General features: G+C 71.5%; 54 protein-coding genes (1 of these 54 only partly in view). 19 read left to right on the forward strand and 35 right to left on the reverse strand.

Features of this window, described 5'->3' with window-relative positions:
* Window positions 1–73: 73 nt before the first annotated feature.
* Window positions 74–859, reverse strand: coding sequence for a glucosamine-6-phosphate deaminase (gene nagB, locus VKA29_RS15160; protein WP_324786094.1), 786 nt, complete (start codon window positions 857–859; stop codon window positions 74–76).
* 201 nt (window positions 860–1,060) lie between these two features.
* Between nagB and VKA29_RS15165 the strand changes: the two genes are divergently transcribed.
* Entirely contained in the window at window positions 1,061–1,744 is a 684-nt protein-coding gene (locus VKA29_RS15165) for a TetR/AcrR family transcriptional regulator (RefSeq protein ID WP_324786095.1), read from the forward strand.
* Between the two features lie 377 nt (window positions 1,745–2,121).
* Window positions 2,122–3,588, forward strand: coding sequence for a sensor histidine kinase (locus tag VKA29_RS15170; RefSeq protein ID WP_324786271.1), 1,467 nt, complete (start codon window positions 2,122–2,124; stop codon window positions 3,586–3,588).
* A 180-nt stretch (window positions 3,589–3,768) separates the two neighbouring features.
* On the opposite strand, the gene VKA29_RS15175 is transcribed toward VKA29_RS15170, so the two are convergent.
* Together VKA29_RS15175 and VKA29_RS15180 are read right to left on the reverse strand one after the other, a co-directional pair.
* A complete protein-coding gene (locus VKA29_RS15175; protein ID WP_003992873.1) occupies window positions 3,769–4,026 on the reverse strand; it encodes a WhiB family transcriptional regulator in 258 nt (85 codons plus the stop codon).
* Window positions 4,027–4,347: 321 nt separating this feature from the next.
* Window positions 4,348–5,316, reverse strand: coding sequence for a diacylglycerol/lipid kinase family protein (locus VKA29_RS15180; protein ID WP_324786098.1), 969 nt, complete (start codon window positions 5,314–5,316; stop codon window positions 4,348–4,350).
* A 115-nt stretch (window positions 5,317–5,431) separates the two neighbouring features.
* Between VKA29_RS15180 and VKA29_RS15185 the strand changes: the two genes are divergently transcribed.
* Entirely contained in the window at window positions 5,432–5,881 is a 450-nt protein-coding gene (locus VKA29_RS15185) for a hypothetical protein (protein ID WP_324786099.1), read from the forward strand.
* 175 nt (window positions 5,882–6,056) lie between these two features.
* Here VKA29_RS15185 and VKA29_RS15190 read toward each other — a convergent pair whose 3' ends face one another.
* The 3 genes from VKA29_RS15190 to VKA29_RS15200 all read right to left on the reverse strand — a co-directional run bounded on the left by VKA29_RS15190 (window position 6,057) and on the right by VKA29_RS15200 (window position 8,127).
* Window positions 6,057–7,175 carry a SigB/SigF/SigG family RNA polymerase sigma factor gene (locus VKA29_RS15190; RefSeq protein ID WP_324786100.1) on the reverse strand — a complete coding sequence of 373 codons (1,119 nt, stop codon included), beginning with the start codon at window positions 7,173–7,175 and terminating at the stop codon, window positions 6,057–6,059.
* Window positions 7,176–7,192: 17 nt separating this feature from the next.
* The gene (locus tag VKA29_RS15195) at window positions 7,193–7,606 is read right to left on the reverse strand and encodes an anti-sigma regulatory factor (protein WP_161069408.1); all 414 of its coding nucleotides are present in this window, start codon (window positions 7,604–7,606) and stop codon (window positions 7,193–7,195) included.
* A 260-nt stretch (window positions 7,607–7,866) separates the two neighbouring features.
* Complete coding sequence (locus VKA29_RS15200) at window positions 7,867–8,127, reverse strand: UBP-type zinc finger domain-containing protein (RefSeq protein WP_324786101.1); 261 nt, start codon at window positions 8,125–8,127, stop codon at window positions 7,867–7,869.
* A 64-nt stretch (window positions 8,128–8,191) separates the two neighbouring features.
* On the opposite strand from VKA29_RS15200, the gene VKA29_RS15205 reads away from it, so the two are divergent.
* Window positions 8,192–9,787, forward strand: a complete 1,596-nt coding sequence (locus VKA29_RS15205) for a Na+/H+ antiporter (RefSeq protein ID WP_324786102.1) — start codon at window positions 8,192–8,194, stop codon at window positions 9,785–9,787.
* 31 nt (window positions 9,788–9,818) lie between these two features.
* Here VKA29_RS15205 and VKA29_RS15210 read toward each other — a convergent pair whose 3' ends face one another.
* Window positions 9,819–10,712, reverse strand: coding sequence for a 1-aminocyclopropane-1-carboxylate deaminase/D-cysteine desulfhydrase (locus tag VKA29_RS15210; RefSeq protein WP_324786103.1), 894 nt, complete (start codon window positions 10,710–10,712; stop codon window positions 9,819–9,821).
* 22 nt (window positions 10,713–10,734) lie between these two features.
* Entirely contained in the window at window positions 10,735–11,325 is a 591-nt protein-coding gene (locus VKA29_RS15215) for an N-acetylmuramoyl-L-alanine amidase (protein WP_324786104.1), read from the reverse strand.
* Window positions 11,326–11,611: 286 nt separating this feature from the next.
* Here VKA29_RS15215 and VKA29_RS15220 point away from each other — a divergent pair, with 286 nt between their 5' ends.
* Window positions 11,612–13,018 carry a family 2B encapsulin nanocompartment shell protein gene (locus tag VKA29_RS15220; RefSeq protein ID WP_324786105.1) on the forward strand — a complete coding sequence of 469 codons (1,407 nt, stop codon included), beginning with the start codon at window positions 11,612–11,614 and terminating at the stop codon, window positions 13,016–13,018.
* Between the two features lie 46 nt (window positions 13,019–13,064).
* Window positions 13,065–13,265, forward strand: coding sequence for a hypothetical protein (locus VKA29_RS15225; RefSeq protein WP_324786106.1), 201 nt, complete (start codon window positions 13,065–13,067; stop codon window positions 13,263–13,265).
* Between the two features lie 82 nt (window positions 13,266–13,347).
* Here the strand turns inward: VKA29_RS15225 and VKA29_RS15230 are convergent, their stop codons facing one another.
* From VKA29_RS15230 to sodN, 4 genes are all read right to left on the reverse strand, one after another.
* Entirely contained in the window at window positions 13,348–13,761 is a 414-nt protein-coding gene (locus VKA29_RS15230) for a VOC family protein (RefSeq protein ID WP_324786107.1), read from the reverse strand.
* A gap of 9 nt (window positions 13,762–13,770) precedes the next feature.
* Window positions 13,771–14,172, reverse strand: a complete 402-nt coding sequence (locus VKA29_RS15235) for a helix-turn-helix transcriptional regulator (RefSeq protein ID WP_324786108.1) — start codon at window positions 14,170–14,172, stop codon at window positions 13,771–13,773.
* 115 nt (window positions 14,173–14,287) lie between these two features.
* Window positions 14,288–14,902 (reverse strand): hypothetical protein, encoded by a 615-nt coding sequence (locus VKA29_RS15240; RefSeq protein WP_324786109.1) that lies wholly within the window; start codon window positions 14,900–14,902, stop codon window positions 14,288–14,290.
* 171 nt (window positions 14,903–15,073) lie between these two features.
* Window positions 15,074–15,469 carry a superoxide dismutase, Ni gene (gene sodN / locus VKA29_RS15245; protein WP_004983535.1) on the reverse strand — a complete coding sequence of 132 codons (396 nt, stop codon included), beginning with the start codon at window positions 15,467–15,469 and terminating at the stop codon, window positions 15,074–15,076.
* A gap of 144 nt (window positions 15,470–15,613) precedes the next feature.
* Here sodN and sodX point away from each other — a divergent pair, with 144 nt between their 5' ends.
* A complete protein-coding gene (gene sodX, locus VKA29_RS15250; RefSeq protein ID WP_324786272.1) occupies window positions 15,614–16,048 on the forward strand; it encodes a nickel-type superoxide dismutase maturation protease in 435 nt (144 codons plus the stop codon).
* On the opposite strand, the gene VKA29_RS15255 is transcribed toward sodX, so the two are convergent.
* The 4 genes from VKA29_RS15255 to VKA29_RS15270 form a co-directional block, all read right to left on the reverse strand.
* Window positions 15,952–16,581, reverse strand: coding sequence for a CGNR zinc finger domain-containing protein (locus VKA29_RS15255; protein WP_324786110.1), 630 nt, complete (start codon window positions 16,579–16,581; stop codon window positions 15,952–15,954). The genes sodX and VKA29_RS15255 overlap by 97 nt on opposite strands.
* 454 nt (window positions 16,582–17,035) lie before the next feature.
* Window positions 17,036–17,842 carry an amino acid ABC transporter ATP-binding protein gene (locus tag VKA29_RS15260; protein WP_324786111.1) on the reverse strand — a complete coding sequence of 269 codons (807 nt, stop codon included), beginning with the start codon at window positions 17,840–17,842 and terminating at the stop codon, window positions 17,036–17,038.
* Entirely contained in the window at window positions 17,839–18,777 is a 939-nt protein-coding gene (locus tag VKA29_RS15265; protein ID WP_324786112.1) for an amino acid ABC transporter permease, read from the reverse strand. Before VKA29_RS15265 ends, VKA29_RS15260 begins: the two co-directional genes overlap by 4 nt.
* Window positions 18,778–18,810: 33 nt before the next feature.
* Window positions 18,811–19,770 carry an ABC transporter substrate-binding protein gene (locus tag VKA29_RS15270; RefSeq protein ID WP_324786113.1) on the reverse strand — a complete coding sequence of 320 codons (960 nt, stop codon included), beginning with the start codon at window positions 19,768–19,770 and terminating at the stop codon, window positions 18,811–18,813.
* 583 nt (window positions 19,771–20,353) lie between these two features.
* Here VKA29_RS15270 and VKA29_RS15275 point away from each other — a divergent pair.
* Both VKA29_RS15275 and VKA29_RS15280 read left to right on the forward strand, forming a co-directional pair.
* A complete protein-coding gene (locus VKA29_RS15275) occupies window positions 20,354–21,577 on the forward strand; it encodes an NADP-dependent malic enzyme (protein ID WP_324786115.1) in 1,224 nt (407 codons plus the stop codon).
* A 167-nt stretch (window positions 21,578–21,744) separates the two neighbouring features.
* Window positions 21,745–22,710, forward strand: a complete 966-nt coding sequence (locus VKA29_RS15280; RefSeq protein WP_324786116.1) for a zinc-binding dehydrogenase — start codon at window positions 21,745–21,747, stop codon at window positions 22,708–22,710.
* 67 nt (window positions 22,711–22,777) lie between these two features.
* On the opposite strand, the gene VKA29_RS15285 is transcribed toward VKA29_RS15280, so the two are convergent.
* Both VKA29_RS15285 and VKA29_RS15290 read right to left on the reverse strand, forming a co-directional pair.
* Window positions 22,778–23,845, reverse strand: coding sequence for a PadR family transcriptional regulator (locus tag VKA29_RS15285; RefSeq protein ID WP_324786117.1), 1,068 nt, complete (start codon window positions 23,843–23,845; stop codon window positions 22,778–22,780).
* Window position 23,846: 1 nt separating this feature from the next.
* Window positions 23,847–24,869, reverse strand: coding sequence for a DUF4097 family beta strand repeat-containing protein (locus VKA29_RS15290; RefSeq protein ID WP_324786119.1), 1,023 nt, complete (start codon window positions 24,867–24,869; stop codon window positions 23,847–23,849).
* A 159-nt stretch (window positions 24,870–25,028) separates the two neighbouring features.
* Between VKA29_RS15290 and VKA29_RS15295 the strand changes: the two genes are divergently transcribed.
* The gene (locus VKA29_RS15295; RefSeq protein WP_324786120.1) at window positions 25,029–25,958 is read left to right on the forward strand and encodes a hypothetical protein; all 930 of its coding nucleotides are present in this window, start codon (window positions 25,029–25,031) and stop codon (window positions 25,956–25,958) included.
* 3 nt (window positions 25,959–25,961) lie between these two features.
* Here VKA29_RS15295 and VKA29_RS15300 read toward each other — a convergent pair whose 3' ends face one another.
* From VKA29_RS15300 to VKA29_RS15320, 5 genes are all read right to left on the reverse strand, one after another.
* A complete protein-coding gene (locus VKA29_RS15300; RefSeq protein WP_003992906.1) occupies window positions 25,962–26,141 on the reverse strand; it encodes a DUF6104 family protein in 180 nt (59 codons plus the stop codon).
* Between the two features lie 154 nt (window positions 26,142–26,295).
* Window positions 26,296–30,132 (reverse strand): multifunctional oxoglutarate decarboxylase/oxoglutarate dehydrogenase thiamine pyrophosphate-binding subunit/dihydrolipoyllysine-residue succinyltransferase subunit, encoded by a 3,837-nt coding sequence (locus VKA29_RS15305; RefSeq protein ID WP_324786121.1) that lies wholly within the window; start codon window positions 30,130–30,132, stop codon window positions 26,296–26,298.
* Window positions 30,133–30,433: 301 nt separating this feature from the next.
* A complete protein-coding gene (locus VKA29_RS15310) occupies window positions 30,434–31,543 on the reverse strand; it encodes a HAMP domain-containing sensor histidine kinase (protein ID WP_324786122.1) in 1,110 nt (369 codons plus the stop codon).
* Window positions 31,540–32,277: a response regulator transcription factor gene (locus tag VKA29_RS15315; protein WP_324786123.1), complete on the reverse strand. Its 738-nt coding sequence runs from the start codon at window positions 32,275–32,277 to the stop codon at window positions 31,540–31,542. The genes VKA29_RS15310 and VKA29_RS15315 overlap by 4 nt, the downstream gene beginning before the upstream one ends.
* Window positions 32,278–32,423: 146 nt before the next feature.
* On the reverse strand, window positions 32,424–33,101 hold the full coding sequence (locus VKA29_RS15320; protein WP_324786124.1) for a spermidine synthase: 678 nt from the start codon (window positions 33,099–33,101) through the stop codon (window positions 32,424–32,426).
* A gap of 197 nt (window positions 33,102–33,298) precedes the next feature.
* Here VKA29_RS15320 and lon point away from each other — a divergent pair, with 197 nt between their 5' ends.
* Window positions 33,299–35,722: an endopeptidase La gene (gene lon, locus VKA29_RS15325; RefSeq protein ID WP_324786125.1), complete on the forward strand. Its 2,424-nt coding sequence runs from the start codon at window positions 33,299–33,301 to the stop codon at window positions 35,720–35,722.
* A gap of 96 nt (window positions 35,723–35,818) precedes the next feature.
* On the opposite strand, the gene VKA29_RS15330 is transcribed toward lon, so the two are convergent.
* Window positions 35,819–36,637, reverse strand: a complete 819-nt coding sequence (locus VKA29_RS15330) for a lysozyme (RefSeq protein ID WP_324786126.1) — start codon at window positions 36,635–36,637, stop codon at window positions 35,819–35,821.
* Between the two features lie 335 nt (window positions 36,638–36,972).
* On the opposite strand from VKA29_RS15330, the gene VKA29_RS15335 reads away from it, so the two are divergent.
* Window positions 36,973–37,464 carry a MarR family winged helix-turn-helix transcriptional regulator gene (locus VKA29_RS15335; protein ID WP_324786127.1) on the forward strand — a complete coding sequence of 164 codons (492 nt, stop codon included), beginning with the start codon at window positions 36,973–36,975 and terminating at the stop codon, window positions 37,462–37,464.
* Here the strand turns inward: VKA29_RS15335 and VKA29_RS15340 are convergent.
* Window positions 37,379–38,185 (reverse strand): PIG-L deacetylase family protein, encoded by an 807-nt coding sequence (locus VKA29_RS15340; protein WP_324786273.1) that lies wholly within the window; start codon window positions 38,183–38,185, stop codon window positions 37,379–37,381. The two genes, VKA29_RS15335 and VKA29_RS15340, sit on opposite strands and share 86 nt — an antisense overlap.
* 228 nt (window positions 38,186–38,413) lie before the next feature.
* A complete protein-coding gene (locus VKA29_RS15345; protein WP_324786128.1) occupies window positions 38,414–39,199 on the reverse strand; it encodes a protein phosphatase 2C domain-containing protein in 786 nt (261 codons plus the stop codon).
* Between the two features lie 366 nt (window positions 39,200–39,565).
* Between VKA29_RS15345 and VKA29_RS15350 the strand changes: the two genes are divergently transcribed.
* The 5 genes from VKA29_RS15350 to VKA29_RS15370 all read left to right on the forward strand — a co-directional run bounded on the left by VKA29_RS15350 (window position 39,566) and on the right by VKA29_RS15370 (window position 45,530).
* On the forward strand, window positions 39,566–42,613 hold the full coding sequence (locus VKA29_RS15350) for a nitrate- and nitrite sensing domain-containing protein (RefSeq protein ID WP_324786129.1): 3,048 nt from the start codon (window positions 39,566–39,568) through the stop codon (window positions 42,611–42,613).
* Window positions 42,610–43,113: a roadblock/LC7 domain-containing protein gene (locus tag VKA29_RS15355; protein ID WP_324786131.1), complete on the forward strand. Its 504-nt coding sequence runs from the start codon at window positions 42,610–42,612 to the stop codon at window positions 43,111–43,113. The genes VKA29_RS15350 and VKA29_RS15355 overlap by 4 nt, the downstream gene beginning before the upstream one ends.
* Window positions 43,110–43,532: a DUF742 domain-containing protein gene (locus tag VKA29_RS15360; RefSeq protein WP_324786132.1), complete on the forward strand. Its 423-nt coding sequence runs from the start codon at window positions 43,110–43,112 to the stop codon at window positions 43,530–43,532. The genes VKA29_RS15355 and VKA29_RS15360 overlap by 4 nt, the downstream gene beginning before the upstream one ends.
* Window positions 43,513–44,151: an ATP/GTP-binding protein gene (locus tag VKA29_RS15365; protein WP_324786134.1), complete on the forward strand. Its 639-nt coding sequence runs from the start codon at window positions 43,513–43,515 to the stop codon at window positions 44,149–44,151. The genes VKA29_RS15360 and VKA29_RS15365 overlap by 20 nt, the downstream gene beginning before the upstream one ends.
* Window positions 44,152–44,276: 125 nt before the next feature.
* On the forward strand, window positions 44,277–45,530 hold the full coding sequence (locus tag VKA29_RS15370; RefSeq protein ID WP_324786135.1) for a styrene monooxygenase/indole monooxygenase family protein: 1,254 nt from the start codon (window positions 44,277–44,279) through the stop codon (window positions 45,528–45,530).
* Here VKA29_RS15370 and VKA29_RS15375 read toward each other — a convergent pair.
* From VKA29_RS15375 to VKA29_RS15390, 4 genes are all read right to left on the reverse strand, one after another.
* Entirely contained in the window at window positions 45,503–46,639 is a 1,137-nt protein-coding gene (locus VKA29_RS15375) for a C40 family peptidase (RefSeq protein ID WP_324786136.1), read from the reverse strand. The two genes, VKA29_RS15370 and VKA29_RS15375, sit on opposite strands and share 28 nt — an antisense overlap.
* Window positions 46,640–46,742: 103 nt before the next feature.
* The gene (locus tag VKA29_RS15380) at window positions 46,743–47,051 is read right to left on the reverse strand and encodes a hypothetical protein (RefSeq protein ID WP_324786137.1); all 309 of its coding nucleotides are present in this window, start codon (window positions 47,049–47,051) and stop codon (window positions 46,743–46,745) included.
* 10 nt (window positions 47,052–47,061) lie between these two features.
* A complete protein-coding gene (locus tag VKA29_RS15385; RefSeq protein ID WP_324786138.1) occupies window positions 47,062–47,715 on the reverse strand; it encodes a TetR/AcrR family transcriptional regulator in 654 nt (217 codons plus the stop codon).
* A 618-nt stretch (window positions 47,716–48,333) separates the two neighbouring features.
* Window positions 48,334–49,272: a diiron oxygenase gene (locus VKA29_RS15390; protein WP_324786139.1), complete on the reverse strand. Its 939-nt coding sequence runs from the start codon at window positions 49,270–49,272 to the stop codon at window positions 48,334–48,336.
* A 121-nt stretch (window positions 49,273–49,393) separates the two neighbouring features.
* Here VKA29_RS15390 and VKA29_RS15395 point away from each other — a divergent pair, with 121 nt between their 5' ends.
* Window positions 49,394–50,500, forward strand: a complete 1,107-nt coding sequence (locus tag VKA29_RS15395; RefSeq protein WP_324786140.1) for a ferritin-like domain-containing protein — start codon at window positions 49,394–49,396, stop codon at window positions 50,498–50,500.
* 24 nt (window positions 50,501–50,524) lie between these two features.
* Window positions 50,525–51,418: an ADP-ribosylglycohydrolase family protein gene (locus VKA29_RS15400; RefSeq protein ID WP_324786141.1), complete on the forward strand. Its 894-nt coding sequence runs from the start codon at window positions 50,525–50,527 to the stop codon at window positions 51,416–51,418.
* 75 nt (window positions 51,419–51,493) lie between these two features.
* On the opposite strand, the gene VKA29_RS15405 is transcribed toward VKA29_RS15400, so the two are convergent.
* The 5 genes from VKA29_RS15405 to VKA29_RS15425 all read right to left on the reverse strand — a co-directional run.
* Window positions 51,494–52,072 carry a YrhB domain-containing protein gene (locus tag VKA29_RS15405; protein ID WP_324786142.1) on the reverse strand — a complete coding sequence of 193 codons (579 nt, stop codon included), beginning with the start codon at window positions 52,070–52,072 and terminating at the stop codon, window positions 51,494–51,496.
* A 74-nt stretch (window positions 52,073–52,146) separates the two neighbouring features.
* On the reverse strand, window positions 52,147–53,619 hold the full coding sequence (locus tag VKA29_RS15410; protein WP_324786143.1) for a penicillin-binding transpeptidase domain-containing protein: 1,473 nt from the start codon (window positions 53,617–53,619) through the stop codon (window positions 52,147–52,149).
* Window positions 53,616–54,977 carry an FtsW/RodA/SpoVE family cell cycle protein gene (locus VKA29_RS15415; protein WP_324786144.1) on the reverse strand — a complete coding sequence of 454 codons (1,362 nt, stop codon included), beginning with the start codon at window positions 54,975–54,977 and terminating at the stop codon, window positions 53,616–53,618. Before VKA29_RS15415 ends, VKA29_RS15410 begins: the two co-directional genes overlap by 4 nt.
* A gap of 43 nt (window positions 54,978–55,020) precedes the next feature.
* Window positions 55,021–55,440 carry an SH3 domain-containing protein gene (locus tag VKA29_RS15420; protein ID WP_324786145.1) on the reverse strand — a complete coding sequence of 140 codons (420 nt, stop codon included), beginning with the start codon at window positions 55,438–55,440 and terminating at the stop codon, window positions 55,021–55,023.
* A 146-nt stretch (window positions 55,441–55,586) separates the two neighbouring features.
* Window positions 55,587–56,028: the 3' portion of a protein-tyrosine phosphatase family protein gene (locus VKA29_RS15425; protein ID WP_324786146.1), read on the reverse strand. Its footprint extends 65 nt past the window's final position; 442 of the gene's 507 nt are visible here — the last part of the coding sequence; its start codon lies beyond the right edge, outside the window — the gene reads right to left on this strand; it ends in the stop codon at window positions 55,587–55,589.

Below are 56,028 nucleotides of genomic sequence, written 5' to 3' on the forward strand. Positions count from 1 at the left end.
ACCGCCGAGTCCTACCAAGCAGCCGTCACCCTCGCAGCCCTGCTGATGTGGGCGTGACATTTGACGACAACTCCTAGAGCCCCTGCCAATCCGGCTTGTTGACGTAGGTGTGGCGGAAGTAGCCGGCCAGCTTGAGCTTGGACGCGGCGGCCTCGTCGGCCACGACCGTCGCATGCGGGTGCAACTGGATCGCGGAGGCGGGGCACACCGCCGCGACCGGTCCCTCGACGGTCGCGGCGAGCGCGTCGGCCTTGCCCTCGCCGGTCGCCAGCAGCACCAGGTGCCGTGCCTGCAGGATCGTCCCGATGCCCTGCGTGATGACGTGGTGCGGGACCTGCTCGATGTCGCCGCCGAAGAAACGTGCGTTGTCGACGCGGGTCTGCTCGGTGAGCGTCTTGATCCGGGTGCGCGAGGCGAGCGAGGAACAGGGCTCGTTGAACCCGATGTGCCCGTCGGTCCCGATCCCGAGCAGTTGCAGGTCCACCCCGCCGGCCTCGGCGAGTGCCCTGTCGTACACCGCGCACGCCTCGGGTACGTCCTCGGCCGTGCCGTCCGGCCCCATGAAGGCTTCCGCCGGGATCCCGAGCGGCTCCAGCACCTCACGTCGCAGCACCGAACGGTAGGACTCCGGATGCTCGGCCGGCAGCCCCACGTACTCGTCGAGCTGCGCGATCCGGGCGCGCGAGGCATCCACGGCACCGGAGCGGACCTTGGCCGCCAGGGCCTCGTACACCGGCAGCGGGGTCGACCCGGTGGCCACCCCGAGCAACGCGTCGGGCTTGCGCCGCAGGAGTCGCGCCATGGCCTCGGCGACGATCTCGCCACCCGCTTTGGCGTCCGGAACGATGACAACTTCCACGCTGGGCCTGCCGATCTCTGAAGGGACTCAACTGGGCTCGAGTAACAGCACATGTGGTATAGACCATTCGAAGTCAATTTAGCAGAGTCTCCTTCGTTCCAGCTCATGTCGACCCCCTCGTGATTGTCTAGCGGCCGGTACAGAAATGACCGTACAACGGCCCGCCGAAAATTCTCTAGCATCCGCTATACAATTCACTCCATGGTGGTCAGTGGGGAGATGAAGACGCAGGTCGGCGCTGCGGAAGGTGGCCCGGAGGGGGCCGTGGAGAGCGCCGTGGAAACCCGGTCCGCGGCCAAGCGGCGCGGCCGCCCTCGTTCGTTCGACCGCGAGACCGCCCTGGAGAAGGCCGTCATGGCCTTCTGGGAGCACGGCTACGAGGCGACCTCCGTCTCCGGCCTCACCCGGGCGATGGGCATCGGCGCGCCCAGCCTGTACGCGGCCTTCGGTGACAAGCAGGCGCTGTTCGAAGAGGTCGTGCGCGTCTACGGCACGCGCTACGGCTCCTTCGGGGAACGGGCGCTGGCCGAGGAGCCCACCGCCCGGGCGGCCGTCGAGCGGATCCTGCGGGAAGCCGCCGTGGAGTACACCGCCCCCGGCCGCCCGCACGGCTGCCTCGTCATCCACGCGGCCACCAACTGCACCAGTCCCGAGGTCGAGGAGTCCCTGCGCGAGCGGCGCAACGCCGACATCGCCGCCTTCGAGAACCGGATCCGGGACGGGATCGCCGCGGGGGAGCTGCCGGCCGGCACCGACGCCCGCGCGCTGGCCCGCCACACGGGCGCGGTCCTCCAGGGCATGTCCCAGCAGGCGCGCGACGGCGCGAGCCGGGAGGAACTGGCGGCACTCGCGGAAATTGCCCTCACCATCTGGCCCCGCACATGAGCCCATAAGGGTTAGGCTGCGTGGTGGATACCAGGACGTCCGAACAGTTGGGGCCGGAACCGAAGAACGGCTTCCGACTCATGGACACGCGCAGTGGTCTAGTCCACAATTGAAGCAGTGCGAAGAAGTACCGCAGGCTTCCGCCTTCCCCGCACAGGAGGGCGGGACCGAGGAACCGGAGCTCTCTGCCCTGACTGCCCCGGATCCTCGACATTCGGCCGACCGGGACCGCACACCCCACGGCCGATATTGCTCCGGGCTGCGGTGCCAGGAGGGTTGAGGGTCCCTCCAGGCGCCGCGGCCCGCGGGTGTTCCTCCGGAGGCCGCGCATTTCGGAGTGGGACAAACCCCCAGGTACGCTCGCACACGTGCCCTCCATGAACGAACTGGTCCACCAGCACACCGCCCTCGACGAATCCGACCTCGAGTGGCTGCACCTGCTGGTCTCGGAGTGGCAGTTGCTCTCCGACCTCTCCTTCGCCGACCTGGTCCTGTGGGTTCCCACCCGCGACGGCACGCGATACGTCTCCGTCGCCCAGATGCGGCCCAACACCGGCCCCACCTCGTACCAGGACGACATGGTCGGCCACCTCGTCCCGCGTGGGCGCCGGCCCATGCTGGACACGGCGCTCGACGAGGGCCGCATCGTGCGCGAGGGCGATCCGGAGTGGCGCGAGGAAGTCCCCGTCCGGGTCGAGTCGATACCCGTCCGACGGGAGGGGCGCGTCCTCGGCGTCATCGCGCGCAACACCAACCTGCTCACCGTGCGCACCCCGAGCCGCCTGGAGCTGACCTACCTGCAGAGCGCCTCCGACCTCGCGCAGATGATCGCGGCCGGCGCCTTCCCGTTCGCGAACCAGCAGATGGACATGGACGCGGCGCCGCGCGTCGGCGACGGCCTGATCCGCGTCGACGCGGACGGCATCGTCCAGTACGCCTCTCCGAACGCGCTGTCCGCCTACCACCGCATGGGGCTCGCCTCCGACCTCGTCGGCCATCACCTGGGCAGGACCACCGCCGAACTGGCCCCGACGCGCGGCCCGGTGGACGAGGCGCTGGCGAAGGTGGCCAGCGGATGGGCGCCCCGCGAGTTCGAGATCGAGGCCCATGACGGGGTCATCCAGTTCCGCGCGATCCCGCTCAAGCCGAAGGGCACCCGCATCGGTTCGCTCGTGCTGCTCCGCGACGTCACGGAACTGCGGCGCCGCGAGCGCGAGTTGATCACCAAGGACGCGACCATCCGGGAGATCCACCACCGGGTGAAGAACAACCTGCAGACGGTGGCCGCCCTGTTGCGCCTGCAGGCCCGGCGCATCGAGTCCGAACGCGGCCGCGAAGCGCTCGAAGAGGCGGTCCGCCGGGTCGGTTCCATCGCGATCGTGCACGAGACGCTGTCCCAGAACCTGGACGAGCGCGTGGAGTTCGACGAGATCGCCGACCGGGTGCTGGCGATGGTCGCGGAGATCTCGCCGGGCAAGGTCACCGGCCGGCGCAGCGGCCGTTTCGGCATCCTGGACGCCGAGGTCGCGACGCCCCTGTCGATGGTGCTCACCGAGATCCTGCAGAACGCCCTGGAGCACGGTTTCCGCGAGGGCGACACCGGCACCGTCGAGGTCTCGGCGGTCCGCGGTGGCACCACCAGGGAAGCCCGCCTGCTGGTCACCGTCCAGGACGACGGCGTCGGTCTGCCCGAGGGCTTCGACCCGCACACCGCCGGAAACCTGGGTCTGCAGATCGTACGGACCCTGGTGGAAGGCGAGTTGGGCGGCACGTTCGACATGGTCCCGGCGCCGGAGCGGGGGACGCAGGTGATACTCGACATCCCGGTGCGCCCGCACAAGTGACAGCAAGAAGCCCCGGACCGCGCACGGTCCGGGGCGAATGCTCGTTGCCAGCAAGTGCTGCGCATCGTAGGTACTGCGCGCTGCGGCTCGGGGGCGGGAGATGCGTACTGGCTCGCTACGGATCACCGCCCGTAGGGCACACGCGCCGCCAAGCTCAGGCTGTCAGCAGGGGTGCGAATGTCAGGCGGAGGCCTGACGGGCCCGGTTGCGGGCGGCGCGGCGCTTCATCGCGCGGCGCTCGTCCTCGCTGAGACCACCCCAGACGCCGGAGTCCTGGCCGGACTCGAGCGCCCACTGCAGGCACTGCTCGATAACCGGGCAGCGACGGCAGACGGCCTTGGCTTCCTCGATCTGCAGCAGCGCAGGACCGGTGTTGCCGATGGGGAAGAAGAGCTCGGGGTCTTCCTCGCGGCAAACGGCGTTGTGACGCCAGTCCATGGCTGCTACCTCTCCTTGGTATTACGTGCAAGTTGCTTGTGAATGTGAACGCTTTCACGAATCCCTCAACAAGTGAAGGGCCTACCGCCGAGTCTTCCCCGGCGTGGTCCTGTGTTTTGGAGAGGGGTTCCGGTGATCTGTTGAGGCCGGTGTTGCGGGCCGTCCCGATCGCCACGTAGAGACTCGCAAACCTCAGCGGCGGATACAACCCCTTCCGGAAAGTTTTTTTTGATTCCTCGGTGTCGACTAGGTCACAGCCGTACTTCCATGGGGTGGATCCTGGCCTAAACGTTCGAGTGAAAGGACTTTGGGCCCTTCCGCTCACACAATCACACGCAGTGCACGGCGTACGCCTGTGAACGTCACGCTCGTACGCAGTCCGAGGTGGTCGCCGTCCATCTGAAGCGGCAGAGGCACCTTCGAATGCAAGGTGAAGCGGTCCAGGTCGTGCAGGGACACCGCGTGCTTGCCGTGGGGTCCGCGCTCGGGGGACGAAGTGAGCAACTGGGTCGCATACCGGGCAACCGCGGCGGTGGACATGCGGCTGAGACCGAGTACGTCGAGCCCGGTATCGAACGAGGCCTTAGGTGACGCGTACACCGGACGATTGCCCAGATAGGTCCACGGAGCCGTATTGCAGACTATGGACAGCACAAGATCGGTCACCGGGTCCTCGCCCGGCCGCTCCAGCGTGATGGTGCCGTGACGGCGATTCGGCTCCTGCAGGAATTGGCGGACGACCTGGCGCAGATAAAGAGAGTGGGTGGACTTCTTTCCCCGCTCGCGCTGCTGCTCGACCCGCCCGACGACGCCCGCGTCGAAACCGAGCCCGGCGCAGAAGGTGAACCACCGGGCCGGCGCCGCCTCGTCCTCGGTACCCGGCGTGCCCGCCGCTATGCCCATGCCGACCGAACGTTCGCTGCCGTCGCGCAGGGCGTCGAGCAGGGCGCCGGTCGCCTCCACCGCGTCGTTGGGCAGCCCCAGGGCGCGGGCGAAGACGTTGGTGGAGCCGCCGGGGACCACGGCGAGGCGCGGCAGGCGCTCGGGGTCGGGGCCGGAGTGCAGCAGGCCGTTGACGACCTCGTTGACCGTGCCGTCGCCGCCGAGGGCCACGACCAGGTCGATGTCGTCGCTCTCCGCCGCCTGCCGGGCGAGATCACGCGCGTGCCCCCGGTACTGGGTGGTCACCGCCTCGAGTTTCATCTCGCTCGCGAGCGCATGGATCAGAACGTCGCGCGTACGTGCGCTTGTGGTGGTTGCCGCCGGGTTGACCACGAGGAGTGCACGCATGGGTTGCAGCGTACCTACTGGGTGGTACCGGGCACAGGCCGAGGTGTGGATCCGGTAAGGATCAGCACGTGAACCTCGACACGGAAGGCCGCCCGCCGGCGGCTACCCTTCAGGGGTGAGCAGTCAGCAGACCCCCGCAGCCCCGGAGACCACCGGCCCCCGCCCGCGCCGTCTGACGTACGCCGCGGCGCTCACCGCGCTGGAAGGGCTCGCGCTCGTCGTCGGAGGCGTCTGGATGCTCGTCGAGGGCTTCGCGGGCGCCCCGGACGACCGGCGGTCCGCCGTCACCGGCGGCGTCACGCTGGTCGTCCTCGCGCTGCTGCCGCTGCTGGCCGCGCGCGGACTGCTCGCCCGGCGCGGCTGGAGCCGCGGACCGGCCGTGATCACGCAGATCATGGCGCTGCCGGTGGCCTACAACCTGCTGCGGGCGGACAGCGTGGCGATCCCGGCCGGGATCGCCCTGGCGGTCGTCGCCGTCGCGTCCCTGGTGCTGCTGGTCAACGCCGAGACCACCCGGGCCCTCGGTATCCGGGGGCCCGGCGGTACGGGCGGCGACCGCACGTAGGGCCCGTCCGGCGGATCATGCCGGAGACGGGGGGCCCGGCACGCACGTCCGCGGCATTGTCGTCGTCTCCGACTCCCTCTTCCGCCTCGCGCCTGGACTCACCGGACTCCGCTCACCCGGGCTGCAGGGTGCCGCCGGTTTCCTCCGACCCGATCCGCCGTTCAGGCCCTGGCGGTCACTCCTCCACCAGCAGCTTCTCCCGCAGCTGCGCCAGCGTCCGGGCCAGCAGCCGGGAGACGTGCATCTGGGAGATGCCGACCTCCTGCGCGATCTGCGACTGGGTCATGTTGCCGAAGAAGCGCAGCAGCAGGATCCGCTTCTCGCGCGGCGGCAGGTCCTCCAGCAGCGGCTTGAGGGACTCGCGGTACTCGACGCCCTCCAGGGCCTCGTCCTCCGCGCCGAGGGTGTCCGCGACCGCCGGGGACTCGTCGTCGGTGTCCGGGACGTCCAGGGACAGCGTGGAGTAGGCGTTGGCCGACTCCAGGCCCTCCAGGACCTCCTCCTCCGAGATCGCCAGCTTCTCGGCGAGCTCGTGGACCGTGGGCGAGCGGCCGTGCTGCTGCGAGAGCTCCGCGGTGGCCGTCGTCAGGGCCAGTCGCAGCTCCTGGAGACGGCGCGGGACGCGGACCGCCCAGCCCTTGTCGCGGAAGTGCCGCTTGATCTCGCCGACGACCGTCGGGGTCGCGTACGTCGAGAACTCGACGCCGCGGTCCGGGTCGAAGCGGTCGACCGACTTGATCAGGCCGATGGTGGCGACCTGGGTGAGGTCGTCCAGCGGCTCACCGCGGTTGCGGAAGCGGCGCGCGAGGTGCTCGACGAGCGGCAGGTGCATGCGGACCAGCTGGTTGCGCAGCTCCGCGTACTGCGGGCTGCCCTCCGGCAGCGCGCGCAGCTCGATGAACATCGCACGCGCGCCGGTGCGGTCCTGCGGGTCGTGCTCCGCGGCCTGCACGCTCGGCGCGCTCGGCGCGTCGTATCCCGCGTTTCGCTCGTGCTCGCTCATCGTCCCGCCCGTTGCCCTTCCCCGAGCCCTGGCCGCTTCCCCCGCCTTCGGCCTGGCTCGGGCGGGAGAACCGCCAGGGGCAGGGGCGACCCCGCCCCGGCCGCCCGGAGGCGTGCTCTGTGCGGCACTTTCCCGATCCCGCTGCCCGTCGCCCAGGCCGGCCCTCGGGGATTCGTCCTCCGGATGCGGCCGGGCCTGCTCGGGAATGCCGTCGACACCGTCCGCCATGTGCCGGGACCCGCCTGTGCCCTCGGCCGGCAGCTCCCGTGTGCCGCGCTCTTCGTCACGCACCGGCCCGTCCCCTGTCCTCACGCCGGCCCGGGTCCGGCGCCGCGCTGTTTGTAGAGGCTGATCGAAACGGTCTTGTCCTCGTCCACGGCGGAGGAGACCTTGCCCGCGAGCGCGGACAGCACCGTCCAGGCGAAGGTGTCCCTGGAAGGGGCGTGGCCGTCCGTGGTGGGGGCCGAGACAGTGACCTCGAGCGAGTCGTCGACGAGCCGGAAGACGCAGCTGAGCACCGAGCCGGACACGGCCTGCTGAAGCAGGATCGCGCAGGCCTCGTCCACGGCGATGCGCAGGTCCTCGATCTCGTCGAGGGTGAAGTCCAAACGGGCGGCGAGGCCGGCAGTCGCCGTACGCAGCACCGACAGGTAGGCACCCGCAGCCGGCAGCCGGACTTCCACGAAGTCCTGGGTCGCGGGCTCGCCTGCGATCTGGGACACCCTCACCTCCATGGTGGTACAAGCTATTCAGGGCCGAGGGTCGCCCCCCGGGGTAACGCGACGTGTGGTTCAGCGGTGACGCTACCGCGCTCCCGACTTTTCTGTCCCGGGGACCCCGACCCCATTGTCGTTACTCACAGTAAAGCTGTGAACACGCTCCGTGTCTAGGGGTCTGGCGCTCCAAATGGGAAGAAGGCGCGCCGGGTTGACGTACCCAGACGTCAGACCGTCGAACCGTCCGGAAACGGAGTCGTCCGGAGTCACACGAGTACGTGATCCACGAAGCACCAGCGCCAGTTCTCGCCGGGTTCGAAGGTGCGCATGACCGGGTGCCCGGAATCCTTGTGGTGCTCCGTCGCGTGCCGTCCCGGCGAGGAGTCGCAGCAGCCGACGTGACCGCAGGTGAGGCACAGCCGCAGCTGGACCGGGTGGGTGCCGTTGCGCCGGCACTCCGGACACGTCTCGGTCAGCGGCTCGGGTTCCGGGTGCGGCAGCGCGTCGGCGTGCGTGCACTGTTTCATGATTGCCAGGTTACGACGCCCGCGCGGACAGTCGCGCGGAAAAAACTCGAGGGTGGGCGAGGACATGGACGTGATGCCACTGCTGCTGCTCGTGGCGGGCAGCGCCGCCGTCGCGGCGGCCGCGCGACGCACCCCGGTGCCGGCGCCGCTGCTGCTCGTCGCGGCCGGGCTGGTGGTGTCGTACCTCCCCGGGGTGCCGGACTACACCCTCGACCCGGACATCGTGCTGCCCCTGGTGCTGCCGCCGCTGCTGCACAAGGAGGGCGTCGAGAGTTCCTACCTCGACCTGCGGGCGCAGATACGTCCGGTGGCCCTGCTGTCGGTCGGATACGTACTGTTCGCGACCTTCGTCGTCGGCTGGGCCGCCTATCTGATCGTGCCGGGGCTTCCGCTGCCCGCGGCGCTGGTGCTGGGCGCGGTGGTGGCGCCGACGGACGCGGTCGCGGCGGCGGCGGTCGCCCGCCGGGTGGGGCTGCCGTCCCGGATCACCACGATCCTGCAGGGCGAGTCCTTGCTGAACGACGCCACCGCGATCACCGCCTACCGGGTCGCCCTGGCGGCGGCCGTCGGCGAGGGCGCCTCCTGGGCGGGCGGGATCGGCGAGTTCCTGCTCGCGGCGGTCGGCGGCGTGGTGGTCGGGCTGGTGCTGATGGCGCCGATCCACTGGCTGCGCACGCACGTGCGTGAGGCGCTGCTGCAGAACACCATGTCGCTGCTGATCCCGTTCGTCGCCTACGCCGTCGCCGAGCAGGTGCACGCCTCCGGTGTCCTCGCGGTCGTGGTCGTCGCCCTGTACATCGGGCACCGGGCCTGGGAGGTCGACTTCGCCACCCGCCTGCAGGAGGAGGCGGTGTGGCGGATGGTCGCCTTCGTGCTGGAGTCGGCGGTGTTCGCGCTCATCGGACTGCAGCTGCCCGTCGTCCTGAAGGGCCTGGGCGCGTACGAGGGAGCAGCCGCCGCGGGCTACGCGGGCGCCCTCTTCCTGGTGGTCGTCGCCACCCGTTTCCTGTGGGTGTATCCGGGGACGTTCGTGCCCCGGCTGCTGTCCGCGCGGATCAGGGAACGCGAGGAGAACCCCACCTGGAGGGGGCCGATCGTCACGTCCTGGGCCGCGATGCGCGGCGTCGTCTCGCTGGCCATCGCCTTCTCCATCCCGCTCACCGTGCACGGTGGCGACCCCTTTCCGCAGCGCAACCTCATCCTCTTCCTCACCTTCACCACGGTCATCGGGACGCTGGTGGTGCAGGGCCTCACACTGGCCCCGCTGATCCGCCTGCTGAAGTTCCCCGCCCGGGACGCCCAGGCCGAGACCCTCGCGGAGGCCAACGCGCAGGCGCAGGCCTCCCGGGCCGCCGAACGGCGCCTGGACGACCTCCTCGCCGACGAGCGCAACGCCCTCCCGCCGCCGCTCGCCGACCGTCTGCGCCAGGTCCTCGAACGCCGCCGCAACGCCGTGTGGGAACGCCTCGGCTCGGTCAACCCGGTCAGCGGCGAGAGCGTCGACGACACCTACCGGCGGCTGTCCCGGGAGATGATCGGCGCCGAGCGCGCGGTGTTCGTGAAGCTGCGCGACGGCCGCCACATCGACGACGAGATGCTCCGGAGCCTGCTGCGGCGGCTGGACCTGGAGGAGGCGGCGGTCCACCGCGAGACGGCGTAGGCCTGCCGGGCGGGCTCGGGAGGTCCGGGATTCAGGGGAAGGGCCGTCCGGTGACCACCGCGGCCAGCGTGGTGCCGCGCGGGAACGCGCCCTCCCGCGCCAGAGCGACAAGTCCGTAGAGCATTTTGGCGACATAGAGACGTTCGACGGGTATGCCGTGGCGGTGTTCGAAGTCCTCGGCGAAGTCGGTCAACTCGCCGGTGACGCGGGCGTAGCCGCCGAAGTGGAACCGTTCGTCGAGGCGCCAACTGCCGCGCGGGCCGCCGAAGGCCCGCCGTTGCAGGGTTCGTATCTCGTCGGTGAGGAAACCGCCCTTGAGGACCGGGACGCCGATCGCGCGCTGTCCGGGGGCGAGGCCCGCGGCGAGGCCCGCGAGCGTGCCGCCGGTCCCGCAGGCGACGGCGGCGACGTCCACGAGGCCGCGCAGTTCCTCGCCCAGGGCCCGGCAGCCGCGCACCGCCTCGGCGTTGCTGCCGCCCTCCGGGACGACGTACGCCCCCTCGGCCCCGGCCGCGCGCAGGACGGCCGTCAGGGTGTCGGGTTCGGACTTGCGGCGGTAGGCCGACCGGTCGACGAAGTGCAGCCGCATGCCGTCGGCCGCGCACCGGGCCAGCGAGGGGTTGAGGGGGCGGGAGGCCAGTTCCTGGCCGCGGACCACGCCCACGGTGGGCAGGCCGAGCAGGCGTCCCGCGGCGGCCGTGGCCCGCAGGTGGTTGGAGTACGCGCCGCCGAAGGTGACGACCGTGCGCCCGCCCGCCGCCGAGAGATTCGGGGCGAGCTTGCGCCACTTGTTGCCGACCAGTTCGGGGTGGATCAGGTCGTCGCGCTTGAGGAGGAGGCGGAGGCCGCGGGCGGTGAACCGGTCGTCGGGCACTTCCTGCAAGGGGGAGGGCAGGCGGGGGCGCAGGGTGTCGACGGAGGTCACGGCACCATTGTGGCCCGCGGCGTCACTTCAGCCGGTCCCGGATCCGCTCGCGCAGCCACGCCATCGTGAACCCCCGCGGATCCACCTTCCCCGGCTGCCACTCCAGGTGCCCGATGACCGACCGCTGTGTCCAGCCGTGGTGGCGGCAGATCGCCGCGGCGACCTTCTCGACGGCCTCGAGCTGGGCCTCGGGCCAGGGGTCCTGCCCGTCGCCGAGGTTCTCGCACTCGAAGCCGTAGAAGTGGCGGTTGCCGTCGGTGTCGGCCTCGTTGTCCGGCGGGAGTCCCTTCTCCGCGATCACCGCGCGCAGCACCTCGTCGTCGCCGAGGCCGGCGTGGTTGGCGCGGCCGTAGCCGACGAGGTGGACCACACCGTCCTTGGTGATCACGCCATGGCACAGCGGGCCGGGCAGGTCGGCGTAGCCCCTGCGGCAGATCTCGACGGTGCGCTTGCTGCCGCTGGTCACCGTGTGGTGGATCATCACTCCGTGGACGGGCCCCCACGGTCCCTTGTGGTTGCGGTTGTGGTGCTTCCAGTCGCCGACCTCGACGACGGTGACGCCCTCCGCTCTGAGGCCGTCCAGGAACGCCTTCGCAGACATGGGTGTGGCCATGGCCGCCTCCTTCGTGCCGTGCCGGGGGCCGCCGGGTGCGGCCGCCCGTGCCGGGGATGTACCGAAAGTGAGAACGCGATTACACATCGCCATATCGGCGGCCGACAGGATCCGGCCGTCTCGCACCGCCGAAGTTGTAGGTGAGCCCCATATTGCCCGGTGGGCGGTGATCCATTCCCGCTCTTTTGTGTAATGGATTCGGTACGCACGGTGATGGAGAGTTGATCCCGCACATCGATGCCGCGGCGCACACCGCGCCTGGGCATGACCGGGAGGGCGATTTTCTATGTCGGTAGGCGAAGAGGTCCGGGCGGAGCAGGGCAGGCCGCAGCAGAGCCTCGGCATTGCAGCCGCGCGGAACCTGGCCACCACGACCAAGTCCGTGCCCCAGATGCAGGAGATCAGCTCGCGCTGGCTGCTGCGCATGCTGCCCTGGGCGGACGTCCAGGGCGGCACGTACCGGGTGAACCGGCGCCTTACCTACGCCGTCGGGGACGGACGCATCACCTTCGTGAAGACCGGCGACCGTGTCGAGGTCATCCCCGCCGAGCTGGGGGAACTGCCCGCGCTCCGGTCGTACGAGGACGAGGAGGTGCTCACGGAGCTGGCCCGTCGCTGCCGGCAACGGGAGATCGCGCCGGGGAACGTGATCGCCTCCTTCGGCAGTCCGGTCGAAGAGGTGTACCTGCTGGCCCACGGCAGGGCCGAGAAGGTCGGCACCGGTCCGTACGGCGACGACGCGGTCCTGGGCGTCCTCGCGGACGGCGCCCACTTCGGTGAGGCGACCCTGCTCGACCCGGACGCCATGTGGGAGTACACGGTCCGCGCGGACACCGCCTGCACGGTGCTGGTCCTGCCCCGCCGTGACTTCGAGCAGGTCGCCGAGCGCTCCGAGTCCTTGCGCGAGCACCTCAGGCAACGGCGCTCGATCCCCCGGCAACGCACCAACAGGTACGGGGAGAAGGCGATCGACCTGGCGGCCGGCCACTCCGGAGAGCCGGACATCCCGCACACCTTCGTCGACTACGAGGCCAGTCCCCGCGAGTACGAACTGAGCGTCGCCCAGACGGTCCTGCGCATCCACACGCGCGTGGCCGACCTCTACAACCAGCCGATGAACCAGACGGAGCAGCAGATCCGGCTGACCGTGGAGGCGCTGAGGGAGCGTCAGGAGCACGAACTGGTCAACAACCGCGAGTTCGGACTGCTGCACAACTGTGAGTACGACCAGCGGCTCCAGCCGCACGACGGCGTGCCAGGCCCCGACGACATGGACGAACTGCTCAGCAGGCGGCGCGGCACCAAGCTGTTCCTCGCGCATCCGCGCGCGATCGCCGCGTTCGGCCGCGAGCTGAACAAGCGCGGGCTGGTCCCGGAGACCATCGAGATGGCGGGCAACCGCATCCCCACCTGGCGCGGGGTGCCGATCTTCCCCTGCAACAAGATCCCGGTCACCGAGGCCCGTACGACGTCGATCATCGCCATGCGTACGGGCGAAGCGGAGCAGGGCGTCATCGGGCTGCAGCAGACCGGGATCCCGGACGAGATCGAGCCGGGCCTGTCCGTGCGCTTCATGGGCATCAACGAACAGGCGATCATCAAGTACCTGGTGACGGCCTACTACTCGGCCGCGGTCCTGGTGCCGGACGCGCTCGGAGTCCTGGAGAACGTCGAGACCGGGCGCTGGACGTGACGTCCTCACCCGCGCGGGCGGTCGGCGACCGGCCTACCCTGAGGACATGGACAGAGACAGGCCGGTCTGTCCCGTCTGCGGACAGCCCGTGCGGACCGTCGTCGCCGCTCGCCACAAGACGCTGGGCGCGTGGGTCCCGGTCTGGAAGCCCGGCCCGTGCGAGAACCCGGACTGCGCGGCGTACGGCGGGGAACACGCCGGACCGGACGCGAGCCCCGAAGAGCACGGTGCCGCGAAGGAGTCCTGACGAGGCACTCGGGCTCGGTACGGGGCATCCGGGCAGACCCGAGACCGGAGCCCGGCCGCTTCTCGCTGTGCGGCGAGGCCGCTCACACCCCGCGCTGCACGAAGCGCAGCACATTGCCAGCCGGGTCCCGGAACGCGCAGTCCCGCACGCCGTACGGCTGGTCCATCGGTTCCTGCAGCACGTCGGCGCCCGACTCCTCGACCCGGGCGAACAGCGCGTCGCAGTCGGCGGTGGAGAAGATGACCCCGCGCAGCACACCCTTGGCGAGCAGGCGTGCCATCGCCTCGCGGTCGGCGGGGGAGAAGTCGGGACCGGCGCCGGGCGGCTCCAGGACGACGGACACCTCGGGCTGCGCCGGCGACCCGACGGTGACCCACCGCATCCCCTCGAAACCGACGTCGTTGCGCACCTCCAGCCCGAGGACGTCACGGTAGAAGGCGATCGCCTTGTCGTGATCGTCGACGGCGATGAAGCAGGTGTGCAGTTTCACGTCCATGGCCCCGACCTAGGCCCGACGCGGACGGATCGGGCGGGTGTACGTGCGCGCCACGCACGGCGGGATCGCCGCGCCGGCCTCGTGCGAGCGAGCCCGGTACGCGCTCGGGGTCTCGCCGACCAGTTCGGTGAAGCGTGAACTGAAGGAGCCGAGCGAGGTGCAGCCGACCGCGAAGCAGACCTCCGTGACGGACAGGTCGCCGCGCCGGAGCAGGGCCTTGGCGCGCTCGATGCGGCGGGTCATCAGGTAGCCGTACGGGGTCTCGCCGTACGCGGCGCGGAAGCTGCGCTGGAAGTGGCCTGGTGACATCAGCGCGGTGCGGGCCAGCGCCGGGATGTCGAGCGGCTCGGCGTACTCCCGGTCCATGCGGTCGCGCGCCCGCCGCAGCCGCACCAGGTCCTCGCGGTCCATCACGCCAGGATCGCACGGGCCGCACCGCCACGGGCCGAGCCGCCCGGATGCGGCCCGGCCGACCTCGCTTCCGGTCGGCAGGGGGACCTGGTGGCAGCAGCCTTCGCCGGGGTGTTCACTCGCTCGCGGAGAACAGGTCCAAGCCGTGACTCACGGCGGGTGATGCCGAACCGCCTCGTTGTACCGGGACCACCCGCAGGCGCTCACCGGGCCGAACGGCCACGACAGCCGCACAGGATGTCAGGCTCTTCCGGAACACGGCCGGCCCGGACTCCCTCACCGGTCCGTTCCGCTCGATCCGGAGGGCACCGACAGTGCTGCTCACCAGAATCTCGTACAGGCGGACGAGCTCGTCTCCGTCATCGCCGGAATGGCCGGTGAAGACTCTGGATTCGGATTCCGAGAGCACGAGCAGCAAGGCGCCGGACAGTATTCGCTCCACCGCGGAGGGATCCTCGATGTCGAAGCCGACGACCCCTCCGGAGAGGTGCTCCGCTTCCGTCCAGCGGTGGTCCTCCCCCTTGAGGGAGCTGTACACCTCGCCGGCGGCGAACCCGTCGTCCCTGCGGTGGAGCAGGAGGACGAACCCGAGGTCTCCGTCGGTCCAGGTGTCGGCGGCGACGGGGCCCTCGTCGAGGTGCACCCGGCGCGGTCCCGGTGTCTCGCCCCCTGGATCACGCACGCCTCGCTCGAGTGCTCCGACCGCGACGTCGGCCATGGGTCTCTTCATGTTCCCAGCATCGGTGAAGGGTGCGCACGAGATCGCCGGTCCTGCCGGCGGCGGCAAGAACGACCGCACCCGGACCGCCATGGACGCCGTTCTCGGCGGCCTGCGGACCGGGTGCGGACAAGTAGGCGATGCGACCCGCGCAATCACAGGTCACAAGGCGTGAACCGAAGTTCAGGCCTTCTTGGTCTCCCAGAAGATCTTGTCGATCTGGGCGATGTAGTCCAGGGCCTTCTGACCCGTCGCGGGGTCGGTCGACGCCTTGGCGGCCGACAGGGCCTTCAGGGTGTCGTTGACCAGCTGGTGCAGCTCCGGGTACTTCTCGAAGTGCGGGGGCTTGAAGTAGTCGCTCCACAGCACGGAGACGTGGTGCTTCGCCAGCTCGGCGCGCTGCTCCTTGATGACGGTGGCGCGCGCCTGGAAGTGCGGGTCGTCGTTGCCGGCCATCTTCTCCTGGACGGCCTTGACCGACTCCGCCTCGATGCGGGCCTGGGCCGGGTCGTACACGCCGCAGGGAAGGTCGCAGTGCGCGCTGACCTTGACCTTGGGGGCAAACAGGCGGGAAAGCATGAAGCAATCCTTCCTCGTGATCGTCTTCTCAGGTGCGACATTACTCCCTGGGAGAAGTGTTTTCGCGAGTGCCCCCACGGGCTTAGGACAAAAGTCCAGGGTGAGACTGAGACCGTGGACGATCGGACCGGGGAGGTACCGGTGATGCCGGAACCGTCGCAGGACGTGGAGCGCATGAGGGCGCTGCTGCCCTTCGGGGTGGCCGAGGTGACCGGGCCGTCCATGGTGCCCACGCTGCGGCACGGGGACCGGCTCGTGGTGCAGTACGGCGCCCGGATCAGGCCGGGCGACGTGATCGTGCTGCGCCACCCCTTCCAGCAGGACCTGCTCGTCGTCAAGCGTGCCGCGGAGCGCCGGGAGGGCGGCTGGTGGGTGCTCGGCGACAACTCCTACGCGGGCGGCGACAGTACGGACTACGGGACCGTCCCCGAGGACCTGGTGCTGGGCAAGGTGCGCCTGAGGTACCGGCCGCGGACGCCCGGTCAGCGCTCGCCGTTCGCGCTCGCGCGCTGGGCACTGTCGTCCGCCAGGCCCGTGCTGTCCGACCGGTCGGCCTCCAGGCGCTTGCGGGCGCGGTAGGCGGCCACGTTGGCGCGGGTGGCGCAGCGGTCGGAGCAGTAGCGCCGGGAGCGGTTGGTCGAGGTGTCCAGGTAGGCGTTGCGGCACGGCGGCGCCTGGCACAGGCCGAGCCGGTCCACGCCGTACTCCGTCAGGTGGAACGCCAGGCCCATCGCCGCTATGGCCGCGTAGCCGGCGGTCGCGTTCGACGGGTGGTCGGCCAGGTGCATGTGCCACAGGGGGCGGCCGTCGTCGTCCCGGAAGTCGTGGCCCGAGATCTGCGGACTCACCGGGAACTCCAGCAGCAGCGAGTTCAGCAGGTCCACCGCCAGCGCCTCGTCCCCCTGGTCCGCCGCCGCGAAGACCGAGCGCAGCCGGGCCCGCACCGACCGGAACCGGGTCACGTCGGCGTCCGTGGCGCGCCGGGCCGCCGACTGGTTCGCCCCGAACAGTTCCCGGACCGCCTCCACCGAGGTCAGGGTGTCCTTGCCCCGGGCCGGCTGCTCGCTGTTGACCAGGCGTACGGCGTAATCCGAGTAATAGGCCAGTTCCACTTGTATTCCTTACCGAGGCGCTCTGTGGTCATGATGCGGTCGGGTAACAGATGATCGTGCTCCCAGGCTATTACGAGGTCGGCTGCGAAGGGGGCTGCCATGACGACCGGCGCGGAAACCGACTGGCAGGGGTGGCAGCGCAGTTGGGAAGGCCCCGACCGGCCCGCGCTGCTCCCGCACGACACCTACGGCGACCACGCGGACGGCGGCACGCCGTCCGCGGTCCGGCGACGGCGGCACGCCGTCCGCGGTCCGGCGACGGCGGCACGCCGTCCGCGGTCCGGCACGCGCGCGTCCCGCTTGAGCAGGGTTTCGGGGAGGCCCGTGCGGTGTGGTCCTCGCCGCCGGACACGCTGCTGCCGACGCTCAGGCAGGGCCGCCGCGTCAGCGCACGCGCGAGGGGCGGTACGGAGATCCCGTACCGCCCCTCATTGCCGCTCCGGCCGCCGACGGCTCACAGCACCTTGGACAGGAAGGACTTCGTCCGCTCGTGCTGGGGGTCGGTCAGGACGTCGCGCGGGTGGCCGGACTCGACCACGACGCCGCCGTCCATGAAGACGAGACTGTCGCCGACCTCGCGGGCGAAGCCCATCTCGTGGGTGACGACGACCATGGTCATACCCGACTCGGCCAGGTCCCGCATGACGTCCAGGACGTCACCGACCAGCTCCGGGTCGAGGGCCGAGGTCGGCTCGTCGAAGAGCATCAGCTTCGGGTCCATGGCCAGCGCCCGGGCGATCGCCACGCGCTGCTGCTGGCCGCCGGAGAGCTGCGAGGGGTAGTTGCCGGCCTTGTCGGCGAGGCCGACCCGCTCCAGCAGCTGCCGTGCCCGCTCCCTGGCCTCGGCCTTGTTCTGCCCCTTGACCTGCACCGGCGCCTCTATGACGTTCTCCAGCGCGGTCATGTGCGGGAAGAGGTTGAAGCGCTGGAAGACCATGCCGATGTCCCGGCGCTTGAGCGCGACCTCGCTGTCCTTGAGCTCGTACAGCTTGTCGCCCCGCTGCCGGTAGCCGACCAGCTCGCCGTCGACGTACAGCCGCCCGGCGTTGACCTTCTCCAGGTGGTTGATGCACCGCAGGAAGGTCGACTTGCCGGAGCCGGACGGGCCGATGAGGCAGAACACCTCGCCGGACTTCACTTCCAGGTCGATGCCCTTGAGGACCTCCACCTGGCCGAAGGACTTGTGCACGCCCTCGGCCTTGACCATCGGGACGCTGGAGTCGCGCACGGGCTCGCCCGCCTTGCTGAGCTTGTCGGTCATGCCGTGACCCCCTTCCGGCTGAACAGGGGCGCCAGGTTCTGCCTGACCCGCTGCCACGGGGTGGGCGGCAGATTCCGGCTGGAGCCGCGGGCGTAGTACCGCTCGACGTAGTACTGCCCGACGCTGAGCACCGAGGTGAGGATCAGGTACCAGGCGGCGGCCAGGAACAGCATCTCCACCGGGGCACCGGAGGTCTGGCCGATGTCCTGGGCGTAGCGCAGCAGCTCGTAGTACTGCACCGCCGAGACCAGCGAGGTGGTCTTCAGCATGTTGATGACCTCGTTGCCCGTGGGCGGCACGATCACGCGCATGGCCTGCGGGATGACGATCCGCCGCAGGGTCTTGCCGTGGCTCATGCCGAGGGCGTGGGCCGCCTCGGTCTGCCCCTCGTCGACCGAGAGCAGGCCGGCGCGGCAGATCTCCGCCATGTACGCGGCCTCGTTGAGGCCCAGGCCGAGCAGCGCCGTCAGGAACGGCGTCATGAAGTCCGACCAGTAGTTCTTGTAGAGCGGCCCGAGGTTGATGTACTCGAAGACCAGGCCCAGGTTGAACCAGACGAACAGCTGGACCAGGACCGGGGTGCCGCGGAAGAACCAGATGTAGAACCAGGCGATGGACGAGGTCACCGGGTTCTTCGACAGGCGCATGACGGCGAGCAGGATGCCGCCGATGATGCCGATCAGCATCGACAGCACCGTCAGGAGCATCGTCTGGCCGACGCCCTTCATGATGCGGTCGTCGAAGAAGTAGTCCGGGACGGCATGCCAGTTGATCTTGCCCTGGCCGAACGCGTAGATGATCGCGACGAAGATCCCGATCGCGATGACGGCGGAGACGTACCGCCCGTAGTGCCGGACCGGGATGGCCTTGATGGCCTCCGGCCCGGCCGCGGGAGCGTCTTCCGGACGTGCCGTCTTGCCGATGTCAGCAGTCACGGATGTTGCCCTTTCGGTGGCCGCAGGCCGCGGTCACTTGCCGCCGTTGATGACGGCTGCCTTGACGGCCCCGTCACCGACGCCCCATTTCTGGATGATCTTGTCGTACTCGCCGTTCTTGATGATGGCGTCCAGGGCGGCCTTCAGGGCGTCGCGCAGCTGGGTGTTGCCCTTGGCGACCGCGATGCCGTACGGGGCGGCCTCGACCTGCTCGCCGACGATCTGGAAGTCCTTGCCGCCGCCCGAGGTCTTCACGGCGTACGCGGTCACGGGGAAGTCGGAGGAGCCGGCGTCGGCGCCGCCCGCGCGGACGCGGGTCTGGGCCTGCTGGTCGTTGTCGAAGGACTCCATGGCCAGCTTCTTGCCGCTCGGGCACTTCTTCGCCTCGGACTTGGCGAGGTCCTCGGAAACCGTGCCGCGCTGCACCGCGATCTTCTTGCCGCACAGGTCGGACCAGGTCTTGATGCCCTGGTCGTCACCCTTCTTGGTGTAGATCGAGACACCGGCGGTGAAGTAGTCGACGAAGTCGACGCCCTCGCCGACCTTCTTGCCGGTGTCGGAGTCGATGCCCTCCTGGCGGTCCTTGGTGTCCGTCATGGCCGACATGGCGATGTCGTACCGCTTGGAGCGCAGACCGGTGATCAGGGTGTCGAAGGTGCCGTTCTCGAAGTCGAACTTCACGCCCAGCTGCTTGCCCATGGCGGCCGCGATGTCGGGGTCGATGCCGACCGTGTTGCCGGAGCTGTCCTTGAACTCGACCGGCGCGTACGCGATGTCCGAACCGACCTTGATCACACCCTTGTCGCGGATCGACTGGGGAAGCTTGTCGGCCAGCGGCGCGGTGCTCGTCGACGCGTTGCTGCTGCCCTTGTCCTTGTCCTTGGTCTGGTCACCGCAGCCGGTGAGAAGCAGCGCGCCTGCGACCGCGATCGCACCTACCGCTGCCAGACGGTTGGGCGTGGCGGTGGTACGACGGGTGGAGCTTGCGGTCATGGTGGGTTCCTCCGGCGGAAGGGGGAGATGCCGATGGGTCGACGAGAACACACACCTTTGGGTGTCGCGACCTCGTGTGATTACGGCATCTTGCCATTCGGACTCAGCCGTTCAGGGGGCCAGCTATGTCAAAATCGGATAACGGGTGACCCCCGAACCGCATCAGGACGGACATCATGACCGGACCATCTGCGGGAATCCTCCCCTCCGGCCGGAAGATCTCCGGTGCGTCCCGGGATACGGACCTTCGCTCCGAGGCGTTGGTCACTGTGCGGCTGCTTGTCAAGAGCTTGTCAAGCGCTTGTCAAGTACCTTTCCACCCATTTCGGGAGAATCTCTGTCACCTGTGTGTGACCTACTGGTTTCGGGATGTGACCTTGCGCTTAATGGACTCGTCGTCGACACGGTCCGTCGGGTAAGAAGGTTCTTTACACCCCTCATCCGGGGCTCCGGGCGCGTGTGCGGCGCGCCTGTCGCGTATGACCCGTACGCATCAACAGATATCGGGCCATACGCGGTCCCGACCACCCCTCACCAGGAGTGGCCCACCCTCAACCGATGAAGACTTAAGGGGTAAGACAAAGTGGCAGCGGAGATCGTCAATCCTCGCAGCGACAGCAGTACGGATCAGGACGGCGGGGCCGAGCCCCTCGATTCCTTCGACCCGGCGTTCGCGCTGCACCGCGGCGGCAAGATGGCCGTGCAGGCCACCGTGCCGGTCCGCGACAAGGACGACCTGTCCCTCGCGTACACACCCGGCGTCGCGCGTGTGTGCACCGCGATCGCGGAGCACCCGGACCTGGTCAACGACTACACGTGGAAGTCGTCCGTGGTCGCCGTGGTGACCGACGGCACGGCCGTGCTCGGGCTCGGTGACATCGGGCCCGAGGCCTCCCTCCCGGTGATGGAGGGCAAGGCCATCCTGTTCAAGCAGTTCGGCGGCGTGGACGCGGTGCCGATCGCGCTGGACTGCACCGGTGTCGACGAGATCGTCGAGACCGTGGTGCGCCTCGCGCCGTCCTTCGGCGGAGTCAACCTGGAGGACATCTCGGCGCCGCGGTGCTTCGAGATCGAGCGGCAGTTGCAGGAGCGGCTCGACATCCCGGTCTTCCACGACGACCAGCACGGTACGGCGGTCGTGACCCTGGCGGCCCTGCGCAACGCCGCGCGGCTCACCGGCCGTGGGCTCGGCGAACTGCGGGCGGTCATCTCGGGCTCGGGCGCGGCCGGTATCGCCATCGCGAAGTTCCTGATCGAGGCCGGTATCGGCGACGTCGCCGTCGCGGACCGCAAGGGCGTCGTCTCGGCCGACCGGGACGACCTGACGCCGGTCAAGCGGGAAGTCGCCGGTTTCACGAACAAGGCGGGCCTGACCGGGTCGCTGGAGGAGGCTCTGGAGGGCGCCGACGTCTTCATCGGCGTCTCCGGCGGTACCGTCGCGGAGGAGGCGGTCGCCTCCATGGCCAAGGACGCGTTCGTGTTCGCCATGGCCAACCCGAACCCCGAGGTGCACCCCGACGTCGCGCACAAGTACGCGGCGGTCGTGGCCACCGGCCGGTCCGACTTCCCGAACCAGATCAACAACGTGCTGGCGTTCCCCGGCATCTTCGCGGGCGCGCTGCAGGTGCGGGCGTCCCGGATCACCGAGGGGATGAAGATCGCGGCGGCCGAGGCGCTGGCCGGAGTGGTCGGCGACGACCTCGCCGCCGACTACGTCATCCCGTCGCCGTTCGACGAGCGGGTCGCTCCGGCGGTCACCGCGGCGGTCGCGGCCGCGGCGCGCGCCGAGGGCGTCGCACGTCGCTGACGTGAGTGCCGGCTGAACGGCCCCGCCCGTCCGGGCGGGGCCGTTCTTCTTCCCGCCGGCTCCCCCTGACCGCCCCTGGTTCCCGCTGACTCCCGCTGTGGCAAGAGGGTGTGTGTCACAGCGCGGCCTGGTTCCCCGCGCCGCCGGGGCCGCCTATCGTCAAGGTCATGTTCGCCGTCTACGCCGCCCGAATCGACCGCGACCAGCCGCTGAACGGCCTGGAACTGGGGGAGCGTCCGGCTCCCGAGGCCCGTCCCGGCTGGAGCACCGTCAACGTCAAGGCCGCCTCCCTCAACCACCACGACCTGTGGTCGCTGCGAGGTGTGGGCCTGCCCGAGGACAGACTGCCGATGATCCTCGGCTGCGACGCCGCCGGCGTCGACGAGGACGGCAACGAGGTCGTCCTGCACTCCGTGATCGGACAGAGCGGTCACGGTGTCGGCCCCCGGGAGCCCCGCTCCATCCTGACCGAGCGCTACCAGGGGACCTTCGCCGAGCAGGTCGCCGTGCCGACCTGGAACGTCCTGCCCAAGCCCAGGGAACTCTCCTTCGAGGAGGCCGCCTGCCTGCCGACCGCCTGGCTGACGGCCTACCGCATGCTCTTCACCAATGCCGGGGTGCGGCCCGGCGACTCGGTCCTCGTCCAGGGCGCGGGCGGCGGTGTCGCCACGGCCGCGATCGTGCTCGGCAAGGCCGCCGGCCTGCGGGTCTTCGCGACCAGCCGCGACGAGGCCAAGCGCAGGCGGGCGATGGAACTGGGCGCCGTCGAGGCGCTGGAGTCGGGGGCGCGGCTCCCGCAGCGGGTGGACGCCGTCATCGAGACCGTGGGCGCGGCCACCTGGTCGCACTCGGTGAAGTCGCTGAAGCCCGGCGGCACCCTCGTCATCTCCGGCGCCACCAGCGGTGACCGTCCCTCGCACGCCGAGCTGACCCGCATCTTCTTCCTCGAACTCAAGGTCGTCGGCTCCACCATGGGCACCAAGGACGAACTCAAGGACCTGCTCTCCTTCTGCGCCGCCACGGGCGTACGTCCCGTCATCGACGAGGTGCTGCCGATGGAGCGGGCCCGCGAGGGCTTCGAACGACTGGAGTCCGGCGACCAGTTCGGAAAGATCGTGCTCACCAACGGCTGAGAGCCGCTTGCGCCGGCTCTTTCGCGCCGACGGCCGTCCCGTTCCTCCGGGCCGGCCGTCGGCGTGCTCAGGCCTTCGGCGTGCGCAGTATCGCCCCGATGTGAGCCGCTGCCGTCGACAGATGGCGGCGGGCGTCGCGGAGCTGGTCGGCCGTGACGCCGTGGTCGCGGGCCGCGTCGCGGATGTCGTCGCGGAAGCGGTCGAGCAGCCGGTCCAGATCGCGGGCCGGGTCGCCGGTCGATTCCTCGTGGGCCCAGGCCGGCTCGTACCCGGCCGGGAAATCCTCCGGCGTCTGCGAGTACTCCGGACCGGAGGCCGGCGTACCGGTGGCCGTGCCGCCGCGTCCAAAGCCGAAGTCCTTGCCCAGCCCGGTCCCGTAGGCCTTGCCGAAGTCGCCGAACTCCTTGGCCAGCTCGGTCAGGCCCTCCCGGACCCCCGTCGGCCAGTCGCCCCGCGCGAAGTGGTCCTGCACCTGCTCCTGCACGCGCCGGGCGATGCGCTGCACCTCCTCCTGGGCCTGGGCCCGCGCCCGCTCCTGCGCCTCCTTGGCCTGGCGGCGGGCCCGCTGGGCCTCCTCGCGGGCCCGGCGGCTCTCGTCCTTGGCGCGGCGGGCCTGTTCCTTCCACTCCTGCTTGACGCGCCGCATCTCTTCCTTCGCGGCCCGCCACGCCTCCTTGTCGCCGAGGTCGCCGAGGTCCCCGTACTCCCCGAAGAGTCCCTCCGGCCGGCCCTGCGCCGTGCTGCCGCGACGGGCCTCGGAGGCCGCCGCGCGCATCTCGCGCCGCAGGTCGCCGGCCGCGCCGCGCACATCGGCCCGGATCTCGGCGGCGAGCTCCGCCACCGACTCGCGGATCTCCAGCTCCAGGTCGGCGAGTTCCCCGCTGCGGTCGGCCAGCTCGGCCCGGCCCGCGTCGGTGATGGCGTACACCTTGCGGCCGCCTTCGGTGGTGTGCGTGACCAGGCCCTCGGCCTCCAGCTTGGCGAGCCGGGGGTAGACGGTGCCGGCCGACGGCGCGTACAGCCCCTGGAACCGCTCCTCGAGGAGGCGGATCACCTCGTAACCGTGGCGCGGGGCCTCGTCCAGCAGCTTCAGCAGGTACAGGCGGAGGCGGCCATGGGCGAAGACGGGAGGCATGTCAGAGCACCTTCTTGTCGGTCGTGCCGTCGGCCGGGGCGCCGGTCGCGCCGCCGTCCCGGCCGGAAACGGAATTCTCCCCCGAGTCCGCGCCCGCCGGGCCCCCCGGGCTGTCCGTCGGGCCGTCGTCCGCCGGGCCGCCGGCCTTCGGGCTCCTGTCCCACGGGGCACTGCCCGCCGGGCCGCTGTCCCGTGGCGCCGCGTCCCACGGCTCGTCCTCGGCCGGGGGCCGGCGCAGCAGCGCGATCGAGCCCGAGACCGTGGTCGCCTTCAGCCTGCCGTTGCCCGCGCCGAGCCGGCCGGTGATCCGCTTGGCGCCCCACTGCCCGCCGACCCGCAGATCCTCGAAGGCGTTGGAGACCGTGCCGCCGGCGGTGTTCGCCTCGACCTCCGCGTCCGCCGGGTGGGGCAGCCGGATGGCTATCTCGCCCGAGACGCTCGTCAGGCTGACGTCGGTCGGCCGGCCCGTCGCGGAGAGGTCGACGATCATCGAGCCGCTCACCGAGTCCGCCCGGACGGAGGAGCCCGCCTCGACGACGGTGAGGTCGCCGGAGACCGAGTTGAAGCGGAGGTCGCCGCTGAGCGCCTGCGCCTCCACGCTGCCCGCGACGGTGTCCGCGCGCACCGGTCCGGTGAGCCCCACGAGGGTGGTGTCCCCGTTGACGCCCTTCACCTCGACGCGCTCGTCGAGCCCGGAGACGACCGCCGTGGCGCCGACGACCCCCAACTCGACACGGGTCCCGGCCGGCACCGCGAGGGAGACCACGGCACTGCGCCGCCACCCCTTGCGGTCGAGCCACTTCAGGAAGCCCTTCCAGGGCAGATCCTCGTACGCCACCGTGAGCGCGCCGCCCTCCATGGTGACGAGCAGGTCGGGCCCCTCCAGCTCGGAAACCTCCAGGCGGGCGGAGTCCTCGTCCGTGCCCACCACGTTCACTGTGCCGTTGACGATGCGCACGTGGAGCTCCCGCGGGGGCTCGTCGAACGTGAGCTTCCCGGGCTCTCGGACGGACCACTCGGACATGGTGCAGACCTCCCGCCGTGAACACGCCATATCGCGTCTTCTTTCGTTTCACGATATATCGCGGCGGCGGAAAGTCAAGACACCCGATCCGGGGACGTCGGTACCCGTGTCCACGCCCCCGAAGTGACCGACCGGGGCAAACCGCCCTAGCGTGTGACCATGGCGACGACGGAAACCTCACGTACCGGCCGTGCTCCCGGCGCCCTCCTGCTCTGCCGGGCCGACGCCGACTCCGTCGCCCGCACCGCCCTCCTGCTGGGCGAGACCATGACACTGGTCCGGGCCGGGGACGGCTGGAGCGTCCTCGTCCCCGGGGGCGGGCCGTGGGCCGGGGGCGCGGAGACGGTCGACGATGTCCTGACCGGCTGGGCCACCGCCCTGGCCGTCGGCGCTCCCTGGCCGGTCCTCGCGCTGTGGTGGGACGCCGACCGTGCCGGCTACACCCTGGTCTCCGGCTTCCGCCGCCCGGTCGGCTACGTCTGGCTGGCCGACGGCACCCCCGCCGGTCAGGACGAGGCGATGCGGACCTTCGCCGCGCGTCTCGGTCTCGGCCCGGACCTGCCGTCGCTCGACCGCCTCACCACGTCCGACCGCTGGGCCGACGCCCGCGCCCGCCTGCGCGGCCTGCTGACGGTCCTCACGCATGCCGGCGTCGCCCTGCCGCCCGGACTCGACCCGGGCGAACCCGCCGACCGCCTCCGCGAGGCGGCCCGCGCCCTGCCGGACGCCCGCCCGGTCACCGGCCAGGCCGCGTCGGCCGCCCGCCGGTTCGAAGGGACGGGCCGGCCCCTCGAACGGGAGGACCGGTCGCATGAAAGGGCGGACCGGTCGCATGAAGGGGCGGACCGGCCGGAGACGGCCCTTCCGGCGCTCGGGGCCGGGACCGGCCCCGAGCGCCGGAACGCCCGGCTGCCGTGGGCGGGCACCTCGAAGGGACAGACGCTGGCCCTGGCCCAGCTCGCTGCCGGACTGCCGCTCACGGCCTGGGGCGCGTACCGCCGCAGCGGCGGCTGGCTGGCGGCGGGGGCGCTGCTGCTGGCGCACGGCGCGCTGGGGCTGGCTCGCGCCCCGATGCGCCCGTTGGACTGAACGCTACTCGTCGTCCTCGTCGTCCAGTCGGGCCAGCCAGGTCGCCAGCCGCTCCACCGGCACCTCGAAGTCCGGGTTGAGATCGACGAACGTCCGCAGCTGCTCGGCGAGCCACTCGAAGGTGACCTCCTCCTCGCCGCGCCGCTTCTCCAGCTCCTCGATGCCTCGGTCGGTGAAGTACATGGGGCCGCTCTCCTGCAGTCGTACGGGGTGCTGGGGACAGCCTACGGAGTCACCGGCGGCGGAGGGAGCGGCCGGGAGAAGCGGAGCGGGAACGCGGTGAGGCCCGGCCCCGAATAAACGGGACCGGGCCTCACCACGACCGGAGTTCAGCGGCTCACGCCTCGAACACCTCGCGCACCAGCTGCTCCTGCTCGGCCTGGTGCCGCTTCGCGGAACCCACCGCCGGGGAGGAGGAGTGCGGGCGGGAGATGCGGCGCAGGCGCTCGCTCGCCGGGATGTCCGCGCCGACCGCCAGGTCCAGGTGGTCGATCAGGTTCAGGGCGATGAACGGCCAGGCGCCCTGGTTGGCCGGCTCCTCCTGGGCCCACAGGTACTTCTCGGCGTTCGGGTACTTGGCGATCTCCGCCTGGAGCTCGGCACCCGCCAGCGGGTACAGGCGCTCGATGCGGACGATCGCCGTCTCGGCGGCCGCGGCGTCCGTCGCACCGCGCTTGCGGCGCTCGGCGTCCAGGTCGTAGTAGACCTTGCCCGCGCAGAAGACGACCTTGCGGACCGCGGCCGGGTCCACCGAGGCGTCGCCGATGACCGGGCGGAACTGGCCCGTCGTGAACTCCTCCGCCTTCGAGGCCGCGGCCTTCAGGCGCAGCATCGACTTCGGGGTGAAGACGATCAGCGGCTTGTGGTGCGGGTTGTGCACCTGCCACCGCAGGAGGTGGAAGTAGTTCGACGGCGAGGTCGGCATCGCGACCGTCATGTTGTTCTGGGCGCACAGCTGCAGGAAGCGCTCCGGGCGGGCGGACGAGTGGTCCGGGCCCTGGCCCTCGTAGCCGTGCGGCAGCAGGAGCGTCACGCCGGAGGTCTGGCCCCACTTCTGCTCCGCCGAGGAGATGAACTCGTCCACGACCGTCTGCGCGCCGTTGACGAAGTCACCGAACTGCGCCTCCCACATCACCAGCGCGTCCGGGCGGGCCAGCGAGTAGCCGTACTCGAAGCCCATCGCCGCGTACTCGGACAGCAGGGAGTTGTAGACGTTCAGGCGCGCCTGTTCCTCCGCCAGGTACTGCAGCGGCGTGTACTCCTCGCCGGTGCTGCGGTCGATGATCACCGCGTGGCGCTGGCCGAAGGTGCCGCGCTGGGAGTCCTGGCCGGCCAGCCGGACCGGCACGCCCTCCAGCAGCAGGGAGCCGACCGCGAGGGTCTCGCCCATGCCCCAGTCGATCGTGCCGTCCTCCACCATCGCCGCCCGGCGCTGCAGCTGCGGCAGCAGACGCGGGTGCACGGTGATGTGGTCGGGGATGTTGACCTGGGACTCGGCGATCCGCTTGACGACCTCGGTGGAGACCGCCGTGGAGACCGCCACCGGGAACTCGGCCTGCGGGTCGGACGTGGCCGCCGACACCGGCTGCGAGGTGGCCTCGCGGACCTCGGTGAAGACCTTCTCCAACTGGCCCTGGTAGTCCTGCAGCGCCTGCTCGGCCTCTTCCAGGGTGATGTCGCCGCGACCGATCAGGGACTCGGTGTACAGCTTGCGCACCGAGCGCTTCTTGTCGATCAGGTCGTACATCAGCGGCTGGGTGAAGGCCGGGTTGTCCGACTCGTTGTGACCGCGGCGGCGGTAGCAGATGAGGTCGATCACCACGTCCTTGTTGAACGCCTGGCGGAACTCGAACGCCAGCCGCGCGACCCGCACGACCGCCTCGGGGTCGTCGCCGTTCACGTGGAAGATCGGGGCCTCGATCATGCGGGCCACGTCCGTCGCGTACATCGACGAACGCGAGGACTCGGGGGCCGCGGTGAAGCCGACCTGGTTGTTGATGACGATGTGGACCGTGCCGCCGGTGCGGTAGCCGCGCAGCTGCGACATGTTCAGGGTCTCGGCCACCACGCCCTGGCCCGCGAAGGCCGCGTCGCCGTGGATCGCCACCGGCAGGACGGTGAAGTCCGTGCCGCCCTTGTTGATGATGTCCTGCTTGGCCCGCGACACACCCTCGAGGACGGGGTCGACCGCCTCCAGGTGCGAGGGGTTCGCCACCAGGCTGACCTTGATCTGCTCGCCGTCCAGGCCGGTGAAGGTGCCCTCGGCGCCCAGGTGGTACTTCACGTCGCCGGAGCCGTGCATCGACTTCGGGTCGAGGTTGCCCTCGAACTCGCGGAAGATCTGCGCGTACGACTTGCCGACGATGTTCGCCAGGACGTTCAGGCGGCCGCGGTGGGCCATGCCGATGACGACCTCGTCCAGGCGCGACTCGGCAGCGCTGTCCAGCACCGCGTCGAGCAGCGGGATGACGGACTCGCCGCCCTCCAGCGAGAAGCGCTTCTGGCCGACGTACTTCGTCTGCAGGAAGGTCTCGAACGCCTCCGCCGCGTTCAGCCGGCGCAGGATGCGCAGCTGCTCCTCGCGCTCCGGCTTGGAGTGCGGGCGCTCCACGCGGTCCTGGATCCACTTGCGCTGCTTGGGGTCCTGGATGTGCATGAACTCGATGCCGGTGGTGCGGCAGTACGAGTCGCGCAGCACGCCGAGGATGTCGCGCAGCTTCATCATCGACTTGCCGGCGAAGCCGCCGACGGCGAACTCGCGCTCCAGGTCCCACAGGGTGAGGCCGTGCTCGACGATGTCCAGGTCGGGGTGCTTGCGCTGGCGGTACTCCAGCGGGTCGGTGTCGGCCATGACGTGGCCGCGGACCCGGTAGGAGTGGATCAGCTCGAAGACGCGGGCGGCCTTGGTGACGTCGTCGTCGTGGCTGGCGTCGATGTCCCGCAGCCAGCGGACCGGCTCGTAGGGGATGCGCAGGGCCTCGAAGATGTCGTCGTAGAAGCCGTTCTCGCCGAGCAGGAGGTTCGCGACCTGGCGGAGGAACTCGCCGGAGGCGGCGCCCTGGATCACCCGGTGGTCGTAGGTCGACGTGAGCGTCATGACCTTCGAGATGCCGAGCTTGTTGAGGGTGTCCTGGGAGGTGCCCTGGAACTCCGCCGGGTAGTCCATGGAGCCGACGCCCATGATCACCGACTGGCCGGGCATCAGGCGCGGGACGGAGTGGACGGTGCCGAGGCCGCCGGGGTTGGTCAGGGAGACCGTGACACCGGTGAAGTCGTCCATCGTCAGCTTGCCGTCGCGGGCGCGGCGGACGATGTCCTCGTAGGCCTGCCAGAACTCGAAGAAGTTCAGCGTCTCGGCCTTCTTGATGGCGGCCACGACGAGCTGGCGGTCGCCGTTGGGCTTCACCAGGTCGATGGCCAGGCCGAGGTTGACGTGCGCCGGCTTGACGAGGACCGGCTTGCCGTCCTTCTCGCCGAACGACCAGTTCATCGACGGCATGGCCTTGATGGCCCGCACCATCGCGTAGCCGATGAGGTGGGTGAAGGAGATCTTCCCGCCCCGGGCCCGCTTGAGGTGGTTGTTGATGACGATGCGGTTGTCGAACAGCAGCTTCACCGGGACCGCGCGCACGGACGTGGCCGTGGGCAGCTCCAGCGAGGCGTTCATGTTCTTGACGACCGCGGCGGACGGGCCGCGCAGCGGCACCAGCTCCGGGCCGTCGGCGGCCTGCGCGGCGGGCTCCGCCTTCGGCTTGGCGGCGGGCTTCGGGGCCGGAGCGGCCTTCGCGGGAGCCGGAGCCTGGGCCGGGGCGGGAGCCGCGGCGGCGGGCTTCGGGGCCGCGGGAGCCGGAGCGGGAGCGGCGGCCGGAGCCGCGGGCGCGGCCGGAGCGGCCGGCGCCGGGGTGGTGGTGGTCCCTGCGGCCCCCGCGGCCGCAGCACCCGCCGGAGCCGGTGAGGCGGCCGCCCCCGGCTTGTAGTCGGCGAAGAAGTCCCACCAGGCGCGGTCTACCGAATTCGGGTCCTGGAGGTACTGCTGATAGATCTCGTCGACGAGCCACTCATTGGGACCGAACGCGGCAGCGGGGTTCTTGCCCGCTTGGTCGGCGTCGGTCGTAGACGCGCCTCCTGCCCGAAGGGTGGAGGAGCTTGAGTTACTGGGGGACTGTGGCGACACGGCGGCAACCGCCCTCTTCCGCTTCACAAGGTGATGGACAGCGGGAATCAAGGCTACGCCTCCCCGGCGGCGAAGGTCAGTCCGGACCGGTTCAACGTCGCGCAAGTCACATTGCGAAGGGTGTTTCGGGGCTCGAAACGGCGGGAAACAAGCGTGGTTCCGCTGTACGAAGGGGAGGTTGGGGAGCGCCGGGGTACGCCGGTGCAGGCCCTGCGAGCAGAGCCTGCGGGCCTGTTCCTGGTCACACGTGTCCGCCGGCGCGAACGTCGGTGGACGGGGGGACTCCGGTTCGGACCTTACGTCAACTTGGTACGGCTGTCTCTCCCGGAAGAGTGACAAGAATCCGGCAACCTCGCGCAGATTCGGCCACCCCTATCCGGCCGCCGTGCAGATCCACCGCCCAGCGGGCGATCGCCAGGCCGAGGCCCGTGCCGCCGTCGCTGCCCGGCCCCTTCGACGCGCCCGCGTCGCCCCGGTTGAAGCGTTCGAAGACCCGGTGCCACTCCGAGCGGGGGATGCCGGGACCCTCGTCCAGCACCTCCAGCTCCAGCGACTCCGGCTGCGCGCCGCGCCGCGCCTTGACGGTCACCCGGCCGTGCGGCGGGCTGTGCTTGACCGCGTTGTCGATCAGGTTGGCGACCACCTGGTGGATGCGCTCCGGGTCGGCGTGCGCGGTCAGTTCGGGCGGGGAGACGTCGAGGTGCAGATGGACGTCGGTGCGGGTGTGGGTGCCGGAGCCGGAGGCGATGCCCGCGCGGGCGGGCACGGCCATGTTGGCCTCCTTCAGCACGCCCGACAGGTACGGCCACACCTCGAAGCGCCGCTTGCGCAGCGGTACGACGCCGTTGTCCAGCCGGGACAGGTCGAGCAGCGTCTCCACCAGCCGCCCGAGCCGCTCCGTCTGTTTCAGGGCGGTGCGCATGGTCTCGGTGTCGGCGGGCGAGACGCCGTCCACGATGTTCTCCAGCACCGCGCGCAGGCCCGCGATGGGCGTGCGCAGCTCGTGCGAGACGTTCGCGACCAGCTCCTTGCGCTGCCGGTCCTGGGCCTCCAGGTCGTCGGCCATGCGGTTGATCGTCTGGGCCAGGTCGCCCAGTTCGTCCCGCCGGTTCTCGCGCACCCGGCGCGTGTAGTCGCCGTGCGAGATGGAACGGGCCACCGCGTTCATCTCGTCCAGCGGCGCGGTGAGCGAGTGCGCGACGAACTGCGTGATCAGCAGGGTCGCGATCATCGAGAAGACCGTGATGAAACGCAGCTCGGTCTCCGTGCGCACCGCGATCATCAGCAGACCGGTGGTGATCAGCACCGAGACGACGACCAGCACGCCCAGCTTGGTCTTGATCGAGAACGGGCGTACGCCGCCCCAGGGTTCCTCCCCGGGGCCTCTCGGCGCGGTCGGTCCGCCGCTCATGGGGTCGGGGTCTCCAGCGCGTAGCCCACGCCGTGCACCGTGCGGATCCGCTCGGCGCCGATCTTCCGGCGCAGCGCCTTGATGTGGCTGTCGACGGTCCGGGTGCCGGAGGCGTCCGCCCAGTCCCACACCTCCGCCAGCAGCTGCTCGCGGGAGAGCACCGCGCGCGGTGTGTTCGCCAGGCAGACCAGCAGGTCGAACTCGGTGGGCGTGAGGTGCACGTCCTCGGAGCGCACCCGGACCCGCCGCTGCGCGTGGTCGATCTCCAGTTCGCCCAGGCGCAGGATGCCGTTCCTCGGCGTCGCCGCGGCCAGCGCGGCCCGCTCCACGCGGCGCAGCAGCACGTGCACCCGCGCGGCCAGCTCCCGCATGGAGAACGGCTTCGTCATGTAGTCGTCGGCGCCGACGCCGAGTCCCACCAGCATGTCGGTCTCGTCGTCGCGCGCGGTGAGCATCAGCACCGGCACCGGACGGGCGGCCTGCACACGGCGGCAGACCTCCAGTCCGTCGAAGCCGGGCAGCATGATGTCGAGGATCAGCAGGTCGGGCTGCCAGGCCTCGGCGGTGTCGACGGCCGCCGGACCGTCGCCGGCGGTCTGCACGAGGAAACCCTCGGCGCGCAGGCGGGCCGCGATGGCGTCGACGATCGTCGGATCGTCCTCGACCACCAGCACCCGGCGCTGCGCGCCCTGGGTCGTGGTCGTGCCGTTGTGCGAGGTGTGTGTCTGCTCCATCGCCCGCCCCTGAGTTGCTTTCCGGAATCCGTGGGGTGATCCGTTACTTGCACATGTCTGCACTTGCACAGGTCTGCGCATGCCTGCGATTGACGCGGAATGATCGGCGTCAGGGCAGCAGCGTACGGGGAGTCACCGTTTATTTGCTATCCAGGTAGGACGGCGAGGTGCACGACGTCGGGAACGCCCCGGGCAACGGGGACCTCTTCGGTACGCACCTGTGGGAACCCGGCATTCCACAAGGTTTCTTCGAATTCCGGGGATGGCTCGGCCGACCACACCGCGAGAACCCCGCCCGGCCTCAACACCCTTGCGCAGCTTGCCAGTCCGGCGGGCGAGTAGAGAGTGCCGTTGCCCTCGGTGACGGTCCAGCCGGGCCCGTTGTCGATGTCCAGGCACAGAGCGTCGTACGTGGCGGACGTCTCACGGAGATGGTCGACCAGGTCCGCCTCGACGACGCGGGTGCGCGGGTCGGCCACGGCCTGTGAGGACAGTGCCGACAGCGGGCCGCGCAGATGCCAGTCGATGATCGCTCGTTCGCGTTCCACCACCGTGATCGCGCCCCAGCGGGGGTTCGCCGCGGCGTGTGCGAGCGAGAAGCCGACGCCGAGCCCGCCGATCAGCACACGCGGTTCGGGGCGGGCGCCGAGGGTGTCCAGCGCGGCGTCCACGAGCAGCCGCTCGGAGCGGCCGTCGGAGGTGTCCATCAGGAAGCAGCCGTTGGCGATGATCTGCAGCAGCTCGCCGTGCCGGCGCAGCACGACCTCGCCGTAGGGGCCCTCACGACGATCCAGCACCACGGGGGTTTCGTAGGTGGCGGTCATGGGGCCCATCCTGCACGAACACGGCGCGACGGCCACGGGAATTCCGGGTGTCCGGGCCGGCGGCCGTCGGCCCTCGCCGCCACGTACGCCGGCCGTCGGCCGCGGTGATCGCTCTCGGCGAACACTCCCCGGGGAACAACGGGATGCCGCCGAGCATTGAGTCGGCATAGCTCAACTTGACTGCCGAAGGGGAGATCATGGCTGCTGAGTCCGAGGCGTTCACACCGCTCGCCCTGCCTGTGCTGCCGCTCGACGACGAGGTCGTGCTGCCCGGCATGGTGGTTCCGCTGGACCTGAGCGACGCCGACGTGCGCGCCGCGGTGGAGGCCGCCCAGGCCGCCGCCCGCTCCGAGCCGGGGAAGCCCAGGGTTCTCCTGGTGCCCCGCGTCGACGGGACCTACGCGGGCACCGGTGTGCTCGGCACCGTCGAGCAGGTCGGCCGGCTGGCCGACGGCGACCCGGGCGCGCTGGTCCGCGGCCGCGGCCGCGTGCGCATCGGCGCGGGCACCACCGGCCCGGGCGCGGCGCTGTGGGTCGAGGGCACGCGGATCGACGAGAAGGCGCCCGACCCCCTGCCGGGTCACGCGGCCGAACTGGTCAAGGAGTACAAGGCGCTCGCCACCGCCTGGCTGCGCAAGCGGGGCGCCTGGCAGGTCGTCGACCGGGTCCAGGCCATCGACGACGTCTCCGCGCTCGCCGACAACTCCGGCTACTCGCCCTTCCTCACCACCGAGCAGAAGATCCAGCTCCTGGAGACCACCGACCCGGTCGCCCGCCTGAAGCTGGCCACCCAGCAGCTGCGCGACCACCTCGCCGAGCAGGACGTCGCCGAGAGCATCGCCAAGGACGTCCAGGAGGGCGTCGACAAGCAGCAGCGCGAGTTCCTGCTGCGCCGTCAGCTGGAGGCCGTCCGCAAGGAGCTGCGCGAGCTCAACGGCGAGAAGGAGGGCGAGGAGTCCGACGACTACCGCGCCCGCGTCGAGGCCGCCGACCTGCCGGAGAAGGTCCGCGAGGCCGCCCTGAAGGAGGTCGACAAGCTGGAGCGGTCCTCCGACCAGTCGCCGGAGGGCTCCTGGATCCGCACCTGGCTCGACACCGTCCTCGAACTGCCGTGGAACGAACGCACCGAGGACGCCTACGACATCCGGGGCGCCAAGGCGGTCCTGGACGCCGAGCACGCCGGTCTGGAAGACGTGAAGGAGCGGATCACCGAGTACCTCGCGGTCCGCAAGCGCCGCGCGGACCGGGGGCTGGGGATCGTCGGGGGCCGTCGCGGTGGCGCCGTGCTCGCCCTGGTCGGCCCGCCCGGCGTCGGCAAGACCTCGCTCGGCGAGTCCGTGGCGCACGCCATGGGCCGCAAGTTCGTCCGCGTCGCCCTCGGCGGCGTCCGCGACGAGGCGGAGGTCCGCGGCCACCGGCGCACCTACGTCGGCGCGCTGCCCGGCCGTATCGTCCGCGCGATCAAGGAGGCCGGATCGATGAACCCGGTCGTCCTGCTGGACGAGATCGACAAGGTCGGCTCCGACTTCCGCGGCGACCCCGCGGCGGCCCTCCTCGAAGTCCTGGACCCGGCGCAGAACCACACCTTCCGCGACCACTACCTGGAGGTCGAACTCGACCTGTCCGACGTCGTCTTCCTCGCCACCGCCAACGTCCTGGAGGCCATCCCGGAGGCGCTCCTGGACCGTATGGAACTGGTGCGCCTGGACGGCTACACCGAGGACGAGAAGGTCGTCATCGCCCGCGACCACCTGCTCCCGCGCCAGTTGGAGCGGGCCGGCCTCGCCGGGGACGAGGTGACGCTGGACGAGGGCGCGCTGCGCAAGCTCGCCGGCGAGTACACGCGCGAGGCGGGCGTGCGCACCCTGGAGCGGTCGATCGCCCGGCTGCTGCGCAAGATCGCCGCCCAGCACGAACTCGGCGAGCGGGAGCTGCCGTTCACCGTTCGCGCGGACGATCTGCGCGGGCTGATCGGCCGGCCGCACCACGTGCCGGAGGCGGCCCAGGACCCGGCCGAGCGCCGTACCGCGGTGCCCGGCGTGGCTACGGGCCTGGCGGTCACCGGGGCCGGCGGCGACGTCCTGTTCGTCGAGGCGTCCCTCGCGGACCCGGAGACGGGCGCGGCGGGCCTGACCCTGACCGGTCAGCTGGGCGACGTGATGAAGGAGTCGGCGCAGATCGCGCTGAGCTTCCTGCGCAGCCACGGCGCCGAGCTGGAGCTGCCGGTGGCGGACCTGAAGGACCGGGGCGTGCACATCCACTTCCCGGCGGGCGCGGTCCCCAAGGACGGCCCGAGCGCCGGCATCACGATGACGACCGCGCTGGCCTCGCTGCTGTCCGGCCGGCTGGTCCGCACCGACGTGGCGATGACCGGCGAGGTCTCGCTGACCGGCCGGGTCCTGCCGATCGGCGGGGTGAAGCAGAAGCTGCTCGCGGCGCAGCGGGCGGGCGTGACCACGGTCGTCATCCCCAAGCGCAACGAGCCCGACCTGGACGACGTCCCGGCCGAGGTGCTGGACAAGCTCGACGTGCACGCCGTCACCGACGTCCGCCAGGTCCTGGAGCTGGCCCTGGCACCCGCCACGAGCGGCGCGGAGCCGGAGGTTCCGGTGGCGGTGTGACCGGGGCTGCCGGATCGGGGAAGACCCGGGTTCTCGTGAGGGAGGCCCGGGTCTCCACCCTGTGCGGGGCGGGGCGTCGGCGTGCGGGGCGGGGCGTCAGCCGATGGCGAGCGCCTGCACCCGGTCGAGCGCGCCGTTGAACTTGTCGTGGTCGCCGACCGTCGGCCCGGACGAGGTGTACTGCCACATCGTGTAGTACGACCATCCGGCCGGCAGCGTCCCCGGGTCGGAGGCGTACCGCGCGATCCACAGCGGGTTGTTGGCGGCGAAGCCGCCGTAGTTGCCGGTGCACTGGGTCCACCAGCTGGTGGCCGTGTAGATCACGGCGTCGCGGCCCGTGCGGGACTTGTACGTGTTGAGGAAGTCGGCGATCCAGCTGACCATGGCGCTGGTCGACTTGCCGTAGCAGGCGGCGCCGTAGGGGTTCCACTCGATGTCGAGCGCGCCCGGGAGGGTCTTGCCGTCGCCGGACCAGCCGCCGCCGTGGTCCACGAAGTAGTTGGCCTGGGTCGCGCCGCTGGTGGTGTCCGGGGTCGCGAAGTGGTACGCGCCGCGGATCATGCCCACGTTGTACGAGCCGTTGTACTGCTGCGCGAAGTAGGGGTTCGTGTAGTACGTCCCCTCGGTGGCCTTGGTGTACGCCCACCTGACCCCGCTGTTCCACAGGGTCGACCAGGCGACGTTGCCCTGGTAACTGGCGACGTCGACGCCCTCCGTCTGGGTGACGTCACCGGTGCTGGGGGTGCCGTTGCTGCCGTCGTGGGCCAGGACGCCCATGCCCATGTACGCGGAGCCGCGGGCGGGCGTGCCCGCGGCGGACGCCGGCACGGTGAGGACGAGGGAGAGGGCGGCGAGCAGGAGACCGGCGAGGAAGAGGCGCCGGGGGCGGAGCGGTCCGGGTCTGTGCACGGGCATGACGTGCCTCCGAAGGCTCGGTGGTGGTGGGGAGGGAGCGGGAACGTGCGGGCGGTGCGGGCGGTGCCGGCGGTGCGGGCGCTGCGGGCGGTGCGGCGACGTGCGGGGACGTGCGGGGACGTGCTGGAAGTGCCCGCACCGACCGGCCTGGCGGCCGAGAATGGCGTGAGCATGCCAGCAACGCCCGGTGAAGAAGCTACGCACGTAGACCGCCGACTGGGAAGGGGGACCGGAGGCTGCCGTTGGTCTAAGCCTGCGAAATACTTGCCGAGCTGCGGCGATGACGGCGTTCGGCGGAAACTTTCAGGACCGGGAAAACCGAGGCGGGGACTGACGTGCACGAAGGCGGAAACGGCGGCGGACGCCCAGCGGAGTCGCAGGCGTCACCGAGCGGTGCGGACCAGGAATACCTGTCCCTGGAGCGCGAACTGACGGTTCTGCTCCGGCGCGCCCGCGCCAGCCAGGGCGAGATGGCCCGCGAGGTCCACCCGGACCTGGAACCGGCCGCCTACGGACTCCTCGTGCGGCTGGACGAGCACGGCCGCCAGCGGGCGACGGAACTGGCCGCCTACATCGGCGTCGGCAAGGCCACCATGTCCCGCCAGCTGCGCGCCCTCGAGGAGCTGGGCCTGGTCGCCCGCGAGCCCGACCCCGCCGACGGACGGGCCTGGCTGGTCCACCTCACCGAGGAGGGCTGCGGCCGGGTCGGCAGGGTCCGCGAGGCCCGCCGCGCCCGCTACGTCAGCAAGCTGGCCCACTGGGACCGCCGGGAAGTGGCCGAACTCGCCCGTCTGCTCGGTCAGTTGAACCGGGGAATGGAACGGTAGCCCGAAACCCGGGCGCGTCCCGTCCGGCAGGCGCCGCGGCCGGGGCGAGCGGGTGGCGCACGTACCACTCGGCGGCCGGCAACTCCTCCCGCTCCGCCGCGGGCAGGGCGGCCGGCCGGCCGCAGGGCAGGGCTCCCCGCGCCACCTCGCTGCGGTGCGCCATGACAGCGGCGATCTTCCGCTCCAGCCACGGACGGACGTCGACGGTCACGCCGACCCAGCTGTCCGGAACGCTGTACAGGGCCCGCCCCGCGCGGACCGGGCGGGCGCCCAGGTCCCGCGCGGCCGAGTCGGGGTGGGTGGCCAGGAGGACCGAGTCCGGCCGCCAGGGGGCGCCGGCGTCCGGATGGAGACCGGTCGGCCCGGCGGCCCGGGCCGCCAGGACGGACGACCGGTGGGTGTGGACGTGGCCGGGATGGCCGGTCAGCCCGCCGCAGGGGGCGTGGGTGACGACGATGTCCGGGCGGAACTCCCGCACGTGCGCGACCGGTCGGCCCACCGCCTCGTCCAGCGGTGCGTCGCACCACCGTGCCGCGCCGGGCGCCGACCGCGGGGCGCGGGCGTCCGCGCAGCCGAGCGGGCGCGGGGGAGCGGCGCCGAGGATGCGCAGCGCGTCGGCCGGTTCGCCGGCGCGACGGGTGCCCGCCGCCCAGGTCGCCGTGACCACCGCGGTACGGGCCCCGGCCGCCCCGTCCCGTGCGAGCAGCCCGCCGGCCGACAGGGACTCGTCGTCCGGTGCGCGACAACCGCCAGGATGCTGGGCAGGGACATGCCTCGTGCCGTCCGCTCCGGGCCGAGCGGTCGTGCGGTCGTGCGGTCGTGTCGCGGTGTCGCGGTGTCGCGGTGTCGAGGTGTCGAGGGGGCGCGTGGTCGCCGGGCCGTACGGTCGTGGCCGGGCAGCCCGGGACTCGCCGGCCGGGGCGGCGCGGCGGCCGGGGTGGCGGCCGGGTCACAGCTCCGCGTACACCACCGTCGCGTCGTCGTGTGTCTTGGCGCGGCCCAGGAACGCCCGACGGGTGTCGGCCGACTCCAGGGCCCGTACGCGGTTCAGCAGTGCCCGGGCGCCGTGCTCGCGCACGAGTCGCAGGCAGTCCGTCCAGTCTCCTTCCCCGAACCGCTCCACCCACCTCGCCGCCCCGTCCGTGAGCGCCGCCAGTGCCCGGACGCGGTCCCGCGGCAGCACGCCCGTCACCGCCCGGTCCGCCACCGACGCATCAGCCGCCGCCGTGAAGAACCCGCCCTCCTTGTTGCGCACATGGGCGTCGACCAAGGCGTCCGTAGCCAGGGCGGACCGGGGCAGCCGCGCCAGCCGGTCGTCCAGCAGGGCCGTGACCGCACCGTCCGGCGACTCCACCAGCAGGACGGAGTCCGACAGGACCAGGTACTCCACCTGCTGCGTCGACCAGCGCGCCACGACCACCGTCGCCTGCGGTGTTCGTGGGTGAGAAAGGTCACAGGTTTGCGTGTGTGACTCGGCGGTGCGCGTGATGGCCCGGGACAGGGCCTGCGAGAGCGGGACATCGGGGAGGGAAAGGGTCAGTTCGGTCAGCGCTCCGCCCAGTCGCGCGGTGTACCAGGGGACCGAATGCAGACACCCGGTGCCACCCTTCGGCGGCGTCACTCCGTCCAGGACCACCAGGGCGCCACCCTGTCCCGAAGCGGGCAGGACGACAGCGGCGAAGTCCTCGTTGGCGAGGGTGTGGTCGCCCGGCTCCGAGGCAAGTTCCGTACGCATTCGGCCAGTCTGCACGAGCCTTTCACGAGGTTCATGAAAGGCTGGCAATCGCCGCAGGGCCGACACCCCCTCGCAGGTCAGGCGTCTGATTTGCGGGGGAATTCGCCGCTCCGGGAATGCGTGGCGGCAAATATTGCCACTGCCCGCCGCAGACGTCCAACCGGCCCGCCGCACAGGACCGGTGCAACGGTCAGAGGAACTTGCCCGCCAACTCCCACCCGATGTTCACTCCTTCGGGTGGCGGGTCAGGTGATGCGCGGCCACCGCCCACCGGCACTGGGAGGGTCGGGGACCGTACCGGGCACACGCGCAGTCGGCACATGCTGACGCAACGTCACCCGGGCCCATGGGTAACACGAGTCAGGAATGCGAGCACCGGTGCAGAAGACGCGGCCTCGTCGCACAGGCAAGCAGACGGACCCCGCAGCGGGCGCGGAGCGCACGCCCGGCACTCCCGACACCGTCACCGGAAAGGGCCGGCGCACCCACGTGCGCAACCGGCTCATCGTCGCCGTGGCGGTCGTGGCGGCCGCCATAGCCGGGGCCGGCGCCCCCGCCGTCCTGGCCGCCTCCGCTCAGCTGAAGGACTCCCAGGACCTGGTGACCCTCGCCGAGCAGACCCAGGACGCCCTCGCCCTCGCCCACGCCCTCGCCGACGAGCGGGACGAGGTGACGTCGTACATCGCCGCCGGGCGGCCCAGGACCAAGGCGCCCACCGAGCAGCGCAGCGCCCGTGTCGACCGGCAGGTCGAGGAACTGCGCGCCGACCCGGACGTCCCCGCCTCGCTGCGCGGCGACCTCGACGGCATAGCCGCCCTGCGCCGGGCCGCGCTCACCGGCAAGAGCAGCGCCCTGGAGGCGCACGACGCCTACTCCGGCGCCGTCACCGAGCTGCACCGGCTCGCGGAGCGGCTGGCCGAGCAGATGCCGCCGCGCGCCGGATCGGGCGCGTACGCCCTCGCCGAGCTCGACTCCGCCGTACAGCAGGCCGCCGCCACCCGCGGGCTGCTGCTGGCGGCGCTGAACGTGCCCACCACCTCTCAGACCGTCATCAGCCCGGTCACCGGCCTGCCCACGACGACCACCACGTCCACGTCCGCCGACGCCAAGCAGCGCGACGCCCTGACCGCCGCCGCGGTCCAGGCCCGCCTGCGCTCCGACGCCGCCCTCGCCGGCTTCCGCGAGAGCGCGGCCAAGGCCGCCCGGACGTCGTACGACTCCACCGTCACCGGTCCCGAGGTGAACTCCGCGGAGAAGTACCTCGCCTCCCTCACCGACCAGCCGACGCTGTCCGACTCCGAACTCGGCACCGGCACCGGGAAGCTCGACGCCGCGCTGTCCGCCCGCATCGACGCGATGCGCGGGGTGGAGTCCGCCCTGTACGAACGCCGCACCAAGGACCTCGCCCAGCTGCGCGACGACGACGTCACCGCGCTGGAGATCCGCATCGCCGTCCTCGGCGCCCTCATGCTGCTCGCCGTCGGCGTCGCCACCGCCATGGCCCGCACGCTGACCCGCCCGCTCGCCGTGCTGCGCCTCGGTTCGGCCCGGCTCGCGCAGGCCGAGGACCCGACCGCCGAGGAACCCGTCAAGTTCACCGGCCGGAACGACGAGTTCGCCCAGGTCGTCCGCTCCGTCAACGCCCTGCACGCGCACGCCGTCGCCCTCCACGAGCGCATCGCCACCCTGGAGGCCGACCGCAAGCACCTGGTCGGCCAGCGGCAGAAGATGGCGGACGCCCGCGAGGAGCTGCGTACCGAACTCGCCGACTCCACCGCCCAGCTGGGGCGGCTGCGGGACAGCATCGGCGGCACCTTCGTCAACCTCGCCCTGCGCACGCTCGGCCTGGTCGAACGACAACTCGCCGTCATCGAGGGCCTGGAGGAGCGGGAGCAGGACCCCGACCGCCTCTCCACCCTGTTCAAGCTCGACCACTTCGCCACGGTCATGCGCCGGCACAGCGAGAACCTCCTCGTCCTCGCCGGCACCGAGCACGTCCAGCAGCACGCCGGTCCGGTGCCGCTCGTCGACGTCGTCCGTGCCGCGGTCAGCGAGATCGAGCGCTACGAGCGCGTCCGCATCGCCGCGCTGCCGCCGCACGCGCACGTGGCCGGATTCGCCGCCGACGACCTGTCCCACCTGCTGGCCGAACTCCTGGAGAACGCCACCGCGTCCACCCCGCCCGACCTGCCCGTCGAGGTCTCCGGCTGGCTCCTGGAGAACGGCGAGGTCATGCTCTCCGTCCAGGACGAGGGCATCGGCATGACCCCCGAGCGGATGACCCGCCTCAACGCCCGCCTCGCCGAGTTCGACCCGGAGTCGCCCTACGACCAGGAGGGCGAGGACGGCCTCGGCCTGGGCCTCTACGTCGTCGCCCGCCTCGCCCACCGGCACGGCGTGCGCGTCCAGTTGCGCGACCAGAAGCAGGCCGGCGTCGCCGCGGTCGTGGTCCTGCCCACCTCGCTGCTGGCGGCCGCGCCGTCGGCCGCCGTGCCGGCGTCCGCCTCGCCCGCACCGGGCTCCGCCGCATCCTTCTCCCTGCCCGGTGCCGACGCCGAGGCCAACTCCAACGTGCTGCACAGCCGTTCCGACTCCGGCGACCCGCTGGTGGCGCTGGCGGAGAAGGCGGTGCGCGAGCGGGGCGACGCGGACGAGGCCGTACGCGGGGAGCGGCCCGCGCCGGATGCGCCGAACGTGACGGACGTGCCCGACGGGCCGGAAGAGACCGCGGAAGGGCCCGCGGAAGGGCCCGCGCACGAGAGCGCGGACCCGGTCGCGCGGGCTGCCGCGGGAGAGACCGCGGGAGAGACCGCGGGAGAGACCGCGGGAGAGGCCGGGGCACAGCGCGCGGAAGCGGCCTCGCGAGCGGCCGGTACCGGCGCCGGTACCGGCGCCGGCGCGGGGAACGCCGGCGCCGCCGAGGGGCCGGAAGCGGTTCGTGAGCGGCCCGCGGAGACCACGATGGAGCTCCTGCTCCCGGCGCCGCCCGAGGAGGAGCCCCCGACCCACACCCACCCCGCGTCCGCCGGTGAAGGCCCGCAGCAGCCGCCCGCCCCCGACGGCGAGGACGGCACGAGCGGAGCCGTGGACGCCGGCCGGCCCGCACCCGGGGAGGGCGACGCCGCGGCGGAACACACCCGTACCGCGGACGAAGAGCCCGTCACCGACAAGGGTCTGCCCAAGCGGACCCCGAAGATCACCGCACCCGCCGAGGTTCCACGCCCCCGGAGCGGTTCCGTCGACGCCGAAGCCCTGCGCCGCAGGCTCGGCGGCTTCCGTCGGGGGGCGGAGGCCGGATACCGCGACGTGACGGCGGAGATCGCTGAACGGACCGGCCGGAACCGGACGCCGGAGACAGCGGAACCCACACCCGAACAAGCCACGGGGGGCACAGTCGAGGAGGCAAGCAGTTGACCGCGCCCAGTACCTTCGGACTGAGCAGTGAGGCCCGTAACCTGCACTGGCTGCTGACCAACCTCGTCGAGGAGGTGCCGGGCATCCAGTCGGTCGCGGTGGTCTCCTCCGACGGTCTGCTGCTGCTCTCCTCGGACCCCGGACGCAACGAGGAGGCCCGGCAGACGCAGGCCGACACGTCCGGCGGACCCCGTGGCTCGGCCGCCGACCTGGCCACCGTCGTCTCCGGCATCGGCAGCCTCACCGTCGGCACCGCCAAGCTCATGGACTTCGGCGGCGTGAAGCACACCATGGTCGCGATGGACGAGGGCAGCCTGTTCGTGATGTCGATCAGCGACGGCTCCCTGCTCGGCGTGCACGGCTCGGCGGACAGCGACATGAGCGTGGTGGCCTACCACATGGCCCTGTTCGTCGGCCGCGCCGGCCACGTGCTGACGCCCGAACTCCGCAGCGAGCTGCGCAAATCCCTGGAGTCGCAGTCCGCGGGGAGCCCCCGATGACCAGTGCGCCGGAGAACAGCAAGCAGCACCTGCCGGTCCGCGGCGGCGACCGCAAGCCCGCCCGCGTCCGTCCCTACTCGCTCACCGGCGGCCGCACCCGCTTCGGCCACGTCCTCCTCGTGGAGACGTTCGTGGCGGCGCTGGAGGCTCCGGAGGAGCGCAAGGAGCTGACGAACGGTTCCCTCACCACCCGGGTCATGCCGGAGATGCGGGCCATCGTCGAACTGTGCCGCCGCATGCGCACGGTGGCCGAGATCGCCGCGCTGCTGAAGATGCCGCTCGGCGTGGTCCGCGTGCTCCTCAGCGACCTCGCGGACCAGGGAAAGATCCGCGTGTACGGCACGGGAACCGGTCACGGCACGGGCCGTCCGGACCGCGCTCTGCTGGAAAGGGTGCTGAGTGGACTCCGCCGTCTCTGACGCCGCCCATGGCGTCTCCCCCCTCGCCGAACCGGACGAGGACCTGAAATCCTGGCAGACGGACCGCACCCGTGCACCGATCGCCACGAAGATAGTCGTGGCCGGTGGCTTCGGCGTGGGCAAGACCACGCTGGTCACCACCGCCTCCGAGATCACGCCCCTGCAGACCGAGGCGCTGATGACCGAGGCGAGCGAGGAGCACGACGACCTCACCGCCACGCCCGGCAAGCTGACCACCACCGTGGCCATGGACTTCGGCCGCATCACGCTCGACGACGACCTGGTGCTCTACCTGTTCGGCACGCCGGGCCAGCAGCGGTTCTGGTTCATGTGGGACGACCTGGTGCGCGGCGCGATCGGCGCCGTCGTCCTGGCCGACACCCGTCGGCTGAAGGACTGCTTCCCGGCGCTGGACTACTTCGAGAGCTGCGGACTGCCGTACGTCGTCGCGGTCAACCACTTCGACGGCAGCGAGCAGTTCGAGCCGGAGGACGTGCGGGAGGCACTCAGCGTCCCCGCGCACATACCTGTCATGATCATGGACGCGCGGCGCCGGATATCGGTGATCGAGACCCTGCTGTCCCTCGTGGCCCACGCCCTGGAGGAAACGCCCGCCTAGTGCCGTCCGGCGTTCCTCCGTCGTACCCGGTCCTTCCACCGCCGTAGTCAGCGTTCCTGGTCGTAGCCAGTCGTACCCAGCCGTAGCCAGTCGTCCCTCCGTCGTACCTAGGAGAGCCCACCCGTATGCGGAAGATACTCGTCGTCGGAGCCGGTCAGTCCGGACTCCAGCTCGCCCTCGGACTGCAGTCCCACGGGTACGAGGTCACCCTGATGTCGAACCGGACGGCGGACGAGATCCGCACCGGCCGGGTCATGTCGACGCAGTGCATGTTCCACACGGCACTGCAGCACGAGCGCGATCTCCAGCTGAACTTCTGGGAGTCCCAGGCCCCGAAGATCGAAGGACTCGGCGTCTCGGTGGCGGCCCCGGGCTCCTTCGAGCCCGGACCGTCCCAGCGCGCGATCGACTGGGTGGGCAAGCTCGACGGGTACGCGCAGTCGGTGGACCAGCGGGTGAAGATGTCCGGCTGGATGGAGACGTTCGCGCAGCGCGGCGGCCAGCTCGTGATCCACGGCGCGGCGGTCGGCGACCTCGACTACTTCTCCCGCGCCTACGACCTGGTGCTGATCTCGGCCGGCAAGGGCGAGCTGGTGCAGATGTTCGGCCGGGACGCCTCGCGCTCCCCCTACAGCGAGCCGCAGCGCGCGCTGGCGGTGGCCTACGTCCACGGGCTCGGCCCGCGTCCGGAACACCCGGACTACGACGCCGTCCGTTGCAACCTGGTGCCCGGCGTCGGCGAGATGTTCGTCATGCCGACCCTCACCACGTCCGGCCGCGCGGACATCCTGTTCTGGGAAGGCATACCCGGCGGCCCGCTCGACGTCTTCAACGGCGTCAAGGACCCGGCCGAGCACCTCTCCCTGACCCTGGAACTCATGGAGAAGTTCCTGCCCTGGGAGTACGCGCGGGCCACCAAGGTCGAGCTGACCGACGCCGGCGGCACCCTCGCCGGCCGCTACGCGCCCACCGTCCGCCACCCCGTCGGCCGGCTGCCCGGCGGCGGGCTGGTCCTCGGCGTCGCGGACGTCGTCGTCGCCAACGACCCGATCACCGGGCAGGGCTCCAACTCCGCCTCCAAGTGCGCGGCCGCCTACCTCGCCTCGATCATCGAGCACGGGGACAAGCCGTTCGACGAGGAGTGGATGCAGGCCACGTTCGACCGGTACTGGGACACCGTCCAGCACGTCGTCAAGTGGACCAACACGATGCTCGCGCCGCCGCCGGAGCACGTGCTGAACCTGATCGGCGCCGCCGGGCAGCTCCAGCCGGTCGCCGACCGGTTCGCCAACGGGTTCAACAACCCGGCCGACTTCGAGAACTTCTTCTACGATCCGGAGAAGACGGAGGCCTACCTCGCCTCGGTCACCGGGGCCTGATCGGGGGCCTGATCGGGGACCTGGTCCTGGTTTCGGGCAGGAGTTCGGGCAGGGGCCTGATCGCCGTCCGGGCGTACGGCGCCGAGGATCGGGTACGACGCGACCGGCGAGACCTCGACCCGCTCGCCGGTCCGCGGGGCCTCGATCACCTTCCCGTCCCCCAGGTACATCGCCACGTGCGTCGCCTCGGGGAAGTAGACCACCAGGTCGCCGGGGCGCAGCTCCGTCAACGGGACCCTCGGCAGCCGCGCCCACTGCTCCTGGCTGGTCCGGGGGATGGGCCGGCCTGCCTGTGCCCAGGCCTGCGCGGTCAGGCCCGAGCAGTCGTACGACTCCGGTCCCTGGGCGCCCCACTCGTACGGCTTCCCCAGCTGCTCGGTGGCGTAGCGCAGGGCCCGGTCGCCCTCCGGCGAGGCGTCGCGCTCGGGGCCCAGCGCCCCGGACGCCGTGAGGTGCCGTTGCGCCTCGTCGACGTTCTCTGCCTCCAAGTCGCGCAGGTCGCCGAGCTGTTCGGGAGTGAGGGAGGCGATGGCCCGCTCCACGTCGTGGAGTTTCGCGCGTACGGCGTCGCGCTGCTTCTGCTGCCGCGCGGCGAGGGTGAGCTGGTCGTCGAGGGCCTTGCGGGCCTTGCGGGCCAGGTCGTCGGCCTTCTTCTCGGTGCCGGTGAGGCGGCCCACCGTCTCGGCGCGCTCCCGCGCCAGCCGGCCGATCACATGGCCCTGGTCCAGGGCGTGCTGCGGGTCGCGGGCCAGCAGCAGCCGTACGTAGGGGGAGATGTCCGTGCTGTCCTGGTACTCCTGCCGGGCGAGACGGCCCGCCGCGCCCCGGCTGTCGTGCAGGCGGAGGCGGGCCCGGGCCAGTGCGCCGTCCAGGCGGACCACCTCGGCGCGCTGTCTGCGCAGCTGCTCGGCGGTGGCGTTGTAGGTCTCGGTGGCCTGCTCGGCCTGCCGGTAGCGGGCTTGAAGGTCCGTCAGCAGTTCGGCGACGGTGCGGTCGCCGGGTTCGGGCGCGGGCGTGGGCGCGGGCGTGGCCGTGGCGGGCAGCGGTGCGAGGGCCGTGCCGACCGCCGTCGCCGCCGTGCACACCAGGCGCAGAAGCCTTCCTGACACGTCATCACCTCCGGGGTGGGGTGGCCCCTCCACCCCGCATCGCGAGCTTCGGACGTGTGCGGCGGGTCCGCGCGCCGGGTGTGCGCGCATCGGCGCAAGCGCGTCACCCGTCGGTGTCGTCGGGGGTGGCGTCCGGCGTGGTGTCTCGCGCGGGGGCCGGTTTCGACCACGGCCACTTCAGTCCTGCCCGGTGACCGGGGGCGTACTCGTACTTCCAGCCCAGGGTCAGGCCCAGCCGCTTGCTGTGGCCCCGGGGGACGCGGCGGTAGACCAGCACGGTGGGCGGGCCGCCGTCGGGGTCCGGGACCGGGATGCGGTACGTCTTGGGCGGGTGCCCGGTGGGGCCCACCAGCACGGGCAGCACGCGGCCGTCCATCGGGCCGCCCTCGAAGGGGGTGTCTTCGCTCTTCACGCGACCAGTGTCAGACATCCCCGGCCAGGGTCCGCACCAGCGCCGCGGTCTGCGCGTCCCGGGACGCGGTGACCGTCAGGACCGCGGCGAACTGCTCGACGAGCCAGTCGCGCAGTTCGTCGACGGGCGGCTGCTTGTCCTCGTCCAGCCAGATCAGGGAGGCCGCCTCGACCGCGGTGATCCACATCCGGACCGTCATGCGCAGTCGCGGGCCGGGGTCGGTGACGTCCAGGTGGCTCAGGATGTGCTCGGCGGCGGCCCGGCGTACGCCGTCCACGATGGCGGTGGTGCGGGACGTCGAGACGACGCTGCCGCCCTGGAGCAGCGCGCTGAAGCCGGCGTCGTGCTGGTCGACGAAGGTGAGGTAGCGGTCGAGGGCCCGGGCGAGACGGGGCAGGAGCGGGCCCTCGCGGGGCTCGTCGAAGCACTCCCGGAGTTCGTCGGCGGCCGACCTGAGCGCGGCCTCGTACAGCTGCTGCTTGCCGCCGGGGAAGTAGCGGTACACCAGGGGCCGTGACACCCCGGCCGCCTCCGCCACGTCGTCCAGGGACACGTCCTCGGGGGCGCGGTGCGCGAAGAGACTCAGCGCGGCCTCCAGGAGCTGGCTGCGGCGTTCCTCGACGCTGAGGCGGCGGTAGGCGGGGGTGGGGGCCGAGGGGGTCATGGACCGCAGCGTAACCGGACGTCCGGGTGGTGGGTGCCTGCGGCGGCCTGCGCGGTTTCGGGGGGCGGGGGGCGGGGGGCGGGGGGCGGCTGCGGTGGCTTGCGCGGTTCGGCGGGGGTGCGTTGTGCCTGCGGCGGCATGGCGCGGGGTGCCTGCGGCGGCCTGTGGCGGTTCGGTGGGGGTGCGGGGTGCGGGGTGCGCGGTCGCGGTTCGGTGCGGGTGCGTGGTGGGTCGGTGGGGGCGCGCGGTGCCGGTGCGTGGTGGGGTGCCTGCGGCGCCTGTGGCGGGTCGGTGGGGGCGCGTGCAGCGCGGGTGGTGGGGGGTGGGTCGGGGCCGGGGCGGGGGTGTCCGTCCTCGGAACGGCGCGGAATCGGGCGTTCGAGAGGTGCTGGGGCTGACGCGCCAACCGCTGCGGGCGAACACCCCCGCCCCGTCCCCTTCCCGCCGTACGCGGCCGCGGGTCGCGCGCCCGCTCGGGCGCGGTTCACCGCCGTGGGCGGCTGCGGGTCGCGCGCCCGCTCGGGCGCGGTTGATCGCTGTGGGCGGCTGCGGGTGGCGCCTCCGCTCGGGCGCGGGTCCGCGATGGTTCGGACGCTGCTTGCCGGTGTGGGTGGCTTGCTACGCCAGCAGGCCCGACGACTTCCACAGGCGGCGGCCCACGCCGCGCAGGACGCCGATGTCGTCCAGGAAGTCCGTCAGGCGCTTCGCGCCGGTCTGCATGACCTCGCGGCGGTGGGCGCTGGCCTTCACCTGTGCCATGGCCTCGCGCTTGTCCAGGCCCACGTTCGTGTAGACGTCGGGGTTGATGAAGGCGACGGAGAAGACGCGGGCGAACTCGCCGGAGGTGACGCGGGTGAACTCCTGCGACCAGCGCGGGGCGGTCACCATCTGGCGGCGCAGTTCCTCGCGGGCGTAGCGGACGTGGCGGGCCTCCTCCACGACGTGGATGCGGGTGACGCCCCGGATGAGGGTCTGGACGCGCTCGTCCGGGAAGGTCAGGCGCTGCATCCAGTCCAGGACCTCCTCGCCGAGGAGGGTGGCGGTGAAGGAGCCGGGCGTGGTGGAGACCGTCTTGAACAGGCGGCCCAGGTGCTGGTGCGTCCGGCTCACCGGGTACCAGGGGGTGTCGCCGTGCGAGATCAGGCGGGCGAACATCTTCGAGTGCCGGCACTCGTCCTCGATCTCGGTGAGGGCGTAGCGGACGTGGGCGCTCGTGGCCGACTTGTCGTAGATGTGCCGGACCAGGAGCTGCATGAGGATCAGCTCGAACCAGATGCCGAGCGAGGCCAGGGACGCGGCCTCGTGCTGGGAGAGCAGGATGCGCTGTTCCTCGCCCATCCGCTTCCACATCGGCGTGTCGTACAGCGACACCAGCTCCGGCGGCCAGAACCACTTGCCCTCCTCGAAGGGCGCGTCCCAGTCCAGCTCCTTGTCCGGGTCGAAGGAGTGCTTGGCGGAAGAGGCGAGCAGCCGCTCGGCCACCTGCTCCCGGTCCTTGAGCAGCCCGAGCGCGTCGCGCAGTCCTTCGAGCGCGTCGGCTTCCGTCAGGGTCGTCATCGTTCCTCGCTTCGTTACCGGCGGTCACATCGCTTCTTATGAGACTGCCTGTCAGCAAGCTCGTCAATCCCCCGCGCGCGACTTGTTGACCCCGCGTCTACCGCGTGTGAGCCTGCGAGACATGCCGACATACGAGCTGTACGCCAAGGACCCCGGAGACTCCCTCTGGCAGGTGCCGGCGAGCGGCGCGGCCCGATTCAGCTGGGAGTACGACGACGGCCGTGACCGCCTGCTCGCCCTGTACCAGAAGGGCAAGGACAAGCAGTGGGACGGGCAGCGGCGGATCGACTGGGACCTGGAGGTCGATCCCTGCGATCCGCTGGGCACGCCGGACGAGGCGATGACCCTGTACGGCACCAGATACTGGTCGAAGTTCACCGAGCGGGAGAAGGGCGAGCTGCGCAAGCACTACGCGTCCTGGCAGTTCAGCCAGTTCCTGCACGGTGAGCAGGGCGCGATGGTGTGCGCCGCGCGGATCGTGGAGTCCGTGCCCGACCTGGACGCCAAGTTCTACTCGGCGACCCAGACCATGGACGAGGCCCGGCACGCCGAGGTCTACGGCCGCTTCCTGCACGAGAAGATCGGCATGCTCTACCCGATCAACGACAACTTGCGGTCGCTGCTCGAGGACACCCTGCGGGACTCCCGCTGGGACATGCCCTACCTGGGCATGCAGGTGCTGATCGAGGGGCTCGCGCTGGCCGCCTTCGGCATGATCAGGGACACCACGGACAAGCCGCTGCCCAAGCAGATCCTCGCCTACGTCATGCAGGACGAGGCCCGGCACGTCGCCTTCGGCCGCATGGCGCTGCGCGACTGCTACCGGCAGTTGAGCGACGCCGAACTCCGGGAACGGGAGGAGTTCGTCATCGAGGGCTGCTACCTGATGCGGGACCGGCTGCGGGGCGTGGAGGTCCTGGAGAACTTCGGCATTCCGCGGAGTGAGGCGGAGGAGTACAGCGAGCGGTCCGAGTTCCTCGCGCTGTTCCGGCAGCTGTTGTTCTCCCGGATCGTGCCGTGCGTGAAGGACATCGGGCTGTGGGGGAAGCGGCTCCAGCAGGCGTACGTCGACATGGGCGTGTTCGAGATGGGCGACTCCAACCTGGATCTGCTGATGGCCCAGGACGAGGAGATCGCGGAGCGGCTGGACGCCGAGCGGTTCGCGGCGGAGGAACGGGAACGCGTGGCGGAGGTGGAGGAGACGATCGAGGCCGGAGCCGAGGGCTGACGGCGGCCGTGGGAGGCTGACCGGATGACGCCGACGCACCGTGCCGCCGCCCGCCGCAGCCTGGAGGGCCTGTCCCTCGGCGACGCGTTCGGCGAGCGCTGGTTCCCCCTCTTCCGCGACCCGCGCCAGGCCTACGAGGAGGTCCGCGCCCGGCGCACCCCCCCGGAACCCCGGTGGCACTGGACCGACGACACGGCGATGGCGCTGGGCGTCCTGCGGGTCCTCGACGAGCACGGCGAGATCCGGCAGCGGGACCTCGCCCTGGCCTTCGCGCTCGGCTACGACGCCGATCCGGCCCGCGGTTACGGCCACGGCATGCACGAGCTGCTGCCCCGGCTGCTGAAGGAGCCGGACCGCTGGCCGGAGCTGGCGCGCGGGCTGTTCGGCGGTGAGGGCAGCCTGGGCAACGGCGCCGCGATGCGGGTGGCGCCCCTCGGCGCCTGGTTCCACGACAGCCTCCCGCGCGTCGTCGAGCAGGCGGTCCTGTCCGCCGAGGTCACCCACGCCCACCCGGAGGGCGTCGCCGGGGCGGTGGCCGTGGCCGTGGCGGCGGCGCTGTCGGCACGGCACGAACTGACCGTGGCGGCCGTCGCCGCGCTCACCCCGGACAGCGCGGTGCGGGACGGGCTGCTGCGCGCCGCCCGGCTGCCCTTCGCCACCGAGCCCTGGAAGGCCTCCGACCTGCTCGGCAACGGACAGCGCGTCCGCGCCGACGACACCGTGCCGTTCGCCCTCTGGTCCGCCGCCCGCCACCCGGACGACCTGACCGCCGCCCTGTGGACCACCGCCGAGGGCTTCGGCGACGTCGACACCACGTGCGCCATCACCGGAGGCGTCGTCGCCGCCCGGACCGGCGCCGACGGCGTCCCGCCCGAGTGGCTGCACCGCCGGGAGGCACTGCCCGGAGCGTCCGGCTAGAACGCGGCCGGGCCGTTTCGTCGTGGCAGGAACGGGACCGGGTGCGCGATCGGCTTGCCGACCGGCTTCTTTCGGTCACCCCTCGGGTCTGTGAGGGATTTCCGCCGCGCTCAGAATCGTCGTCACCGCGAATACCGGGTCGAGAGGCTCCACGAGCTCTTCGGTGGCGACGGCCACGAGACGTGCGGGTGCCTCACCGTCCAGCAGAGCGCCGACGTATTCGATGGCCTCCGCGGGCGAGAGCACGGGCAGCCTCTGGCGCAGCGTCCGCACGGCGTGCATGCGTCCGCGCGCGGCGGCGACTTCGCCGAGCGCGTCGTGCAGATCGTCCACCGCGGTGCGCACCGGCAGCCCACGTATCCGGGCTCGATGGTCGGCCTCCCACTCCCCGGTCTTCGCGGAGACGACGCCGATCCGGTGCAGTCCGCCGTCGACACGGTCGACCAGGTACGGCCCGTTGCCTGCCAGCATGAACGCAGGGTTCCGGGTGCGTACGAACTCCTCGGAGGTCCAGGAGACGATCCACACCAGCTCGTGCTCCTCGACGTCGACCACGGCCATCCGCATCGCGTGCACGTCCGCGGCCCGCCACTGCTGGTAGTCGCGCTCCAACTGGTCCTCGACAGCCCGAACGGCGGCCTCTCGCTCGATCACGCGTGCAGCCTCCCGCACGGACCCCTCGCCCGGCCAGCGCATTCGCACGGCCCGGGGTGGCGTACCGGGTGCCCCTAGAGCTGGTCCGGGCGGGAGTGCAGTACCGCTTCGGTCACCGCGCGGGCGATCGGCGCCGCCATCCCGCCCCCGGTGATCTCCCGCCGCCTCGCCGACGCGTCCTCCACGACCACCGCGACCGCCACCCTCGCCTCCGGGTCCCGCTCACCCCGGGCCCAGGAGACGAACCAGGCGTACGGCGTCCCGGCGTTGCCGAGACCGTGCTGGGCGGTGCCGGTCTTGCCGCCGACGACCGCGCCGGGGACGGCCGCGTTCCGGCCCGTGCCCCCGGCCACGACGTCCTCCATCAGCTCCCTCAGCCGGGCGGCCGTCGTCGGCCGCATCGCCCGGCGGGCGGGCCGCGGGGCGGTCTGGGACACCAGGCCGCCGTCGTGCGTCGTGGTCCGCCGCACCAGGTACGGCGGCCGCACCAGCCCCCCGTTCGCGACGGCCGCCGCGACCATCGCCATCTGCAGCGGTGTGGCCCGCGTGTTGTACTGGCCGATCGACGACAGTGCCAGCTGCGCCCGGTCCACCGAGGTGTCGAAGGTGCTCGGCGACACGGAGAAGGGGATGCGCAGCGCCGGGTCGTCGAAGCCGAAGGCCGACGCCGTCCGTGCCATGGCGGCCCGGCCCACGTCCACCCCCAGCTTGGCGAACACCGTGTTGCACGACCGTACGAACGCCTTCCGCAGCGAGGCGTCCGCGCAGCCGTCGGACTCGTTGGTCAGCGAGGTCGAGGTGCCCGGCAGGGTGTACGGGTCCGGCGAGCGGGTCGGCGCGTCGAGGTCCACGGCCACGCCCGCGTCCAGCGCGGCGGCGGCGGTGACCACCTTGAACGTCGAACCCGGCGGATACGTCTGCCGGACCGCCCGGTTCAGCAGCGGCTTGTCCGGATCGGCGTTCAGCCGCGCCCACGCCCGCGCCGTCGACGCCGCGTTCCCGGACAGCACCGCGGGGTCGTACGACGGGGACGACACCAGCGCCAGCACCCGGCCCGTCGCCGGCTCGATCGCCGCCACCGCGCCCTTGCGCCCGGCGAGCCCCTCGTACGCCGCCTGCTGCGCGGCCGGGACGAGGGTGGTGACGACGTGCCCGCCCTGGCTGCGGGCGCGCGTCAGGTCGCTCCACAGCGGCAGCGGCGCGAGCAGCGGATCGGTGCCGGACAGGACGCCGTCCTCGGTGTGCTCCAGCAGCGTCGTGCCGTACCTCTGCGAGGCGAACCCGGTGACGGGCGCGTACAACGGGCCGTTGGTGTACGTGCGTTCGTAGCGGAGCTGCTCGCCGGAGTCGCGGGAGCCGGTGACCGCCTCGCCGCCGACCAGGATGTCGCCGCGCGGCTGGCCGTAGCGGGCGATCGTCGGGCGGCGGTCGGCCGGGTTGCCGTCGTAGGAGGGGGCCTGGACGAGCTGGACGCGGGCGGCGTTGACCAGCAGCGCCACCAGCAGCAGGGCGCAGAAGAGGGCGGCGTGGCGGATGTGGCGGGTCACGGCGCCGCCTGCGGTTCGCGGGGGCGCCGGGCCGAGTCGCTCAGCCGGATCAGCAGTGCCGCCATCGCCCAGTTGGTGACGACCGACGAGCCGCCCTGCGCGAGGAACGGCATGGCCATGCCGGTCAGCGGGATCAGGCCCGTCACCCCGCCGGCGATCACGAACACCTGGAGGGCGATGATCGAGGAGACACCCACCGCGAGGAGCCGGCCGAAGGCGTCCGGGGTGGCGAGGGCGGCCCGGTAGCCGCGCTCCACGAGCAGGCCGTACAGGATGAAGATCGCGGACAGGCCCGCCAGGCCCAGCTCCTCGCCCGCGGTCGCCAGGATGAAGTCCGACTTGACGGCGAAACCGACCAGGACGGAGTGGCCGAGCCCCAGTCCGGTGCCGAGGACGCCGCCCGCGGCGAAGGCGAACAGCGACTGCGCGAGCTGGCCGGGGCCCCGGCCAGCCTCGATGGAGGCGAACGGGTGCAGCCAGTCCTCGACCCTGTCGTGCACGTGCGGCTCCAGCATGCCGACGGCCACGGCGCCCAGGGCGGCCAGCAGCAGGCCGACCGCGATCCAGCCGGTGCGGCCGGTGACCACGTACAGCAGGACCACGAACAGGCCGAAGAACAGCAGCGACGTGCCCAGGTCGCGCTCCAGGACCAGCACGCCGACGCTCACCAGCCAGACGGTGAGGATCGGGCCGAGGGCCCGGCCGGTGGGCAGCCGCAGCCGCCAGACGCGGCGGCCCGCGAACGCCGGCCCGCCCTGGTCCGAGGCCAGGTACGCGGCGAAGAACACCGCCAGCAGCACCTTCGCGAACTCGCCCGGCTGGATGGAGAACCCGGCGACCCGGATCCAGATCCGGGCGCCGTTGACCGGCGGGAACAGGATCGGCAGCGTGAGCAGCAGCAGCGCGGCGACCACGCAGCCGCGGGCGTGGCGCTGCAGGAGGCGGTGGTCGCGCAGCAGCAGGACGGTCACGGTGAACAGGGCCACGCCCAGCGCGGACCACACGAGCTGGGCGGGGGCCGCCGGCCCGCCCGGGGTCTCCAGGTCGAGCCGGTAGATCAGGACCAGCCCGAGGCCGTTGAGCAGCACGCCGATCGGCAGCGGCAGCGGGTCGGCGTACGGGGCGCGCAGCCGCACCGCGAGATGCGCCAGCAGCGCGAGCACGCCGAGCCCGGCGCCGTAACCGGCGGCGCCGGGCGGGACGGCGCCGTGCCTGGCGAGCCCGACACCGCAGTAGCCGCACACGGACAGCAGTACGGCGACGACGATGAGGGCGAGCTCGATGCCACGGCGCCGGGGGAGGTGCACCGCGGGGGCGGGATCATCCGTCCGCTTCACGGTCGTTCCGGCGTTGATCATGTCCGGAACCTACCCAAATAGTGCCTCTTGTGATCTCCGGGACTCAGCACCAGCGTGGTGGGGCCCCGATCACGTCGATGAAGCGCGCCGCCCCCCAGGCCCACGTCCCGTCGGGGAGGAGGTACCAGAGCCGGTCGCCCTGGACGCTCTCGCCCGTGGTCTTGCAGAAGATCGACACGTGTTCGCCCCGGTGGGCCACGCGGATGACCTGGCTGCCGCGGTTCGGCGCGCTGCGCAGCAGCAGCGTGCTCGCGGTCACCACGCCCCGGGCGAACCGGTCGTGCCGGCCGCCGTCGTACTGGCCGCCGCTCTGGTCCTCGTACTGGCCCTCGTACTGGCCGCTGCTCTGGCCGTCGTCCTGGCCCCAGTCGTCGGCGAGGGCGGGGGTGGCGACGGCCGACGTGACGAGGGCGCCGGCGGCAGCGGCTATGGCCAGACGCGCGAGGGGGGAACGCAGGGACATGGCGATACCTCCGTGGATGTGGATGGAAGCTGACTGATCGCCACATTAGGAGGGGAGCGATCCGGTCGCCCGTCACGCTGGGCCATAGGAGCGCGCCGGTCCGTGACGGGCTGGGGACCGGGTTCGGTGCGGGGGCGGTCGGCCCGTCACTCGGTGAGTTCCTCCAGCAGCCGCGCCGTCGCCAGCCCGGCGCGCAGGTACTCGACGAAGAGGTCGTTGTGCAACGCCCACGGCGAACGGCGGTCCCGGATCAGCCGGATCGCCTCGTCCGTGGAAGCCCCGCGCCGTACCAGGGCGTGCGCGACGACCAGCCCCGAGCGGTTGTACCCGTGGAAGCAGCGGACGAGGATCTTCCGGCCCTCCTCCAGCGCGTCGCCCGCCGCCTGCGCCAGGCGCATCACGCCCGCGAGCTGGGTGCCGTCCAGCGGGCCGTCCGGAATCGGCCACACATGGTGCTCCACGCCCGGATCGGGCCCGTGCCCCGGCAGCCGCAGCAGGGTCTGCACCAGGTCGAAGTCGTCCCGCACGACGGCGAACTCCACCTGCCCGGAACGCCCCCTGAACTCGTGCCCGCCCATCCACAGACCG

The sequence above is a fragment of the Streptomyces sp. H51 genome (assembly GCF_035656535.1).
In the GTDB taxonomy this organism is placed as follows: domain Bacteria; phylum Actinomycetota; class Actinomycetes; order Streptomycetales; family Streptomycetaceae; genus Streptomyces.

Coding starts and splice junctions, on each gene's coding strand:
- VKA29_RS15295 (WP_324786120.1), top strand. CDS start 25,029: ATGGCGACGACGGAAACCTCACGTACCGGCCGTGCTCCCGGCGCCCTC.
- VKA29_RS15310 (WP_324786122.1), bottom strand. CDS start 31,543: ATGAGCGGCGGACCGACCGCGCCGAGAGGCCCCGGGGAGGAACCCTGG.
- VKA29_RS15280 (WP_324786116.1), top strand. CDS start 21,745: ATGTTCGCCGTCTACGCCGCCCGAATCGACCGCGACCAGCCGCTGAAC.
- VKA29_RS15345 (WP_324786128.1), bottom strand. CDS start 39,199: ATGCGTACGGAACTTGCCTCGGAGCCGGGCGACCACACCCTCGCCAAC.
- VKA29_RS15385 (WP_324786138.1), bottom strand. CDS start 47,715: ATGACCCCCTCGGCCCCCACCCCCGCCTACCGCCGCCTCAGCGTCGAG.
- VKA29_RS15315 (WP_324786123.1), bottom strand. CDS start 32,277: ATGGAGCAGACACACACCTCGCACAACGGCACGACCACGACCCAGGGC.
- VKA29_RS15395 (WP_324786140.1), top strand. CDS start 49,394: ATGCCGACATACGAGCTGTACGCCAAGGACCCCGGAGACTCCCTCTGG.
- VKA29_RS15330 (WP_324786126.1), bottom strand. CDS start 36,637: ATGCCCGTGCACAGACCCGGACCGCTCCGCCCCCGGCGCCTCTTCCTC.
- lon (WP_324786125.1), top strand. CDS start 33,299: ATGGCTGCTGAGTCCGAGGCGTTCACACCGCTCGCCCTGCCTGTGCTG.
- VKA29_RS15390 (WP_324786139.1), bottom strand. CDS start 49,272: ATGACGACCCTGACGGAAGCCGACGCGCTCGAAGGACTGCGCGACGCG.
- VKA29_RS15230 (WP_324786107.1), bottom strand. CDS start 13,761: ATGGACGTGAAACTGCACACCTGCTTCATCGCCGTCGACGATCACGAC.
- VKA29_RS15240 (WP_324786109.1), bottom strand. CDS start 14,902: ATGAAGAGACCCATGGCCGACGTCGCGGTCGGAGCACTCGAGCGAGGC.
- VKA29_RS15270 (WP_324786113.1), bottom strand. CDS start 19,770: ATGACCGCAAGCTCCACCCGTCGTACCACCGCCACGCCCAACCGTCTG.
- VKA29_RS15420 (WP_324786145.1), bottom strand. CDS start 55,440: ATGTCCCTGCGTTCCCCCCTCGCGCGTCTGGCCATAGCCGCTGCCGCC.
- VKA29_RS15360 (WP_324786132.1), top strand. CDS start 43,110: ATGACCAGTGCGCCGGAGAACAGCAAGCAGCACCTGCCGGTCCGCGGC.
- VKA29_RS15215 (WP_324786104.1), bottom strand. CDS start 11,325: ATGGCCACACCCATGTCTGCGAAGGCGTTCCTGGACGGCCTCAGAGCG.
- VKA29_RS15260 (WP_324786111.1), bottom strand. CDS start 17,842: ATGACCGACAAGCTCAGCAAGGCGGGCGAGCCCGTGCGCGACTCCAGC.
- VKA29_RS15290 (WP_324786119.1), bottom strand. CDS start 24,869: ATGTCCGAGTGGTCCGTCCGAGAGCCCGGGAAGCTCACGTTCGACGAG.
- sodX (WP_324786272.1), top strand. CDS start 15,614: ATGCCGGAACCGTCGCAGGACGTGGAGCGCATGAGGGCGCTGCTGCCC.
- VKA29_RS15180 (WP_324786098.1), bottom strand. CDS start 5,316: ATGCGTGCACTCCTCGTGGTCAACCCGGCGGCAACCACCACAAGCGCA.
- VKA29_RS15205 (WP_324786102.1), top strand. CDS start 8,192: ATGGACGTGATGCCACTGCTGCTGCTCGTGGCGGGCAGCGCCGCCGTC.
- VKA29_RS15400 (WP_324786141.1), top strand. CDS start 50,525: ATGACGCCGACGCACCGTGCCGCCGCCCGCCGCAGCCTGGAGGGCCTG.
- VKA29_RS15170 (WP_324786271.1), top strand. CDS start 2,122: ATGAACGAACTGGTCCACCAGCACACCGCCCTCGACGAATCCGACCTC.
- VKA29_RS15235 (WP_324786108.1), bottom strand. CDS start 14,172: ATGGACCGCGAGGACCTGGTGCGGCTGCGGCGGGCGCGCGACCGCATG.
- VKA29_RS15200 (WP_324786101.1), bottom strand. CDS start 8,127: ATGAAACAGTGCACGCACGCCGACGCGCTGCCGCACCCGGAACCCGAG.
- VKA29_RS15350 (WP_324786129.1), top strand. CDS start 39,566: ATGCGAGCACCGGTGCAGAAGACGCGGCCTCGTCGCACAGGCAAGCAG.
- VKA29_RS15165 (WP_324786095.1), top strand. CDS start 1,061: ATGGTGGTCAGTGGGGAGATGAAGACGCAGGTCGGCGCTGCGGAAGGT.
- VKA29_RS15285 (WP_324786117.1), bottom strand. CDS start 23,845: ATGCCTCCCGTCTTCGCCCATGGCCGCCTCCGCCTGTACCTGCTGAAG.
- VKA29_RS15320 (WP_324786124.1), bottom strand. CDS start 33,101: ATGACCGCCACCTACGAAACCCCCGTGGTGCTGGATCGTCGTGAGGGC.
- sodN (WP_004983535.1), bottom strand. CDS start 15,469: ATGCTTTCCCGCCTGTTTGCCCCCAAGGTCAAGGTCAGCGCGCACTGC.
- VKA29_RS15300 (WP_003992906.1), bottom strand. CDS start 26,141: ATGTACTTCACCGACCGAGGCATCGAGGAGCTGGAGAAGCGGCGCGGC.
- VKA29_RS15415 (WP_324786144.1), bottom strand. CDS start 54,977: ATGATCAACGCCGGAACGACCGTGAAGCGGACGGATGATCCCGCCCCC.
- VKA29_RS15225 (WP_324786106.1), top strand. CDS start 13,065: ATGGACAGAGACAGGCCGGTCTGTCCCGTCTGCGGACAGCCCGTGCGG.
- VKA29_RS15220 (WP_324786105.1), top strand. CDS start 11,612: ATGTCGGTAGGCGAAGAGGTCCGGGCGGAGCAGGGCAGGCCGCAGCAG.
- VKA29_RS15175 (WP_003992873.1), bottom strand. CDS start 4,026: ATGGACTGGCGTCACAACGCCGTTTGCCGCGAGGAAGACCCCGAGCTC.
- VKA29_RS15370 (WP_324786135.1), top strand. CDS start 44,277: ATGCGGAAGATACTCGTCGTCGGAGCCGGTCAGTCCGGACTCCAGCTC.